Genomic DNA, 54,558 nt, shown 5'->3' on the forward strand with positions numbered 1-54,558 from the left:
CACGCGATCGGCCTGCCCTTCAGACGCCCTTCAGATGCGAACTCTCCGGACACGAGCAATTCGGTGCCGACCGCATAGGTGGCACCGTTTTCATTTGTCCCGTCATGATGAAAACCTCCTTGCGGTGCAGGCATACCAACATCGACACCATGATCGCCACCTCCTCGAAACCATTCGACATCATGAAAGGTTACAAGAAAGGGCTCACCATCCACCGCCGGCGGCGTGATCGCAGCCACCGTGCCAGCGAATGCAAAGGCTCGGTGCCGCAGCGTTTCGAGGCCGAAGCCTTCGACGCAACTCGCTGCAGAACCGTTTGGCAACGCCGCCCCAGGACTCGCCGCGACAAGCCCTGGACCTTGCCGATGTTCGTTGCCGACGACGACCAGAATTCCGATTCCGATTGTGGCGCTGACAATCCCTACCACCCCGGCGGCAAAACGCAGCTGTAGGCGGGAATAGCGTGACCGGGCAACCGGTGCCGACGCGTCCGCCGGGACTGCGGCGGCTTTGACCGACACGACAATCCGACCGAGCACCGCAGGGTCGACTGGGTCGACCTTCCCCGCGGCCAGCAACGCCCTCCAAGCGGGCATCGCCTCTAGAGGATCTGCACGCTCAATGGTCATCGATTCCTCCTCGTGCTGGATGCCTCACCATCGTGGACACCTGTTACTGGTCCAAGGCCAACGAGCCGTTCACGCAATCTGTGCCTGGCTCGATACAGCCGAGTACGCACCGTCGCGGCGGGAATGGCGAGAGCCTGACTAATCTCCTCTGGGGTGAGTTGCTCCCACGCCACCAACAGGATGGCTTCCCGCTCAACAGGCGGGAGACCGAACAGCGCGGCACGCAACTGTGGCCCGTAGGCAAGTGCGTCGAGCCGGGCGTCAACAGCTGCCCACTCGTCGATGGCAGAGGGCTGCTTCGCCATCCTCAGGCTTAGGCCGCGCGCTCTGCGAGCAGATTGCCGGTAATGCCCAACAAGCACATGACGCGCAACACCGAACAGCCATCCCCGGACGGTTCCCTGCGCCGGGTCGAAGCTACTCCGACTGCCATAGGCTGCTAGCCAGGTCTCCGCCAGCAGATCGTCGGCGTCGACCACCAGACCCACACGTCGAACCAGGTAGGCGTGGACAGCAGGACCATGAAGCCTGATCAACGACTCGAACGACGCGGGATGCAGCAGATCATCACTCTCACTCACCCGTTCGGCCTCCCCCCGATATCCCTCATCCCTCTCACCGATCCCGCCACCCCTACTTGCACAACGGCACCGTTTGCGTTCTCAGAGGATGGTTGGCCCCATTCGAGCTCCCGGCGCCGTCAGGGCTTGATCTTTTCGGCGACGTCTGTGGCGATGGCCACCACCTGGTCCACGCTCAGCGGCGAGTCCTGTTGGTGCGGCCGGCCGCCAGACTCGGCGCCGTCCACCTCGTTGGAAACGCTGATGTCCAGCACCCGCCCGTCGGACAGCTCGACCTGCACGTCGTGGGCGACGAACGCCCAAGGGCCGTTTAGCTTTGATGGCTTGGCTGACGAGGTTCGCACTGCGACCCGCTCGCCGTGCGGGCCGGCGCGCCGGACGCAGCCGGGCTCCGGGCCGTTTCGTGTCTGGCAGGTGAGCCCGTTCTCCTGGGCTTGTCTGGCCCGCTGGAGGGCGTCGGACCCGCACTTCGGGTTGGCTGAGGCCGCCGCACCGGAGCAGAACAGGCGGTAGTCGGTGATCTGGAGTTGGAGGCTGCCCTCAAGCGAGCCGATCTGGAGGTTGCTGCCGCCGTAGAACATTTGGCCGCTGGCCTGTGTGCCGCCGACGCTGATCATGGCGGGCGGCTGCCCGTCGGTGGTCGGCGTTCCGTACGGGTTCCCGCCCAGCCAGCGGGCGCCCGGGGCCTCCCGCTTGACCGCGTCGTCCAGCGCTTCGCTCAGGCGCCGCCCGGTCGTCTGGGCCGACTCCTGGTCGTCAGCGACGAGCCGGAAGGTCGGGGCATCGCTCGGGGCAGGGGACCCCGTTCGGCTTGGGGAGGATGCGGCCGACAGCAGTGATCCCGCCTGCGGCGAAGCCTCACCGGCCCGGTGCGAAAGGGTCGCACCGGCGGTGGTCGCCACCGCCACCACCACAACCGCTGCGGCCAGGCCGATCCGCCGGCGCGTGTGGCGGCGCTGCTCCCTGGCCATGATGCCGGGAACGTCGACCGTGGACGGTGGCGGCGCTAGCTCGACGTGGCCCGGCCCATCTCTACGACGTCGACCGACACCACTGGCTGCTGGTGAAGCCCCGCTACCATGACGTGCGAAGATCGTCTAGCCGGGGGCTGCGGTGTCACGGGCTCAGAAAGCTTCGCTGCCCAGTCGCGCAATCCTTGGACAGCTGCTTGTCGTAGGTCGTCGTCTACGGTCTGCTCCGCGAGGAAGCGCTGCTCTAGTCAGTGCAGGCCCGGCCTCGCACGCCACCCGGAGATGCGCAGGGGAGCTGAGCGAAGGCTCCCCGGTGGCGGTGCTCGACCGGCTACTGCCCAAGCCGGAATGATCCGGTCACCGGGGCTCGACCAAGATCATCTCCCCAATTTCTCCCAGGGGGACGATCTGGGCAACAGAAAGGGCCGATCCCTGCGTGGGAATCGGCCTTGACCTGCTGGTTTGTTGGTGGAGTTGAGGGGACTCGAACCCCTGACCCCCTCGATGCGAACGAGGTGCGCTACCAGACTGCGCCACAACCCCAACCGGTCTGCCGAAGCGGACCGGCGCTAAGAGTAACAGGTCGCCTGTCGGGTGCGCGAATCAGATCACTGACCCGACGCTCGCGTGTCGTACGGGCGTCCACGCAGGGCCGAAAGCCGGGCCGCCTCGCGGCGGGCTCGGTCGCGTTCGGCCAGCTGGCGGGACAGAGCCTCGCGGCGGGCGGCGGCGCGGCGGAGCTGCTCCCGGCGGACCTGGGCCTGGCGGCGGGCGATCCATGCCGCGTACCGCGCCTCGTCGCGGCGGCGCCGGCGGTCGGCCAGGGCGCGGTTGCGCAGGTGGGCGAGGTAGGCGACGAGGAGCAGGCCGGTGACGGCGAAGCCCACCCAGAAGCCGGGGCTGACGAGCGCGATGCCGCACACCTCGACCGTGTTGAGCAGGACCAGCGCGAGCAGCACCCGGCGGCGCCGGTACATCGCGCGCGGGGCGCGGTGGACCCGGCGGCGGGCCGACGGCGGCACGGGAGCCAGGGAGCGGCGCGGCGGCGGCAGCGGGCCGGAGGCGGAGGACACCCGCGGCACCAGCAGGCGGGGCGGGTTGACCGGACGGCGGCCGGGCACGGTGCGGCGGCGCCGGTCCGCGCGGGACAGCACCCGCGCGGTCGACAACGCCCGCTCCGCCACCAGCCGCTCTGTAGCGTCGTATCGGCGCACCAGTGCGGGCGCCAGGGCGAGGAGCCCAGCAGCGGCGAGGACGGCGAGGAGCACCGAGGTCGGCACCCTCACCCCTCCTAATCCAGCCTCTCGCGCCGGTCCGCCGGGCGCGCAAGTCATTCAAAGTTGTCGAAGTTACAACGAGGTAACTCCGACTCATGACCATACGTCGCGTGGCGCGTTTTACCACGTCAACACGCAGGACGAAACGCCCGTTCGCGCGAGCTCGGGCAGAACCGAAATGCCGGAGAGATCGACAGATGGGCGAACGCGGCCGGGTCAGGCGTTGGCTGAGGACTTGTGCCAGCGTTCCAGAAGGCCGCGCTCGTTCGCCAGGTCCTCGGTGGTCATGGCGTAGCCGAGGTGGTCGCGCCAGTCGCCGTCGATGTGGAGATACCGGTGATGGTAGGCCTCCTGGCGGAACCCCAGCTTCTCGACGACCCGGCGGCTCGCCAGGTTGTCGGGGCGGATGTTCACCTCGATCCGGTGCAGCCCGCCGACGCTGAACGCGTGGTCGACCACCAGCGCGAGGGCCGTGGGAATGATGCCCTTGCCGGCGAAGCGGGAGTCGACCCAATATCCGGCGTACCCGGAGCAGAACGCCCGCCGCACGATATTGCCCAGCGTGAGCTGCCCGACGAGCTGGTCGGCGTAACAGACCGCGAAAGGCATCGCGGTTCCGTGCCGGGCGGCGCGGCGCAGGTCGGCGTGCACGGCGCGGAAGGCGGCCACGGAGTTGAGCTCATACCAGGTGCCGTAGGGGGTCGGCTCCCACTTGCCGAGCCACTGCTCGTTGGCCCGGCGCACCTCGGACCAGGCGCGCGCGTCTGAGCGACGATACGGCCGCAACATGACCGGACCGTCGGAGAGGACTGCGGGCCACCCCGGCTGACTCATCGCCGCCTATCCAAGAGTATGACGTCCACGGTGGAGCCTGCGGCCGCGCTGATGACCTTCTCGCCCAGCACCATCAGGCCGTTGGCGTCGGCAAGACCGGAGAGGGTGTACGGACCACCGGCCAGCGGAGCGACAGTGTACCCGCCACCGCGGCGCTCCGTGATGTACGCGGGCCGGAACTCGCGCATCCCGGACGGCGAGCTGACGGTTTCCAGCAGGTGGGCGCGCACGCTCGGGCGGAAGACCGGGTCGGCGCCGGCGAGCAGCTGGATGACCGGGCGGGCGAGGACCTCGAAGCCGATGAGCGCGGCGCCGGGGTCCCCGGGCAGGCAGACGATCGGCACGCCGTTGGGGCCGCCGTAGTTGCCGTAGCCGAGGGACGAGCACGGATACACCGAAAGATCGGAGAACACGACCGTGCGCGAGAGGATGCGGCGGACCATGTCGCCGGGGCCGGTGCCGGTCCCTCCGGTGGTGATGATCAGGTCGGCGCGCAGCATCTGGTCGTCGAGCAGGCCGCGCAGGCCCTCGGGGTCGTCGTCGCAGATGCCGACGCGATACGCGTGGGCGCCCGCCTCGGCCGCCGCGGCGGTGAGGGCGTGGGAGTTGGCGTCGACGACCTGGCCCGGCTGGCTGGCCCGGCCGACGTCGACGAGCTCGTCCCCGGTGGCGATGACCACGACGCGCGGACTGGGGCGGACCACGACGTGGCCGATGCCGCTGGCGGCGAGCACCGAGACCAGCGGCGGGGTGACGTAGGCCCCGGCCCGGGCCAGGACGGCACCCGCGGGCAGCTCGTCGCCGGCGCGGCGCACGCCGTGGCCGCGCTTGGCCGGGTGGTACACCTCGACCGCGGCCATCCCCTGGTCGGTCATGCCGGACGGCACGACGACGTCGGCGGAGACCGGCATGAGCGCCCCGGCGGCGACCGAGAAGCAGGTGCCGGGAGTGAGGCGAACCGGGCGCCAGCTCGAGGCCACCAGGTCGCCGACGACGCTCAGCCGGACCGGGCGGCCCGGCTGAGCGTCGCTGATGTCGTCGAAGCGCGCGGCGTACCCGTCGATCGAGGCGTGGTCGAACGCGGGCACGGGGCCCGGCCCGACCACGTCCTCGGCGAGCACGTTGCCGTGCGCGGCGGTGATCTCCAGGTCCAGCGGGGGCAACGGGCGCAGCCCACGGAGCACGCCGGCGAGGTAGTCGGCGAGGGGGACGCGCGCGGTCGACCCGACGCCGGCGTCGCGCGCCGCGTCGGGGAGGGAGCCCTTCGCTGGAACCGCTGTCACCCGAGCAATTCCTTCTCCACGAACTGGGTCAGCCACTGGCTGAATGCCTCGCCGAGGTCGTCGCGCTTCACCGCGAGCTGGACGACCGTCTGCAGATACCCCAGCGGCATGCCGGTGTCGTATCGGGTGCCCCGGTAGACGATGCCGTGCACGGGAGTCCCCTCCGCGAGCAGCAGCGCCATCGCGTCGGTGAGCTGGATCTCCCCGCCGGCGCCGGGGCCGATGCGGCGGATCGCGTCGAAGATCTCGGGGGGCAGCACATACCGCCCGACGATGGCGAGGTTGCTCGGCGCCTCGTCGGGCTTGGGCTTCTCGACCAGCGCGGTGACCTTCACCGTCTCGCCGGCATCGACGATGTGATCGGAGGGTTCGACGGCGGCGATGCCGTAACGGTTGGTCTCCTCGGGGTCGACCTCGATGAATGCCAGGACGATGCCGCCCGTCTGCGCCTGCAGGTCGAGCATCGCCGGGAGCAGCGGCTCACCCTCGTCGACGAACTCGTCGCCGAGCAGCACCGCGAAGGCCTCGTTGCCGACGTGCGACTCGCCGTACGAAACGGCATGCCCCAGCCCGAGCGGCTCACCCTGCCGGCAGGTGTAGATCTCGGCCAGCTCGGACGGGCGCTTGATCGCCTCAAGGCGCTTGGTGTCGCCCTTCTCGGCGAGCCGGGCCTCCAGGTCGGGGCGGCGGTCGAAGTGATCGACCATGGAGGTCTTGCCGCGGCCGGTCACCAGGAGGATGTCCCGGATGCCGGAGGCGGCAGCCTCCTCGACGATGTATTGCAGCACCGGCCGGTCGACCACCGGGAGCAGCTCCTTGGGTACGGCCTTCGTCGCCGGGAGGAAGCGGGTGGCAAGTCCCGCCGCCGGGATCACGGCTTTGACAGCCCGCTGACGCGTCGCGGACTGGTGAGGAGTCGTGTCAGGCATGTAGAAAGGCTAGCCGCCGCGGCTCTGTCGCGGTGGTTGTGCCGCCTTGGGCGCGCCGGGCGTCACCTCGACGCTCGCCTTCCCGCTGCTCACGGCGGCCGCCAGCCGATATGTGTCCCGACCTCCCGCCTTGGCCGCGTACAGGGCGTCGTCCGCCGCCTCGAGCACCGCCTGGCCGGTAGTTCCGTGATGCGGAAATACCGCGATACCGATCGATACCGTAATCGGGATCCGGCGCGGCGGCTGGCCGGCGCTCGACGACACCGCGAGGACCGAGGCGCGCCGCACGGCCGTGCCCAGCCGCTCGGCGAGCACCGCGGCGCCGCTCGCGTCGGTCTCGGGCAGCAGCACCACGAACTCCTCCCCGCCCTGCCGGAACGCGAAGTCGACCTCGCGGATCTCCGCGCGCAGCCGGCGGGCGACCTCGGCCAGCACCGCGTCGCCGGCCGGGTGCCCATGGGTGTCGTTGACCTCCTTGAAGTGGTCGAGGTCGAGCACGAGCACGGCCAGTGCGCGGCCGAACCGGCTGGCCCGCTCGATCTCCCGGCGCAGCGACTCGCGCAGGTAGCGGTAGTTGGACAGGCCGGTCAGCGGGTCGGTGAGCGACAGCCGCTGCGCCTCCTCGTGCACCCGGACGTTGTCGACGGCGACGGCGGCCTGCCCGGCGAAGGTGCGCAGGGTGATCAGGTCGGCGTCGTCGAACTCGTCGAAGCCGTGCCGGTCGTAGAGGGCGAGCACGCCGCGGGCGGCCGGCGGACGCTCCGGCTGCGCCTCCAGCCCGGTGGTCGGCCCGGCGGCGGGGGCGGCGATCGGCACCGCTACGTAGGTCACGCAGCGCGGCTCGGCCGCCGCGAGGAGCGGCCCGTCGCGCTCGACCCGCCCGCGCATCGGCTCGCCGGAGGCGGCGACCGTGCCGAGCAGCCCCTCCCCCGGCTGGAGCCGCAGCTCGGTCACGTCCGTCCCGGCGAGCCCCTCGCTGACCTGGCCGCGCAGCTCGGTGCCGGCCGGGTCCGCCATGAGCACCACGCCGGCCCGCGCCCCGGTCGCGGCGGTGGCGGTCTGCAGGATCACCTGCAGGATGCGGTCGAGGTCGTGGGTGCCCGCCAGGGTGTCACCCAGCACGCCGAGCTGGCGGCGCAGCTGGTCACGGCTGGTCGTGAGCGCCTGGACGTACCTCTGCGTCTCCCGCGTCATGCGGTTGAACGTCTGCCCGAGCCGGCCGACCTCGTCCCGGCCGCGCACCGGCGCCCGGGCGCCGAGATCCCCGTCGGCGACCCGCTCAACGGCCTGCGCGAGCTCGGTGAGCGGCTGCGTCGTCGACCGGGCCAGCCACCAGGCGACGCTGACCGCGACCAGGCCCGCACAGACGACGACCGCCACGAGCACCGCGTAGAGCCCCTGCGTGTCGGGCGCGGGCACGCTGATCGCCAGGGTGAGCGGCTGGCCCGGCTGCGGGTCGAGGCGGCGCACCAGCCGGCCGCCGTCCGTCACGCCGGTCGCACCGGGCACGAGCCCCCGTGCGGCCTGGACGATGCCGGAGTCCTCAGCCGTGGGCTGCGCGCCGGCGTCGAGGGAGTTGATCCGCACCCCACTGGCCGAGGCGAGCCAGCCGAGCAGGCTGGAGTCGACGGGCTCGACCGCGTACGCCCGGCCGATGCGCTGCCCCCGCGCGTCGAGCACGTCGACGGAGGACGAGACCGCCGCGAACGCCGAGGACGCCGGGTACGTCGAGGCGGCGCAGTCGACCCACGGACGGGCCGGCAGTTCGCCCGCCGAGGTGAGCACGCCGCCGCCGGCCCGGGTTACCTCGACCGCGCGGGCCAGGCCCCGGCTGATGGCGGTCTGCGCCGCGTCGGGCCGGTCGCCGAGCAGCGCGACGGTCTCGGCGGCGAGGCGTAGCCGCTGGCAAGTGACAGAGAGGGCGGCGCGCAGGTTGTCGGCGCCGGCGTCGAGCCGCTCGGTGGCGCGCTGGTCACTCACGGCGGCGACGGCGATCCCGACGAAGACCGCGCCGAGCAGCACCGGCCCCAGCACGACGGCGAGGAAGGCCGCGGCGAGCCGCGCGCGCAGCGTCACGTCCGTCCTTTCTTGCCTCGCACCGTACCTGGCGGGTTTGGATGCGATGCTGTCACAGTCGAGGAGGAATCGAGTGGCGCTGTCAGGGGTGTCCCCAAAATCCGAGCTCAGGGCGCACATCAGGTCCGCGCGCCGGGCCATGCCGGGCCCCGTCCGGGCGACCGCGGACCGTTGCCTGGCCCTCGCAGCCGTCGATCTGGCACGGCGGGCGGCGGCCCGCACGGTCGCCGCCTACGTCCCGCTGGAGTTCGAGCCCGGCGGCGCGGAGCTGATCCCCGCCTTGGCCACGGCGGCCGATCGCCTGCTGCTGCCGGTCCTGCTCGACGACAACGACCTGGACTGGGCCGAGCATCCCGCCCACGGTCCCTTCGCCCCCGGCCGCTTCGGCCTGCTGGAGCCGACCGGCCCCCGGCTGGGCCGTGAGGCGGTCGGCGAGGCGGACCTCATCCTGCTGCCCGGGCTCGCTGTCTCGGATGATGGGACGCGGCTGGGCCAAGGCGGCGGCTCCTACGACCGGGTCCTGCGACGGGTGCGGGCCCCCACGGTCGTGCTGCTCTACCCGGGTGAATTTCGTGCCGATGTTCCAGCCGAAGCGCACGACCAGCGCGTCTGCGGGGCGCTGGAGGCTTATGACACCGCGCACGTCCACTGGACGAAGGGGTGCCCGATGCCGCAACATTGGCACTCGAAGTATCGGAGTGCCAATGATGGAGGCTGAGCGGTGCCGACCTACCAGTACGCCTGCACGGAGTGCGGACACCAGCTGGAAGCTGTGCAGTCGTTCACCGACGATCCGCTGACCGTGTGCCCGCAGTGCCAGGGCCGGCTGCGCAAGCAGTTCTCGGCGGTGGGTGTCGTGTTCAAGGGCTCCGGGTTCTACCGCAACGACTCGCGCTCCCCGACCAAGTCGGGCTCCTCGACCAAGACGGAGAGCAAGACCGAGACCAAGTCCGAGTCGAAGAGCGAGACCAAGACGGAGTCGAAGCCGGCGACGAGCACCTCCCCGTCCGGCTCGTCCTCCTCGGGCTCATCCTCCTCGTCGAGCTCGAGCTCGTCCTCTTCCTCGTCGTCCTCCGCGGCCTGAGTCGCAGACGCAGAGCGCCCGGTCCCCCGCGGGGGCCGGGCGCTTCGTGCTTGCTGGTGTGATGTCAGTCCCAGTGGGGCGGCCGGTCGGCGAGCAGGCGGTCGTCGTTGGTCGACGCGCGCTCACCCCAGCCCGAGTCCGTGTCGTCGGTCGTGTGGTCCGGGAGCACGACCAACTCGTCGGCGAAGTCCTCGAAACTCACTTCACGCTGATCATCGGTGGGAGCCCACCCGTTCGTACCTGCCACGGCAGCGAGCCTACCCGCAGCAGTTTGCGGGAAAGTGGCCGAATGGCGACAGTCGCCTTCCCGGTATACCCGTCACACTCGGCGGCATGACAGAATCCACCCCCGAACCGGCGTACGACGCTCCTCTTGGCGAGGCTCCCGCAGACGATCAGGAGACCCAGCGCCTGGACGATCTGGACCTCGACGCCACCCGCCCCATGTCGCTCGCCGAGCTACGCGAGCTGATGATGGGCTAACCCGGACTGACACCGACCGGCGGTCCGGGCGGGTCTCCGCCCGCCTGGACCGCGGCCGCGCGTGAGATGGGTAATGTCGTCGGCGTGAGCGACGACGCGTACTGGCGACGCCCGGCCGAGGGTGCCGAGGCGCCCCCTCCCGCGCCCGCCGCCCCGCCGAGCGTCCCCTACGCCGGCGCTCCGCGCAGCACTCCGCCCCCGCGCGGCTGGCGCCCGCCCGTCGTGGAGAGCCCGGCCCCGCCGCGCAAGCTGCCGGCCCAGGACGTCGAGCGCGTCGAGCGCGAGGAGCAGGCCGCCACGATCCTGACGAAGGGCATGGGTCTCGTCGCCGGCGCGATCCTGGTCGTCGTGCTCCTCATCCTCTGCGGCCGGGTCCTCTTCTGAGTGCCGATCCGCGTGCCGGCTCAGAAGCCCGACCAGACCATGTGCGCGCCGCTGTCGCCGGTGCGGTAGCAGTAGTACATCGAGACCCCGGACAGCACGACCGCGAGCCCGGCGACCGCCCAGTAGGCCGCGGACCGGGCCTTGATCCGAACCCGGCCACCGGCGGCCGGCGGGATCATGAACACCATCACCAGCGCGACCACGGCCAGCAGGAACACGAACCGGAACAGCATGTCGGCGTAGTCCTCGTGCTCGGCGACCAGGGCCTTCATCTGCGGCGCCTGGAAGGCCCGGTGGGCGCTGAACGCTTCGCCGGACTCCTTCGCGAAGAAGGTCGCGCCCGGTGCGGCCAGCGCGAACACGACCAGCGACCACCGGATGTGCCGGCGGCTCGCGGGCCAGACCGCGTACAGCACCGCGGCCAGCACCAGGAGCGGCACCAGGACCACGGCCGCATGGATATACAGCGGATGCGCCGGAATGCCAAGGACACGGTCGAACACGGGGCCTCCTCGTCCAGTTGCGATCCTCCCCCGCGGGTGATTACCCGTGCGGAGGATCCCAGGTTCAGAGCCTGGAAACATTTGAACGGTTCCAGGCTGCGTGGTCTGATTGATGCTGTGTCGGGTGAAGATCTGCTGCGCGCCCGGGGTCTGCGTGTGACGCGACCCCGGCTGGCCGTGCTGGAGATCCTCGAGACTTCCCACGGCCATCTCGACGTCGAGCAGATCGTGGCCCGGGTGCGCCGGCGCTTGGACACGGTCTCGACCCAGGCGGTGTATGACGTGCTCAGTGCCCTGTCCCGGGCCGGCCTGGCCAGGCGGATCGAGCCAGCCGGCAGCCCGGCGCGATACGAGTCGCGGGTCGGCGACAACCACCACCACGTCGTCTGCCGGGGCTGCGGCGAGATCGCCGACGTCGACTGCGCGGTCGGCGACGCGCCCTGCCTGACCCCGTCGCAGGCGCACGGCTTCGTCCTGGATGAGGCGGAGGTCACATTCTGGGGCCTGTGCCCCGCCTGCCAACTCAAACGGGACGAAGAAACGCAGTGACGGACGCCGGCCTGTTCGGTCCGGACTCGATCACCTGGCGTGTGCACCGCGAGCCGATCGTCTCCGTCGGCGGCCTGCGCAGCCTGTACTTGCAGGCGCTGCATCCGCGGGCGGTCGCCGGCGTGGAGCAGAACAGCCGATACCGCCAGGATCCCTGGGGCCGCCTGGCGCGGACCTCGACATACGTGACCACTGTGATCTACGGCACGACCGAGGAGGCGCAGCGGGCCGGCGCCCAGGTCCGCCGGATACACGCCCGGATGACCGCCGTGGACCGGCGCACCGGCGAGCGGTTCCGGATCGACGATCCCGAGCTGCTGCGCTGGGTGCACGTCACCGAAGTGGAGTCGTTCCTGACCGCCGCGCGGCGTGGCGGGCTGCGGCTCACCCCGGCGGAGGCCGACGAGTATTACGGCGAGCAGACCCGCACCGCCGCCCTCGTCGGGCTGGACCCCGCCACGGTGCCCGACTCGGTGGCGGCCGTCGAGAAGTACTACGCGCAGATGCGCCCGTCGCTCGAGCTCACCGTCGACTCAGCGGCCACCGGGCTGTTCCTGACCATGCCGCCGCTGCCATACGGCCTGGGCCTCACCCCGGTGCGCGGCGCCGTGTTCGCCGTGTCGGCGCTCGCGATCGGGCTGCTGCCGGCGTGGGCGCGCAAGCTGTACGGGCTGCCCGCCCTGCCCGCCGCCGACCGCATCGCATCGGTGAACACCCTGGTCCTGGGCCGGTTGTTGCGATCGGTGCCGATCGAGTGGATCGAGTCCCCGGCCCGCAAGCGGGCGATGGAGCGGCTGGGCCTGCGCTGATCCCACCCGGCGCGTTCATCCCGGCGCGACCCGGTGGCCGCCAGCGCTCGCGGTCACGTTCACCCGGCGCGCGCCGGGTGGCCGGGCGGAAGGGCGCACGCGGCCGTGCCGCCAGGCATCCGGTGGCGATTGCGGGCGACCCAGCGGTACACCGGCCAGGCGAGCGCGGTGATCGGGCGCAGGCCCAGGACGGCACCGGCGGCGCGCCATATCAGGCCGGCGCGGCGCAGCAGGTCGGCGATCGCGGCGGGACCGGCGGTGGCGCGGCCCGGCGCCACGTAGCAGACCGCGGAGCTCACCTGCTCCTCGGTCAGGCCCAGCGCCTCGAGGTCGGCGAACTGCCAGGCCCCGACATCCGCGTCCGGCCTGATGCGATGCTCTATGAACCGGGCGCATGATGAACAGAAGGCACAGTCACCGTCGAACACGAAGGTCGGGCGTCGCACCCATCCATCATCGCGCAGCCGGGGTGAGCCCGCGAGGGTGAGCCCTGGCACCGGCTGGGAATGCTGGTAAGGGGTTTGTGGTTATGGCAGTGCGTACCCGATGCGACGCCATGAAGGATCGGAGCTAAAGCATGGCAACCGTAGAGCTGACCGCGGAGAACTTCGCCGAGAAGATCGGCGGCGAGGGCATCGCCCTGGTGGACTTCTGGGCCTCCTGGTGCGCGCCGTGCCGGAATTTCGCGCCGGTCTACGAGCGGGTGTCGGAGCTCAACCCTGACATCACGTTCGGCAAGGTCGACACCGAGGCAGAGCAGCTGCTCGCGGCCGAGTTCAACATCCGGTCGATCCCGACACTGATGATCGTCCGCGACGGCGTGGCGCTGTACTCCGAGCCCGGCGCGCTGCCGCAGCAGGCCCTCGAGTCGCTGATCCAGCAGGCGCGGGACCTCGACATGGACGAGGTGCGCGCCAAGGTCGCCGAGACGCAGACGACCGAGACGGGCCAGGCCACCAAGGACGACTCGGACGACAGCGTAGTCAAGGCATAACGCCTGGTAGTACACCATCGGCATTCCTTGAATTCCGTTCGTACGCGTGTTCGAATGAGCTCGTGCGATGGGACAACCTCAAGGCGACTGGCGGTGCTGCCACCGGTGATCCCGGGCAGCCGCGAGTGCTACCGCTCGCGCTGCCCGGGGCCGTGGCCCGGACTTTCGACACGCCCGAGTTCCGCGGCGTCACCTTCTACGAGGTTCAGGCCAAGTCCCTGATCAACCGGGTGCCCGGCGCGTCCCGTGTGCCGTTCGAGTGGACGCTCAATCCCTATCGCGGCTGTTCGCACGCCTGCGTGTATTGCCTGACCGGCGACACCGAGATCCTGATGGCCGACGGCAGCACCAGGCCGCTGGCGGATCTGCGGGTCGGCGACGAGATCGTCGGCACTGTGCGGGACGGACGGCTGCGGCGATACACGACGACCCGGGTCCTCGCGCACTGGGCGACCGTCAAGCCAGCCCATCGGGTGACGCTCGCCGACGGCACGACGCTGGTGGCCTCGGGCGAGCACCGGTTCCTCACCGACCGCGGCTGGAAGCACATCACCGGCACCCGGCACGGCCGCAGCCGCCGGCCCCATCTGACCACCGCCAACCGCCTCGCCGGCTTCGGTGCGCTGCCGAACGCGGCACCGACGCGGTCGCCGGCGTATCGGCGCGGATACCTGTGCGGCTTCGTCAACGGCGACGGACACGTCGCGCCGGTGCCGGCGGCGGCGCTGGAGCGCGCCCACGAATACGCGGCGGCGTGCGGAGGGCTGCACGCGTTGGCCGGCGAGGGGGAGGCCGAGCGCGAGTTCGCCGGCGCCAGCGTCCGCGCCGCGAGCGCGGTGCTCGACTGGCCGCAGACGCCGGAGCGGGACTGGCGGCTGGGGTTCGTCGCCGGCTTGTATGACGCGGACGGCGGGCTGGCGGGCGGCCTTCCCCGCTTCAACGCGGTCGACAAGGTGGTCGTCGACTGGCTCGTGGAGTGCCTGACGGCGCTCGGCTTCGCCGCCGTCGTCGTCGAGCCGTGCGCCGGGCCGGGCGGGGTCCGGGTGCTGGGCGGGACTCGGGAGCGGGTGCGGTTCGGGCTGATGTTCGGGCCGGCAACCGGGACGGACACGGTGGCCGGCGAACTGGTGCGCGGCGACGACGCGCTGCGGGTCGTCGGCGTGGAGCCGCTCCGGGTCGAGGTGCCGATGTATGACATCACGACCGGCACCGGCGACTTCATCGCCAACGGCGTGGTCAGCCACAACTGCTTCGCCCGGCGCACCCACACCTACCTGGACCTCGACGCCGGCCACGACTTCGACACCCAGATCGTGGTCAAGGTCAACGCTGGCGAGGTGCTGCGCCGGGAGCTGTCGGCCCGCGGCTGGACGGGTGCGCACCTCGCGATGGGCACCAACGTCGACTGCTACCAGCGGGCCGAGGGTCGGTATGGCCTGATGCGCGAGATCCTCGCCGCGCTGCGCGACCACGCCAACCCGTTCTCGATCCTGACCAAGGGCACGCTCATCACCCGCGACCTCGACCTGCTGCGCCAGGCCGCCGAGGTCACGTCGGTGAGCCTGTCGATGTCGGTCGGGTTTGTCGACGAGGGCCTCTGGCGCTCGGTCGAGCCCGGCACCCCGAGCCCGCTGCGCCGCATCGACGCGATCCGCCGGCTGAGCGACGCCGGCTTCCCGGTCGGCGTGCTGATGGCCCCGATCCTGCCCGGCCTGACCGACACGCCGGAGTCCATCGACGCCACGGTCGGCGCCCTGGCCGCAGCGGGCGCGGCGAGCGTGATGCCGCTCGTGCTGCACCTGCGACCGGGGGCACGGGAGTGGTATCGCACCTGGCTGCTGCGGGAGCATCCGCAACTGGGGCCGCGGTACCGGGAGCTGTATGGGGACGGCTCGTATGCGCCACAGCCCTACCAGCGCGAAGTCGCCGCGCGGGTCCGGCTGGCGGCGCGCCGGCACGGGCTGCGCACGGGCGGCACGGGCACGGCGCGGGGCGTGGACGCACCGAAGCGGACTCCGGCGGCGGGCGAGCAGTTGACGCTGCTCTGAGCGGGCGGCCCGGGTCAGGCATCTACCGATGCCGCCGGGTTCGCCGTCGCCAACTCCGGCGGTGCCGTCCGGCCGTTCCGACCGGCGCGCCAGTGGCATAGCCAGGGTTATCGAGGCCCGTCTTCTCCAACGGGGAGGAAGCCGGCCATGACTGCCTAACGGAATCACTCTCAGTAGTGAGAATTCCGTCACAGTGTGTAGTCATCATGCTCAATGCGTGCAAGATGTGACGCGCATCTCTATACGCAGCGTTGCGAGGGGGTGGGCGGCGGTACCAAGATACTCACCACAAGAGCGTGGGCGGCGGGCGCCAGGCAGAGCCCCGCCGCTCACTGCGTTTTCCTCACACTTGACCGCTTCCTCTATCGGCGGCCCGGCCTAGACCTGCATGCTGCGCAAACACATGACAGAGCTGTCAGAGCTGTTCCAGAGGAGTGCGAGATGCAGTTCGGCCGATACTTCGAGGAGTTCGAAATCGGTGCCGTCTATCGGCACTGGCCGGGCAAGACGGTCACCGAGTCCGACGACCATCTGTTCTGCCTGCTGACCATGAACCACCACCCACTGCACCTCGACGCGCATTACGCCGAGACGTCGACGCATTTCAAGCGCAACGTGGTGGTCGGCAACTACATCTACTCGATCCTGCTGGGCATGTCGGTGCCCGACGTGTCCGGCAAGGCCATCGCCAACCTCGAGGTCGAATCGCTGCGGCACACCGCGCCGACCTTCCACGGCGACACCATTTACGGCGAGACGGTCGTGCTGGACAAGCGCGAGTCGGAGTCGAAGGAAGACCGCGGCGTGGTGACCGTGGAGACCAAGGGATACAAGCAGGACGGCACCCTCGTCTGTGTCTTCAAGCGGCGGGTGATGGTGCCCAAGAGGTCGCACGCGGGCCCGGAGGCGCCCAGCTTCCCGGAGCCCAAGTCGTAGGAGCGTCAAGGAGGACGGGCGTGGGTTTGCTCCGCAGGCTGCTGGGGCGGGAACAGGCGTGGGTCGAGCGCTGGGCGGTCTACCCAGGCGAGGTCGGCGGCCGGCTCGCGATGTACAACATCGATCTCGGTGCGGTCGAGGCCGCCCCGGTCGCCCGGTTCCCGCTGCGGTACGACGTCGAGTTCGCCTACACCGGCGACGGCGCGAGCGGCATGCCCGCGGCCGCGGAGCTGGCCTCCATCCACACCCTGGACGCGGCGGTACGCCAGGTGCTGCGCTCCGCCGGCGGTGCCCTCGTCGGCCGGGTGCTCTCCGACAACGCCGGGCGGGTCACCGGGTATCTGCCCACGAACACCAACCCGCCGCCGCTGCCCCCGATCGACGGCCTCGCCCCGACCGCGGAGGTGTCCAGCGACCCGGGCTGGACCCGGGTCCGCGAGGAGCTCACGCCCAACGCCTGGCAGCGCAACGTCCTGGACGACAACCAGGTGCTCCAGGAGCTCGAGGGGCACGGCGACCGGCGCGGCCTGCCGCGGGCGGTGGAATTCCTGGCCTACTTCCCCGACCCCGAGCGCGCCGAGGCCTCGGCGCAGGAGCTGCGCGAGGACGGGTTCGCGGTGACCGTCGAGCGCGGCGACGAGGGCGACTACGTGCTGCAGGCCATCCGCCGCGACACCGTCGAGCCGCCCACGCTGCACGAGGTCACCTGGAAGGTGCGCGGCATCGTCGAGGGCCACGACGGCATCTACGACGGCTGGGGCTGCATGGTCCAGACCGGCAGCTAGTGCCGTGACCACGACCGTTGACCGGGCTGGGTCGGGGCTTGCGATTCCTCGCCGCCGCAGGGTGCGGCCGAGCTCCCACCGGCGTTGGTGATCGGGCGGGCCGCGGCCAGCCCCGCTCGTCGACGAGGTGGACGGTGATGCCGCCCGTTCGACCTTGTCCCGCAACACCGCGATGGCCCGGCCGATCCGCCACTGGTGGTCTGGGTCAGTGCGGAAAGAGCCGTTATCGCCGGATTTTTCGGCATACGCTCGGTTATGGGAGGTTGTCATGTCGAGCCAGCCCGCATCCGGCCCGTCCGGCCGCCCGGCCATTCGGGTCGACCTGCCGCTGCGGCGGCAGGAGTGGGATCTGCTCGTCCGGCTGCCCCGTACCGTGCTCGTCGCGGCCTGCGCCGGCGACAAGCACGTGGACGCCGTTGCCGGGGTCGAGGCCATCGCCGCCGGTCAGCGGTCCCGTGCGCTGCTGGTGCGCGGGGTGGTCGCGGCCATCTTCGCCGAGCAGCTGACCGACAACGACATCGACGCCACGGCCGCCGAGCCGACCACGGTGCTCGTCGACTGCGGGCACGCCGTGCGGCTGCTGGCCGAGCGGCTCGGCCCGGACGTCGCGCTCGCCTACGGCGAGTGGCTGATGGACATCGCGGCGAGCGTCGGGCGGGCCGCCTGGGCGCCCGGGCGGATCCGGCTCGGCGGGGTGGAGATCCAGCTGGCGGAGCGGCGCTTCGTCAACGGGATCGCCCTGGAGCTGGCGCGCGCCCTGTACCGCTGAGCGGGGCCGGCGCGCCGACGAGCGCCGGCCGGGTGGGCTGGACGACCTTCTCACTCGGCCGGCCTCCAAGGCCGGAGCCTGGCTGGTCCGAGCCCGAGCTCCGCAGCTCCAGCCGGCATCCGCGACGGCGGAAGCGTCGTACCAGGAACGCTGTGCCGAGCGAACGGGCACATGCGGTACCGTCGCCGGAAATGGAACCCGAGACGGAGCTTGCGGTAGGGGTCGGGCCCTGGGAAGGTCCATGGCCCGCCGCGCCACACTACGACCCGGCGCTGCTCGCGGACGGCGACCGCCGCAATGTGGTGGACCAGTATCGCTACTGGCGCCTCGATGCGATCGTGGCCGACCTCGACACCCGCCGGCACCCCTTCCACGTCGCCGTCGAGAACTGGCAGCACGACCTGAACATCGGCACCGTGGTGCGCAACGCCAACGCGTTCTTGGCCGCCGAGGTGCACATTGTCGGGCGGCGACGGTGGAACCGGCGCGGAGCCATGGTTACCGACCGCTACCAACACGTGCGCCATCATCCCGACGTGACCGAGTTTCTGGAGTGGACCCGGCGGCACGACCTGCCGCTGATCGGCATCGACAACCTGCCCGGCGCGCGGCCGCTGGAGAGTGCCATGCTGCCGCGGCGGTGCGTGCTGCTCTTCGGCCAAGAGGGGCCTGGCCTCTCGGAACCCGCCCGTCTGGCGTGTGGCGCGGTGTACTCGATCGCGCAGTACGGCTCGACCCGGTCGATCAACGCCGGAGTGGCCAGCGGCATCGCCATGCATGCTTGGATCCGGCAGTACGGGGCCGTAAACCCCTGACCGGCCTTACCGTGGGTATATGGGCGTCGCAGTCAGCTGTCCCCGCTGTGGTGGTCCGGTGCGACCGCCGGACCTCATGCACTCCGATTGGCGATGCGATGTCGATGGGGCGGTACTGCCCCTGCACGTCGCGCAGCACATCGGGCCCGAGATCGTCGACGCGGTCCGGGCGAAACTGCTCGCCGCGGCGCAGCGGGCCGGGGACAGACGCCCGACCCCGCTGTGGAGCCCATGGCCGCTGCCGAGCGGCTGGATGGTGACCGGGGTGGGCTGGGTCGGCGACGAGCGCTCCGGGGTGCATGCCACCGCGCTGGCCTGCAGCGGGCCGGGGCCGGTCGAGCACGGGCCGGCCGACTGCCTGATCATCGCCGAGGAGCCCGGCGTCGGGCTCGGCAACCGCTTCGCCGGCCTTCCGGGCACCGACCCTGGGCCCTTCTTCGACGGCGACCTCGCCACCACCACCGCGCACGCGAAGGTCCGGGCCGCCGGCTGGCCCACCCCGCTGTGGATGGCGAAGTCCCCGGAGGATCGGTGCGCGTACATCGGCGAGGCCGCCGGCATGTGGATCTACATCGTCACGTGGCCCGCCGCGGCCGGGTATCTCCTGGAGGAGGAGCTCGAGCTGCACGATCTGTCCGATGACGTGCCAACCCACCTCGTCTACGGCGCGCCGTCGCCCTATCTTCACGGCAAAGCGTAGACAGCCGCGACTAGGATCGAGCTCCGAGTCGATGCTCGGCGCGCGGCGAATCTGCACCCTGAGCCGCGCAGCTGATACGCTGAGTTCGCCGGGGCGTTGGTGCGCAACGCCGCGGGGAGGGGATTGACGGCTATGGTCAAGAAGGTCCTCACCTGGGGAAGCATTGCCTTCCTCATCTTCTTCGTGGCGTATCGGCCACAGTCGGCTGCCGGGGTGTTCAAGTCCATCGGCGGGGGCATCATGGACATCGCCACCGGATTCGGCGACTTCTTCTCTAGCCTGGTTGCCTGACGTCGATGTCTGCCGGCGCCGAGCCTCCTGAGGACGACCCGAACGCCCGCCGCAACCAGGACCGGGACACGGAGCCGATTCCCCGTGCCCGCCCGGAGTCCCTCTCCGGCCAGCCGTTCACCGCGACCGGCGAGCCGGTCGGCTACTCCGCGCATGCCGACTACACCGCCGACGGCGACGACTTCGTCTCCGACTCCTATGCCGACCCGTTCACCGACGGCGCCAACTCGGGCGGCGGGGGCGGCCGGCAGTATTCCGGCGCACCACCCACGTTCTCACAGGACGAGTTCGCCGGGCTCCAGGGCGGCGGCGAAGCCCGCCCGCCGGCGCCGCCCGGCAGCCGCGTGGCGCCGCTGGAGGACGAGGCGAGCCAGCACGCGGCCCGCTATCTCTTCCCCACCGAGAAGTTTCGCGGCGAGTGGAAGCGGCACTGGATCCAGCTGGCCAAAGAGGGCATGATCGCGACCTTCGCGACGATCGCGATGGGCTACATCGCAGGCTGGCTGACCAAGCACAACCAGAGCCAGTTGCGCACCGTGGTGCTGGCCATCTGGGCGATCGTGGTCCTCTGGTGCGCGTGGCGCGTCGCCGACTGGTGGTATGACCGCTTCATCCTCACCAACAAACGGGTCATGGTCGTCTCGGGCATCTTCAGCCGCAAAGTCGCCATGATGCCCCTGCAACGCGTCACCGACATGAAATACGTGCAGTCATTGACTGGCCGCACGCTCGGATACGGTCATTTCGAGCTGGAGTCCGCAGGCCAGGATCAGGCATTGCGTAATATCCGCAACCTGCCCAACCCGAATGAGTTGTATCTGCGGATCGTCGAGGAGATGTACGAGCCGGAGGCCGTCGAGGCGCGCATCGGCCGGGCGGCCGAAGACGACGGAACCTGAGAGTTCGCTGAAAATGCGCTCCGGGTGGCAACCCGGGCACCCCCTTGTTGCGTCTTCGTACGTGGGCGAAGGGGGAAGGGGCGGCCGGTGCCGGATGACGCAGGGTTCCGCGAAGAAGATTTTCGTGAGTTCGTCGCGCTTCGCTCCAAGGCGCTGCTGCGCACCGCCTACCTGCTGGCCGGTGACTGGGCGACCGCCGAAGACCTGCTGCAGATCGCGCTGACCAAGACCTTCCTGGCGTGGAAGCGGCTCGGGCACATCGAGGCCGTCGAGCCGTACGCCCGCCGCGTGCTCGTCAACACCTCGACCAGTTGGTGGCGGCGCCGCTGGCACGGCGAGCGCCCCACCGAGGTGCTCCCCGAGGGCGCTGCCGCCGACCAGATCGAGGAGAGCCTCGAGCGCGACGCCATGTGGCGGCACGTGCGCGCCCTGCCGAACCGGCAGCGAGCCGTGCTCGTGCTGCGGTACTACGAGGACCAGTCCGAGGCCGACACCGCGCGTCTGCTCGGCGTGTCGGTCGGCACCGTGAAGAGCCAGACCTCCCGCGCCCTCGCCACGCTGCGCGAGCGGCTCAGCGCCGAGGGCGTCCGTCCCGTCACCCGATCCCAGCCCGCCCAATCGCCGACCGTCCCCGAACCGGCCAAGGTTCCGGCGAGCGTTCCGGCAACTATTGCGGCTCTCGAAGAGCCGGAACAACCTTTCGTCGAGGCTGAGACGCTTCTAGCTGCGGAGACCGTGGTGCTGCCCACGGAGACCGCCGTCGAAGAGCCGGTGGAAGTCTGACTGGGGACGTGACGATCATGCTGGAACACGAACTCCGCGAGACGCTCGCGGCCAAGGCGGGCAGTCTCCCGCCCGGGTCGCTCGCGTCGCTGACCGGGGCCGCCGACGCCGCCATCAGTGGCGCCGCGCGGGTCCGCCGGCGGCGGCGCGCCGTGGTGAGCGGCTTGTCCGGTTTCGTCGCCGTCGCGGTGGTCTCGGTCGCCGTCGCGCAGACGCTGACGGCGGGCACCCCGGGCGACCTCCCACAGGCGCAGGGGCCCGCCAGCCAGCCCCAAACCGAGCAGCACCCGTCGGTTGGGGCGTCCTGGAGCCTGCCGGCGCCGCCGTCCGGGATGCGCGAGGTGGAGGCGGTCAAGCCGAGCGCGCAGGCGGCCACCCGGGTGCGGCTGCAGCTGCCGGCCAGGAGCACGGTCACCGCGGCCTACCAGGCCAAGGACGGCTACCTGGTGGTCAACACCCAGCCCGACGGCGATAAGCAACTCGTCCTACAGGACAACAAGGACCAGCAGAAGGTCCTGGTCGAAGACGCGAGCAACATCACCGTGGCCAAGGACGGCAAGACGGTGGCGTGGGCGTCACAGGGTCTGATGAACGTCGGCTCCCGCAGCGGCGAGGACGGCAACAAGATGACCGCCAAGTACTCGGTCGACGTCCCGCCGGACACCGAGCCGGTCACGTTCGTCGGCACCAACCTGGTGATCAGCAACAACGACAAGGGCTTCGGCGTCTTGCGCACCGAGCGCGGGTACAACCAGACGTGGGACACCACCGTGGTCCGCGTGTTCGGCGGCACCACGGACAACAAGGGCGTCTACGCGGAGCTCCTCGCCAAGACCTCGGACACGCCGATGTGCCTGGCGCTGCTGGAGTTCGACCAGCCCTTCAAGACCAAGAACACGAGGTGCGGGCTGCCGATGGCGGCCAAGGAGGGTGGCGCGCGGATCTCCCCCGACGGGCGCTGGCTCGCCTACCCCGTCAAGGGCCTCAAGCAGGTGGCGATCCTCGACCTGACCACGGTCTTCCCGGACGGCAAGCCGAAGGTGTGGGACCTCTCGGTCACCTCGAATACCGTCTGGCTCAACGCGACGACGTTCGTGGTCGACAACGGCAAGAAGTTCCTCAAGCTCAACCCGGGCGCCAAGACGAGCGAGTACGACTCGCTGGACCAGGAGAGCGACGGGGCCGTGCTCATCGAGCCCCTTGCCGACCAGTAGCACCTCTATAGGCTGGGAGCGTGCGGATCGATCTTCACGCCCACTCCACCGCGAGCGACGGCACCTCGACGCCGGCGGAACTGATCGCCGAGGCGGCCGCGGCCGGGCTCGACGTCGTAGCGCTGACCGACCACGACACCACGGCGGGCTGGCCGGCCGCGATCGCCGCCCGCCCGCCCGGCCTGGCGCTCGTGCCGGGGGCGGAGCTGTCGTGCCGGTGGCACGGGGGCGCCTGGCCGATCTCGCTGCACCTGCTGGCGTACCTGTTCGATCCGAGCGATGCGGCGCTGGCCACGGAGCTGGCGCGGGTCCGCCTGTCGCGGGAGACCCGGGCTGAGCGCATGGTCGAGCTGATGTACGCCGACGGCATCGACGTCACCTGGGAAGAGGTGTTGCAGGACGCGGCCGGCGGCACCGTCGGCCGCCCGCATCTCGCCCAGGCGCTCATCCGGCGGGGCCTGGTCGGCACGGTCTCCGAGGCGTTCGAGCCGCAATGGCTGGGGCGCCGATACCGGGTGCCGAAGGACGACCTCGACGTCTTTCTCGCGCTACGCCTGGTCCTGGACGCCGGCGGGGTGCCGGTCTTCGCCCACCCGCGGGCCAGCGTCCGCGGCCCGATCGTCCCGGACGAGCTCATCGTCGAGATGGCCGGCGCCGGGCTGTTCGGGCTGGAGGCCGACCACACCGACCACAGCCCGGCGGAACGCGAGCACGTGCGGGCGCTGGCCGGCAGGCTCGGCCTGGTGACCACGGGCAGCAGCGACTACCACGGCACCAACAAGACGGTCCGGCTCGGCGCGCGGACCACGGCCCCGGAGGTGCTCGAACGCATCGCCGCGGCCGGCCGGGGAAGCCACGTGGTGGGGTGAGCGCCGAGGACGGCGCCGCCGGCGATCCGCGCCGCGGCATCGACCTGCTGGCGCGTCTTTGACGGGATCGTGCTCGTGGGCCGCCCCGGACAGTCGCCGGGGCGGCCCACACATCGTTAGCGCAGGGTCGTGTAGATCGTCTTGGTGAGCGTGCCGTTGGCGTCGTCCATGTCGAGCGACCAGACCATCGCGCCGCCGTAGCCGGACAGGCGGACGAACAGGCCCTTCTGGGCCACGACGACCGGGTCGTCGAAGGTCCAGAACGTGCTGCCATTGAACAGCCACGCGTGGCCCGTCAGCACGTCGCGATACACCTTGTAGCCCTGCTGCGGCAGCGCCGCGAGGATCTTGTAGTCCTCGGTGCCGGCCGCCCACGTGGCCGGCGCCGGGCCGGTCGCCGACTGGAACAGGCCGTGGTTGGCGTTGGTCACGCCGGTCCAGCCCTGTCCGTAGTACGGCACGCCCAGCACGAGCTGCTTCTTCGGCGCGCCACGGTCGGTCCACGCCTTGAGCGAGGTGGCCCCGCTGAAGTCCGGCGTGGTCGGGGCGCCCCGCGGCACGAACAGCGCGGACTGCTGGTTGGTCTTGGGCTCCCAGGTGCCGTGGAAGTCGTAGCCCTGGACGTTGCCGAAGTCGAGGTACTTGAAGATCTTGTTCGCCTCGAAGCCGGCATCGATCTTGGCGGGCGCGGCCGGCAGGAACGCCGTCAGCGTCGCGTTCTTGCCCAGCTGCTTGCGGAACTCGGCGACGAGCAGCGTGAAGTTCTGCTTGTCCTCGGGGCGGATCACGTTGCCCGGGTTGGCCTCCGAGCCCGGCCACTCCCAGTCGAAGTCGTAGCCGTCGAAGACGCCGGTCGACCCGAACGTGTCGATGCAGGACTTGACCAGCGCCTTGCGCGACGCGTCGGTCAGCGCGGCGTTGGAGAAGTTCGCCGACAGGGTCCAGCCGCCGAGCGACAGCAGGACCTTGAGGCCGGGGTGCTTCAGCTTGAGCTTGCGGAACTGGTTGAAGTTGCCGCTGAGGGCCTGACCCGGCTCGTCGGCGACGCCGTCGACACTCTCCTCCGCGGAGACCGGGCGCTGGTAGTCCGCCCAGGGGTCGGAGGAGACGCACTTGCCGGAGGCGTCGACGTCAGCGAAGGCGTAGTTGATGTGGGTCAGCCGAGCGGCCTGCCCGCTCGTCTCGAGGTTCTTGACGTAGTACTGCCGGCCGTAGATGCCCCACTGAAGGAAATACCCGACGCGCTTGAATTGGTCCTGGTGCGCGGCGCCGTGGGCGCCCGCCGCCGTCCCGGGCACAAGGGCCAGCGACGTCGCCGCCAGCGTGGCCACGAGCCCCGCGGACAGGCTCTTCAAGACTCTGCGTTTGCCCATAAACCCTCCATCTGTAAGGAAAGTTTGCTGTTATTGAGGCAAAGTAGGTGCGCCGCTCGATGGCGTCAAGACCCTGGTTTCCGCTCGATACGGGGCGGCCACGACAATCCGGTCGTGAATTTGAAGCTGCTCGGGGAAGTCTTCGTGACGCTCCTGGTCATTTTGGACCCGCCCGGGGCGGTGCCGATCTTCCTGGCGCTCACCGGCCAGATGGAGCGCCGCGACCGCCACCGGGCGGCACTGCAGGCGGTTGCGCTGGCGTTCGGCGTGATCGTGGTGTTTGCGGTGCTGGGCCGGCAGATCCTGGGCTATCTGCACATCGAACTGCCGGCGCTGCAGGGTGCGGGCGGCCTGCTGCTGCTGTTGGTCGCCCTCGAACTGCTGACTGGCAAGACCGACGATCCGCGCAACCAGGTGACCTCCAACGTCGCACTGGTGCCGCTCGGCACGCCTCTGCTGGCCGGGCCGGGCGCGATCGTGGCAACCATGCTGTTCGTGCGGCGCGCCGACGACTTCTCCGGATACCTGGCGATCGCGGTGGGCATCGTCGCCGTCATGATCATCGTGTACCTCGTGCTGCGCTTCTCCGGCCTGCTGGTGCGCATCCTGCGGCCGAGCGGCATCGAGGTGCTCACCCGGATCGCCGGCCTGCTGGTCGCGGCTATCGCGGTGCAGTTGCTCGCCGACGCGATCGGCGCCTTCGTGACGTCATACCTGCACTCGCCCCATTAGCATCGACGCTTTTCTTCCTGTCATACCTGGGTGGCAGGATGCTGGGCGTGGAGCAGTTGGGTCTATTCGCGGCGCCTCGAAGGCTGTTCACCTGCACGCCCAGCAAGCTCGGCAGCTACGAGGACTGTCCGCGCCGCTATCGGTATTCCTACGTCGACCGCCCGGCACCGCAGAAGGGCCCGCCCTGGGCGCACAACTCGCAGGGCGCGTCGGTGCACACGGCACTGAAGAACTGGTATGCCCTGCCCCCCGAGCGCCGCACCCGAGACGCGCTGCCCACCCTGCTCAAGGCGACCTGGGTCCGCGAGGGCTATCGCGACGACGCACAGGAGCGGGAGGTCTACCGGCGGGCCCTCGACTGGCTGGAGTCCTATGTGGAGGATCTCGACCCGGCCGACGAGCCGGTGGGCGTGGAGCGCACGGTGGCGGCCCGCACCGAGACGCTGGCGCTGTCGGGACGGGTGGACCGCATCGACCAGCGCGGCGACGAGCTGGTGATCGTGGACTACAAGACGGGGCGGAGCGCGGTGACGCCTGACGACGCCCGGGGGTCGCGGGCGCTGGCGCTCTATGCGATCGCCAGCGCGCGGGTGTTCCGGCGGGAGTGCCATCGGGTGGAGCTGCACCATCTGCCCAGCGGGACGGTGGCAGCGCACGAGCACACGGCCGAGTCGCTGGCGCGGCACCTGCGGCGGGCCGAGGAGACGGCGGCGGACATCCTGGCCGCGGAGTCCGCGGTGGCCTCCGGGGACGCGACTGCGGATGACGCGTTTCCGGCCCTTGCCGGGCCGCGCTGCTCGTGGTGTGACTATCGGAAGGTGTGCCCGGCCGGAGCCTCTGCGGTCACCAAGGAGCCCTGGGCGGCCGTCTGAGAAAACCGAGCGTTCGTCGATGGAGGTCCGCGTGCGTTATGGGATCGATGTCTGCACACTTGGGGAGTTCGCCGAGCCCGGGCGGGTTGTCGAGGTTGCGCGCGCGGCCGAGGCGGCTGGGTGGGAGGCGTTGTTCGTCTGGGACCATCTCGCGTTCGCCTGGGGTGTTCCCTCCGCCGATCCCTGGGTGGTGCTCGCGGCCGCCGCGCGGGACCTACGACGAACTCCTCGCGCGGGTCTCGGCCGGGCCGCCGCCCGTCAGAAGGCGGCCATGACGATCGGCACACCGCAGACGATCAGCAGCTCCGTGTAGCCGATGATCATCGCCGCCAGAGCCAGGCCGACACCCGGGCGGTGCTCTCGGCGGCACTGTGACCACGCGATGTGACCCATGAGGATGCCGAATGGGGGTAACAACACAGCGCAGGCCAACGCTGCCACCGACATGCCGTTCACGCGCACCTGAGAACCATTTCACAGGGTGATGTGGCCTGGTCACGTTGGCCTGAGGGCGGAAAACTCCGATACTTCGGGAATACCCGCCGGTAACCTGGCTGACCAACGGAGGTCTTCCCGACCATGGCTCGTCTCGCTCGGACACCCGGGCTTACCGATGTACAGCAGTCGATGCTCGAGACCGTCCGTGAGTTCGTCGACAAGGAGATCATTCCGCACGCACAGCGGCTCGAGCACGATGACGTCTACCCGGCCGACATCGTGGCGGGCATGCGGGAGATGGGGCTGTTCGGGCTCACGATCGCCGAGGAGTTCGGCGGGCTCGGCGAGTCCCTGCTGACCTACGCGCTGGTCGTCGAGGAGCTCTCGCGCGGCTGGATGTCCGTGTCCGGCATCGTCAACACGCACTTCATCGTGGCATACCTCGTCTCCCAGCACGGCTCGGAGGAGCAGAAGCGGCGGCTGCTGCCCCGGATGGCGACCGGCGAGGTGCGCGGCGCCTTCTCGATGTCCGAGCCCGGCACCGGCTCCGACGTCGCCGCGATCCGCACCAAGGCCGTCCCGGACGGCGACGACTGGGTGATCGACGGGCAGAAGATGTGGCTGACCAACGGCGCGTATTCCGCCGTGGTGGCCACCCTGGTCAAGACCGACCTCGGCGCCGAGTCGGTGTACGGCAACATGACGACGTTCCTGCTTGAGAAGGAGCCCGGGTTCGGGCTCAACGAGCAGCTCCCGGGGCTGAACATCCCCGGGAAGATCGAGAAGATGGGGTACAAGGGCGTCGAGACCACCGAGATGGTGCTCGACGGGGTTCGGGTGCCCGGCTCGGCCGTGCTGGGCGGTGCCGAGAACGTGGGGCGCGGCTTCTACCAGATGATGGACGGCATCGAGGTCGGGCGGGTCAACGTCGCCGCGCGGGCCTGCGGGATCTCGATCCGCGCGTTCGAGCTGGCCATCGCATACGCCCAGCAGCGCCAGACCTTCGGCGCGCCGCTGGTCAAGCACCAGGCGATCGCCTTCAAGCTGGCCGAGATGGCCACGAAGATCGAGGCGGCGCACGGGCTGATGGTCAGCGCCGCGCGGCTCAAGGACGCCGGGCAGCGCAACGACGTCGAGGCCGGCATGGCGAAGCTGCTGGCCAGTGAGTACTGCGCCGAGGTCGTCCAGGAGGCGTTCCGCATCCACGGCGGCTACGGCTACTCGAAGGAGTACGAGATCGAGCGGCTGATGCGCGAGGCGCCGTTCCTGCTGATCGGCGAGGGCACCTCGGAGATCCAGAAGACCATCATCAGCCGGGGTCTGCTGCGGGAATACGGGATCCGCTAGACCAGCGTGATCGCATGCACGGCACGGATGACCGCGATGCAGCTGTTCTCCACGTAGTCCACGCCCGCGGCCTCGGCCAGCACGCGTCCCTCCGGCGAGTGGACGCCCTCCTGCAGCCAGACCGCCGGCGCCCCGATGGCAAGCGCATCCTTGACCACCTGGGTGGCGTCCTCGGACGGGCGGAACACGTTGACCAGGTCGACCGCGAACGGAATGTCGGCGAGCGTCCGGTAGCAGCGCTCGTCGAAGATCTCGTCGGCGAACGGGTTCACGGGCACGATGCGCCATCCGTGCCGCCGCATCTGCCGCGGTACGCCATGTGCCACCTTCATGGGGTCCCGGGAGGCGCCCACGACGGCGATGGTCCGGGCCTCGCGCAGGATCTGTTCAGCGGTGCGCATGCGTCGACGTTAGCGCGCGGCGATGTCAGCCGTTCGCGACGCGCGACGCTCCCATGACGATGGGGCGCGGGCCACCGCGCAGGCCGGCCGCGAGACGGGCGCTCAGCAACAGCCCGTGCACGCGCCGGGCCTCCTCGGCCTGGCCGATCGCGGTGCGGTGCTCCGGGCACGACTGGTAGTACCCGATCAGATCCATGAGGAAGAGCAGGCTCGCGTCGACGTCGGCCGGGCGCAGCGTCACCGACCGGCGACGGCCCGCGACCAGCACGTCGAGCCGCGTGTTCTCCCGGTCGCCGTTGAGCTCCACGCCGCCGATCCGCTCCCAGGCGTACCGCGTGCCGCGCACCTCGATCCCGGTGGCGCTCAGCCGCAGCACGGGCGTGTGCCGGACCAGCCGCGTGACCAACCGCACGCCGATGCCGAGCGACATCGCCACGACGAACGCGAGGGCGCCCATCGCAACCCGGTTGGGTGCGGCGAACCGCATCATGAGTGCCAGCAGCGCCGCGGCGGCGAAGGCCTGCCCGGCGCGCGCGGAGGCGATCCGGGGCGACGGGTGGAACTCCCAGCCGGGCCGGGCCAGCTGCTCCTCGCGCCGGCGCGGCTCGATGAGCAGCAGGTTGACGGCGGAGCTGGCAAGCCCGGCGAGCACGACCAGGCCGATCAAGACGTCCTCACCGGGGTCGAGCGCCAGCACGAGCGCGCCGACGCCGAGGACGATCAGCGACGGTACGACGACCCAGGGCCAGCGCATGTGTCGATGCTACGCAGGACGCGCGACCCGTCGCGTCAGGCGATCAGCCGGACTGGCGGGCGAGGGCGCCGCGCAGCCGGTCGAGTTCCTCGATCGTGCCGATCGCGGGCCGGTGCTCCGGGTGGTCGAGGTACGAGTGGATCGAGCGGAACAGGAACCACAGCGACACGTCCAGCGCGACCACCTGGCCAGGCTGGAAACGCTTGATCGGCCGCCCGCGCACCAGCTCCGGATGGATGAGCGTCCACTGGGGACTCTCCGGCCCGGCCGTGAGCGCGGCCCACGGCACGAACGAGCGCCCGCCGTCGATCGCGATCCCGGCCGGGGTGATCACCAGCGGCCCGCTGCGGATCATGCGGAACAGCAGCAGGACCATGGCGGAGGCGTTGAGCACCAGGATCGCCCAGGCCAGCGTCGGCACGATCCGGCCCGGCACCCGCAGGCCGTTGAGCGCCATCAGCAGCAGCGCGGCGCTGAGCAGCCCGTTGAAGAGGCATTGCCGGCGAAACGCGGGCGGGATCGCGAAGGCCGCCTGCCCGTCGAAGACGACCAGCCGAAACGTCGAGGGCCCGCGCGTCGACCGGGTGAGCTGGACGAGGCCGACGACGATGCCCAGGGTGGTCAGCGGCTGCAGGACCAGCAGCAGCGGGAGGAACGCCTCGGGCTCGTCGACGAGCAGCACGGAGCCGACGGCCGACCCGACAACGACCGGCGGCCCGAGTAGCACCGCATAGTCACCGGTACGCGCCCCCATGCCGCCGAGCCTAGTCAGCCAACCTGATGATTGGCTGACTGTGCCGCCGCGGCCACTGTCGATTACCTCGGCGCTAACGGTACTGGGCCTCCCGAACGCTGTTGCCGCCGTCGACGACAAGCATCTGGCCGGTGATGTACGAGGCGCCGGGCGAGCACAGGAACGCGATGGTGGCGGCGACCTCCTCCGGCGTGCCGGGACGCCCCATCGGCGTGCCGAAGCCCTGCTTGAGTTCGACGAGCGTCGACGCGCCGGTGTGGATGATGCCGGGCGCGACCGCGTTGACCGTGATCCCGTCGGCGACAAGCTCCATCGCCAGCGCCCGGGTGAGCCCGACCACGCCGGCCTTCGCCGCCGCGTAGCCGGCCTCGGCGGGCAACGCGTTGACCGGGCCGGCGGTGGCGGCGAGGTTGACGATCCGGCCCCAGCCGTGCTCGGCCATGCCGCCCACGAAGGCCCGGCTGACCAGGAACGCCGTGGTGAGGTTGCGGTCGATCTCGCCGCGCCACTCGTCGTAGGTCAGCTGTGCCACCGGGCGCAGCACCTCGGGGCTCGCCTTGCTGGCCAGGCCGGCGTTGTTGACCAGGATGTCCACCGTGCCGAGCTGGTCGTTGATCGCGTCGGCCAGGGCGCCGACCTCGGCCTCGACGGTGAGGTCGGCGACGAACCCGATGACGCCGAGCTCGCTGGCCCGGTCGTGGATGCGCCGGGTGGTCGAGACGATCGCGACCGCGGCACCCATCTGCTTGAGCCGGCGGGCGGTCGCGTAGCCGATGCCGTCGGGGCTGCCCGCGCCGGTGACCAGGGCGAGCCGCCCGTCGAGCCGGTCGACGGCGGTCGGGGCCTCCTCGCCGGCGGGGTCGCCGGCGAGTTCGGGACCACTGGACGGTACGGCCCGTAGGGTGCGCCGCGCGGAGGACGGCCGGCTCGCATCGCGCCGGCCGCTCTTGCCCGCGGGGCCGCTGGAACGTAGGTCGGGTGCCATAGGGCAAATCCTGCCTTCCGGATCCACCGGCGGGCAACGCGACGCGCTTTTTCTCAGTTCGGCGGGGTGAACGCGGTGGTGCGTTTCATCCCTGCGGCCCGGCCCTTCGCCGAGATGACCAGCGCCATCTTGCGGGACGCCTCGTCGATCATCTCATCGCCCAGCATGACCGCGCCGAGCTTGCCGCCCGCCTCGGAGGTGTAGTAGTCGTACGCGTCGAGGATGAGCTCGGCGTGGTCGTAGTCCTCCTGCGCGGGCGAGTACACCTCGTTGGCCGCGTCGATCTGGCCCGGGTGCAGCACCCACTTGCCGTCGAAGCCGAGCGCGGCGCTGCGCCCGGCGACCTCGCGGAACGCGTCGACGTCGCGGATCTGCAGAAACGGTCCGTCGATCGCCTGCAGGTCGTGCATGCGGGCGGCCATGAGGATGCGCATGAGGATGTAGTGGTAAGGGTCGCCCGGGTAGTTGGGGATCAGCGCGCCGACGACCAGCGACTTCATGTTGATGGAGGCCATGAAGTCGGCCGGGCCGAAGATGATCGTCTCGATCCGCTTGCTCGCGGCGGCGATCGCGTCGACGTTGACGAGGCCGGCCGCGTTCTCGATCTGCGCCTCGATGCCGATCTTCCCGACCGGCAGGCCGATCGTCTTCTCGATCTGGGTCAGCGTCAGGTCGAGCCACTCGACCTGACCGGCGCTCTGCACCTTGGGCAGCATGATGCAGTCGAGGTTGTCACCGGCACCCTCGACGACCTCGATGACGTCGCGGTATGTCCACGGCGTGGTCAGGTCGTTGACCCGCACGACGCGGGTCTTGCCGGCCCAGTCGCCGTCGTTGAGCGCGGCCACGATGTTCTTGCGGGCCTCGGGCTTGGCCAGCGGCGCGACGGCGTCCTCCAGGTCGAGAAAGACCTGGTCGGTAGGCAGGCCCTGGGCCTTGCCGAGCATCTTCACGCTCGACCCGGGAACGGCGAGGCACGAGCGGCGCGGTCGTCCGAGGGCGGCCATGGCGGGGCTCCTTAGCGAAGGTTCAGGTCGGCTACCTCACGGTAACCTCGTTGCGTGAGTACGCAGAATGCCCCTGTGGGAGATCTCACCGGCCGCACGGTGGTGATCACCGGGGCGAGTTCCGGCATCGGCCTCGCCGCCGCCATCGACATGACCCGCCGCGGTGCCAACACGGTCCTCGTGGGCCGCAACCCGGCCCGGCTGGAGGCCGCCGCGGCGGCCGTGCGCGAGGCGGCGGGCGGGCGCACCATCCCGGCGCACCGCAGCGACTTCGCGAAGCTCGACGACGTGCACGTGCTGGCCGATCAGCTGCGCCAGCGGTACGAGCGCATCGACGTGCTGGCCAACAACGCCGGCGGGTTGGTGCGTGGCCACGCCGTGACGACCGACGGGTTCGAGGCGACCCTGCAGACCAACCACCTGGCCGCGTTCCTGCTCAGCAACCTCCTGCGCGAGCAGCTGCGGGGCGGCCGCGTCATCAACACCGCCTCCGGCGCGCACGCGATTGGCGCGCTCGACCCCGGCGACCTGCGCGGCGCCCGCCGGCGCGGGATTTGGCGGCAATACGGCTCGGCCAAGCAGGCCAACATCATGTTCGCGGCGGAGGCGGCGCGCCGCTGGCCGGACATCATGTCGGCGTCGTACCATCCGGGGTTCGTCCGCAGCCGCTTCGGCTCGACGATCGGCATCAATCTGATGACCCGGATCGCGCCGTTCGCGCGCACCCCGGAGCGCGGCGCCGACACGCTGGTCTGGCTGGCGGCGACGCCAGCGGTGCAGCTCACCTCGGGCGGGTACTACATCGACCGCAAGCTCGCGCGGCCCACGAAGGAGACCGCGGATCCAGGCCGGGCCGCCCGGCTGTGGGACGAGAGCCTCAGCGCCGTGGGTCTCGCGTAGCGCCACGGACCTTGTGCAGCCGGAACGGGCGGCGCGGGATGCGCGTCGCCCGGGTCGGCCGGGGCGGCGCGGCCTGGGCGTCGTCGGGCAGTTCTGCGCCGCCGCCGGCCGGGGTCAGCCGGCTCACCACGCACCGCTCGGCCCACGCCCGGGCCAGGTCCTCGGCCCCGCCGACGCCGTTGAGCCGCTTGCCGGCCAGCTGCGGCACGAGTTCGGCCCACGCCTCGTCCACCGGGGCGATCCGGCTCACGTCAACAGGGAAGGTGACGATCCGCCCGCCGTGGTCGCCGCGCAGGCTCACCTCGGCGGCGGCCGCCTCGGCCAGCCCGGGGACGGCCTGCTCGCCCTCGCCGCTGACGACCAGCAGTGCGCCGCCGAGCCACGCGCACCACACCAGAGTCGCCGGGCGTCCGCCGACGGCGACCCAGGCGACGGCGGCCTTCTTCGCCGCCTCCTCGACCAGCGCGTCCATACCACCATCCAATCACGGCGGCAGGACCGCGCGGGGCGCGTGGTCGTGAACTCGGTCGAGCCGTACCTGAGCCCGAACCGGGCGGCGCCGGCGTAGCAGCAGCGACGGGGATCGATCACCGTTCGGACCTCCATATCCCCCGAACGATCCACCTGGCAGCGAAAAGGCTCCGTGTCGGATCAACGACAATTCCCACCATGCGTAAGGTCGGGCTCTCCACCATCGCCGCGCTGTCGATCGCGATCGTCGCGGTCTCCGCTTCAGCGCCGCTCATCGCGTTCGCCGCCGCGCCGGCCCTCGCGATCGCCTTCTGGCGCAACGCGATCGGGGCCGCCGTGCTGGCCCCGGCCGCGCTCACGCGGCGCCGCGTGCAGCTGCGCGACCTGCTGCGGCCCGGCGCCGGGCGGCGGACGCTGACGGTCACGGTGCTGTCCGGGGTGTGCCTGGCGGTGCACTTCGGCACCTGGGTGCCCAGCGCGAAGCTGACCAGCGTGGCGATGTCGGTGGCGCTGGTCAGCACCGCGCCGGTCTGGACCGCGCTGGTCGCGGCGGCCCGCGGGATCCGGGTCCCGGCCGGCGCCTGGACCGGGATCGGGATCGCGGTCGCCGGCGTGGCGCTGGCCACCGGCGCCGACCCGGACCTGTCCAGCCGCGCGCTGCTCGGCGACGCGCTGGCGCTGACCGGCGGGATCGCCTCGGCCGCATACACGCTGCTCGGCGAGCGCGCCCGGGCCAGCCTCGCGACGACCGTGTACGCCTCGCTCTGTTACTCGGTCTGCGCGGCCCTGCTGCTGGCCGCGTGCCTCGTGGCGGGCGCGGAGCTGTGGGGATACGACGGCCGGACCGTCCTGGCGATCGCGGCCATGACGCTCGGGCCCCAGTTGCTCGGCCACACGCTGATCAACTACGCGCTGCACCGGGTCAGCGCCACGACGATCGCCGTGCTCCTCCTGCTGGAGGTGCCGGTCGCGCTCGTCATCGCCTGGCTGCTGCTGGGGCAGCTGCCGGCGGCGCGCACGCTGCCCGGCATCGCCGTGCTGCTCGCCGGCGTGGCGGTGGTCATGCTCGCCGGACGGCGGCGTCAGCCCACGAACGGCGGCACGATCATCTCGCCGGAGGCGATCGGCACGACGTGACCGCCCACGGACGCGGAGACGGCCTTCCCGCCACTCGCGGTCACCGTGCAGTGCAGGGCCGAGGGGCGGTGCATCTCCAGACCCTGAGCGATGTCGTACCGCGAGAGGCCGTCACCCGGCAGCAGAGCGCTGGTCACCAGCCAGACGCCGAGCCCCATCGCCGCCGATCCCGTCGCCGGGTCCTCGGCCACGCCCACCTCGGGCACGAGCACGCGCACGTGCGCGCGGTTCTGCCCGGCATCCCAGTGAAAGACGCTGAGGTTGTCGACGAGCCGCTGCGGGCGCACCCGCCCGACCGCCTCGTCCGTCACCGAAAGGAACGCGAACTCCAGCCCGCAGCCGGCGAGCCGCGGCGCCGGACCCACGAAGTCCGCCTCGGTCAGCCCGATCGACTCCAGCAGCGGCAGCGGGTCGAGCGCCGGGCCGACGGTCGGCACGCCCCCGGTCACCGTCGCCGTGCCGTGCACCTCGTCGATGTGGATCGGCAGCAGCCCCGCCCCGCACTCCTGCACAACGTCGGGGCCCTTGATCGCCCCGTTGCGCAGCAGCGTCACCGCGCAGCCGACGCTCGGGTGCCCGGCGAAGGGCAGTTCGGCGCCCGGGGTGAAGATCCGCACACGGTACGTCGCCTCCGCGCTCGTCGGCGGCAGCACGAAGATCGTCTCGCTGAGGTTGAACTCGCGCGCGATCGCCTGCATCTGCTCCGCGGCTAGGGTCTCGGCGTCGTAGACGATCGCCAGGGGGTTGCCGGTGAAGGGCCGGTCGGTGAAGACGTCAACGACGGAGTACCGCACCATGCTCATATCGGCAGCCTAGGTGCCGACGGCCCGGCGCGATCGGTCCAACGGCAACGCGGTGGATTCCTTAAGTAGGCTTGAGCCTCGTGAGCATTGCGCCGCGCGTCTACATCGCGCGCCTCGCGGGCCTGAGCGTGTTCGATCCGAACGGTGACCTGGTCGGGCGGGTGCGTGACGCTGTCGCGCGGGCTCGCACGGGTAACCAGCCGCCCCGCGTGGTCGGGCTGGTCGCCGAGATGCCGATGCGACGGCGCATCTTCCTGCCGATCGGCCGGATCACCGCCCTCGAGCCCGACGCCGTGGTGCTCAACACCGGCACGCTCAACCTGCGCCGCTTCGAGAAGCGCCCGGGCGAGTTGCTGGTGCTGGAGGACTTCATGGACCGGCACGTCACCGTGGCGGCGACCGGCCGCGCCGGCGCCGTCGTCGACGTGGCCATGGATTCCGATCGCACCGGCGAGTGGTCGCTGTCGAGGGTCGCCGTGCGCGAATTCACCGGCCGGCTCACCCGCCGGGGCCACCTCAACCAGCTCGCGTGGAGCGAGGTCGCCGGGCTGGCCGGCGAGCCGCAGACGCAGGGCACCGCCGGACTGCTCGCCGTGCTGGACAACATGCGCCCCGCCGACCTCGCCAACGTGCTGCAGGACCTCTCCGAGTCCCGCCGCGTCGAGGTCGCCGCCGCCCTCGACGACGAGCGCCTCGCCGACGTGCTCGAGGAACTGCCCGAGCACGACCAGTTGGAGATCATCACGGCCCTGGAGCCGCAGCGCGCCGCCGACATCCTCGAGGAGATGGACCCCGACGACGCGGCCGACCTGCTCGCCGAGATGCCCAAGCCGGAGCAGGAGGTGCTGCTCGACCTGATGGAGCCCGACGAGGCCTCCCCGGTGCGGGCCCTGCTGGAATACGCACCCGGCACCGCCGGCGCCGTCATGACCTCCGAGCCGATCGTCATGGCCCCCGACGCCACCGTCGCCGAGGCCCTCGCGCGCATCCGCGAGCCGAAGCGGTCCCCGGCCGTCGCCGCCGGGGTCTTCGTCACGCGCCCGCCGATGGCCACGCCCACCGGCCGGTACCTCGGCGTCGTGCACTTCCAGCGGCTGCTGCGCGAGGCCCCGTCGGCGCTGCTTGGCGGGGTGGTCGACAATGGCATCGACCCGCTCGCCCCGGACACCACGCTGGCCGAGATCACTCGCCGGATGGCGACCTACAACCTGGTGGTGATGCCCGTGGTCGACGACAACGACAAGCTGGTCGGCGCCGTCACCGTCGACGACGTGCTCGACCACCTGCTGCCCGAGGACTGGCGCGACCGCGACCATGCCGAGCCGTTGAGCATCGCCGTCCCGGGAAGCTCGTCCGGCACCGCCGCCGGCGGTGGCCGTGGCTGAGCGCCGGCGGCTCGACCAGCCGCGGGAGTCCCGGATCACGCTGCCGCGGTTCGATCCGGAGGCCTTCGGCCAATGGTCCGAAGGCATCGCCCGCTTCATGGGGACGGCGAAGTTCCTCGTCTACATGACGGTCGTGATCCTGGCGTGGATCGCGTGGAACACGCTCACCCCCAGAAGCTGGCAGTTCGACCCGTACACGTTCACCTTCCTCACGCTGATCCTGTCGCTGCAGGCCTCCTACGCGGCGCCGCTCATCCTGCTCGCTCAGAACCGCCAGACGGACCGCGACCGCCTGGCCGCCGACGAGGATCGCCGCCGGGCCGCGGCGCAGAAGGCCGACACGGAGTACCTGGCGCGCGAGATCGCCGCCCTGCGCATCGCACTGGGCGAGGTGGCGACGCGCGACTTCCTGCGCTCTGAGCTGGCCCGGGTCGCGGAGGAACTCGACGAGGCCGCCGACCGCCGGGCCAAGGCGGAGCGCAAGAAGGTCCGCAAGGCCCTCGGCTCCCTGGCCGACCCCCTGAACCCGATGGACGAACCGGACGATTCGATCGACTCGGACGACCCTCCGCGCCGCCGCCGCTAGCTCGCTCGCGGCTCAGGGGGCTGGGCGCGCGGCGGGTTCGGCACGCGGACAAGTCCCTCAGGGCGACATAATTCGTCAATCGGGCGTGTGACGCGTTCCTCCCCGGTCCTTACCCGGCGAGATCAAGGCGCCGTCCGACGTAACATGGCACCCATGTCAGCCCCGGCCACCACCGTTGAGGACGCGATCACCGCTGCGCTCGCGACCGTCGACGACCCTGAGATCCGCCGGCCCATCACCGAACTGGGCATGGTCCGCGACGTCACTTTCCGCCCCGACGGGGTCGCCGCGATCGGCATCCTGCTCACGGTGGCCGGCTGCCCCCTGAAAGACAAGCTCCGCACGGACATCACCCGCGCGGTCGGCGCCGTCCAGGGCGTCACCGGCGTCGAGATCGACTTCGGCGTGATGACGCCCGAGCAGCGCAAGAACCTGCAGACCAGCCTGCGCGGCGACGTGCAGGAGCCGGTCATCCCGTTCTCGCAGCCCGGCTCGCGCACCCGCGTCTACGCGGTCGCCAGCGGCAAGGGCGGCGTCGGCAAGTCCAGCGTCACGGTCAACCTCGCCGCCGCCCTCGCCGCACGCGGCCTCTCCGTGGGCGTGGTCGACGCCGACATCTACGGCCACTCGGTCCCCCGCATGCTGGGCGCCGACGGCCGCCCCACCCAGGTCGAGTCCATGATCATGCCGCCCTCCGCGCACGGCGTGAAGGTCATCTCGATCGGCATGTTCACCCCCGGTAACACCGCGGTCGTCTGGCGCGGCCCGATGCTGCACCGCGCCCTGCAGCAGTTCCTCGCCGACGTGTACTGGGGCGACCTCGACGTGCTCCTCCTCGACCTCCCCCCCGGCACCGGCGACGTGGCCATCTCGCTGGCCCAGCTCCTGCCCTCGGCCGAGATCCTGGTCGTGACCACCCCGCAGGCCGCCGCGGCCGAGGTGGCTGAGCGCGCGGGCTCCATCGCCCTGCAGACCCACCAGCGCATCGTCGGCGTGGTCGAGAACATGTCGTGGCTCGAGATGCCCGACGGCCAGCGCATGGAGGTCTTCGGCGCCGGCGGCGGCCAGACCGTGGCGGACTCGCTGACCCGCATGGTCGGCGCGAAGGTACCGCTCCTCGGCCAGATCCCGCTCGACACCCGCCTCCGCGAGGCCGGCGACGTCGGCCTGCCACTGGTCCTGGCCACCCCGGACGCCCCGGCCGCCGCGGCCCTGTCGTCGGTGGCCGACAAGCTGGCCCAGCGCCGCGAGAGCCTGGTCGGCAAGCCGCTGGGCCTGAAGCCTGCGGGCCGCTGATCCGCTAACACCCGGCCCCAGGACGCAGCCTGGGGCCGCAGCCGCCTCGCGCCGCAGTCGGGCCGTGCAGGGGCCGCCTCACGCCACGAGCGGCGCCGGCGGGCGCTCCGGCCCCGCCTCAGGCCGCAGTCGGGCCGTGCAGGGGCCGCCTCACGCCACGAGCGGCGCCGGCGGGCGCTCCGGCCCCGCCTCAGGCCGCAGTCGGGCCATGCAGGGGACTTGTCTCATGCCACGAGCCACTGGGCGCTCACGCCACGGGCCGCCTCGGACCACGGCCGCCACGGCCCCGCCGTGCGAGGCATGGAAGCGCCGGCGGTGTCATCGGGTGGACGGGCGTGCACGGGCCCTGCGGGTTCGACGGTGGAGCGAGCGATGACCGGTGGCCGCTCGTCCGCGTGCCGCCGGCCCTTGCAAGTGCCGCGAGGGCCGGACCGCAGCACCCGTGGCATCCGCAAGGCCAGGCTCGCTGCCGCGATCCTGGCGCCCCGCAGCCGAAAGATCCCGCCGGGCGAATCGGCCCGCTCATGCAAAGGCCGCAAGGGGAAGCACGGCCGGGTGGCTCAGGTGATGTCGTCCAAGGACGCGCTGATGGCGGGCTGCTTGGCCGCCGCGGGCGCCGGGGTCGCCGCCGATGTCGTGGCCGGGTTCACGGCCGATTTCGCGGCCGAGGCGGCCGACTCGGCGTCCCGCTTGACCTGATCGGCCACGCCCCGCACGTCGTCGTAGATGCCCTGCAGCGGCTTGCGCAGCGCGGCCTCGTCCTCCTCGCTCAGCAGGTGCTTGCGCAGGAAGGTCTTCGGGTGCAGGTCCTCGAGCTGGATGTCGGTGCCCAGTTCCTTGCTCAGGTCGCCCGTCGCGTTGCGGGCCATCTGACGGACCTGGCGCAGCATCTTCATGCCATCATTGATCGCCTTCGGCAGGCGGTCGGGACCGAAGATGAACAGCCCGACCAGGATGATCACGATGATCTCCCAGCCGTTGATGTTCTCCAAGCCCATGTGCTGGCCCTCCCCTGCTCTCACGCGCAAGACTACGCACTGCCGGACCGGTTCCGCGAGAGCCGTCAGGTCACTTCGCGTCGGCGACGAGCGTCACGGAGGCCTTGGCTCTCGACGTACCGCGGAGATATTGAACCTCCACTGTGTCTCCCGGCGCGTATTTGCGCACGAGCGCCGTGAGGTCCCACGACTCCTCGATCGGCTTGCCGTTCACGGCCATAACCACGTCGCCGGCCTTCAGGCCGGCGGCCTCGGCCGGGCCGCCGGCCTGGACCGTGGACAGCCGGGCGCCGCCGAGCGGGTTCTGGTATGCGGTGTCGACCTGCACGCCCATGACCGTGCGGCGGGCCTTGCCGGTGTTGATGATGTCGGCCGCGATGCGCCGGGCGTGGTTGATCGGGATGGCGAAGGCGAGGCCCACGTTGCCCGCGCTGGCCTGGTCCTCGGAGAGGGTCCCGATCACGGAGTTGATCCCGATCACGCGGCCGCTGGCGTCGAAGAGCGGGCCGCCCGAGTTGCCCTGGTTGACGGCGGCGTCGGTCTGAATGGCCGAGTAGTACCGGGCGGTGCCGCCCTCGCTCGTGCGGATGGGGCGGTCGAGGTAGCTGACCACGCCGTACGTCACCGTGCTGGTCAGCCCCAGCGGCGCGCCGACGGCGACGACCGGGTCGCCGACCTGCACCTGGTCGGAGTTACCGAACTCGGCCGGGACGAGCTTGCCGTCCGGCAGGCCGCTAGTGTCGATCTTGAGCACGGCGATGTCGGACTCCGGATCGCTGCCGACCACGCTCGCCGTGGCCACGGCCGCGTCGCTGAAGCGGATCGTCGCCGGACCACTGCCGCCCTCGACGACGTGGTTGTTCGTGATCACGTGACCGTCGGCGGACACGACGAACCCGGAGCCGAGTGACGTGCCGTTGCCGACCCGGATACTGATCGTGACGACGCTGGGGAGCACCTTCTTGACCAGCCCGGCGATCGACTCGGGGGCGCGGTTGTTCAGCGGCGCGTTGCCGATCTGGGCGCCGCCGAGCGTCGCACCGCCGCCGCCGACCGCGAAGACGTATCCGAGCGTGCCGCCGAGCGCACCGGCCAGCAGTGCCGTCACGATTGACACGAGGAGTACGAGACCGATGCCGATCCGAGGCCCGGGCGAGGGCGGCGGCGGCTTCTCGAGCTCGGGGACCTCCTCCGGCTGGGTCTTGACCACGACGACCGGCGCGTCGGGATCGCGCCACGGATCGGCCAACGCGTCGGACCACCAGCTGTTGGGCGCCGGCTGCGGCCCTGCCCCCTGAGGGGAGTTGGGTGCAGCCCAACCGGGGCGCGGTCCCCAGCCGCTACCGCCGGCCGGCGCGCCCGGGCCCGGCTGACGCCAGGCCGAACCGTCTGTCACGATCGGCTCCTCCGTCCGTTTCGCATCCAGCATTACACGCCCCGGCATCACGCATGCGGGGGCGAGGTCTCCTAGGCTTGCGGCCAATCGACTCACTCTGAGGGGTGTCCCATTACCGCTTCCGCCCGGACCGCTGATTTCATCGACGGGTACGTGTCCGAGGACCCGGTGCTCACGGCCGCTCGCGAGCAGGCGTTCGAGCTGGGCATCAACGCGGTGAGCCGGGGCTGCGGGGCGGCGCTGCGGGTGATCGCCGCGGTGAGCAACGCCAAGGCGGTGGTCGAGGTCGGCACCGGCACCGGGGTGAGCGGCGGGTGGCTGCTGCGCGGGATGCGCCGCGACGGGGTACTCACCACGATCGACTTCGAGGCGGAGCACCAGCGCATCGCGCGCCGCGTGTTCTCGGCGGCCGGCAACCCGCCCTCACGCACCCGGATCATCACGGGGCGCGCGCTCGACGTGCTGCCGCGCCTGGCCGACCGGGCATACGACCTGGTCTTCGTCGACCACGACCCGAGCGAGTACGGGCTGGTGGTGGCGGCCGCGGAGCGACTCCTGCGGCCCGGCGGCACGCTGGCGCTGGCGGATGCCCTGGCCGGCGGACGGGTCAGCGATCCCACGATGAGGGACGCGGAAACGGTACTTCTTCGTGAGGCGGTCAAATCGATCCGCGACAGCGACGCCTGGATCCCGACTCTCCTCCCCCTCGACGACGGCCTGCTACTTGCCGCTCGCGCACAGTAGCAATCCGGCGGCTCCCGCCGAAAACTGTCGTACCCGCGTTCGAAGATTCCCCCATGACCGAACTCGGCATCATCACCAAGACCGTCCTGGCCGCCACGGCCCCCTTCGACCTCGAGTGCTCCCTGCGCGCGATCGCCGGCTTCCAGCCCTGCATCCGCGACGTCGGACTGGGCGAGGGCACCGTCAGCCGGGCGTTCACCCATCCGACCGACCCGTCGTCCGCGGTCGTGACCCAGATCACCGAGCGCGACGACGGCGAGCCGGGCGTCGCGCTCACCGTGTTCAGCGCGGCGCCGCTCACCGGGCCGGAGCTGGACGCCGTCGGCGCGCGGGTGACCGCCTGGCTCGGCCTCGACGACGACCGCGCGGGCTTTCTGCGCGTCGCCGAGAGCGACGAGCACGTCCGCCCGCTGCTCGCCGTCGCCGCTGGCCTGCATCAGGTGCGGTTCTCGAGCCTGGCCGAGGGCGTCGTGTATTTCACGCTGGTGCAGAACTCGGCGCAGTGGCATGCGTCCCTTCGCAAGCGCCGGCTGACCGTCCACCTGGGCACGACCGTCTCGGCCGCCGGCGCGGACTACACCGCCTTCCCCGACTTCTCGCTCCTGACCCGGCTGTCGCCTGCCCACCTGCTTCCTCACGTCGGCGCCGCGTTCAAGGCCGCGCGCCTGGCCGAGGTGATCGGCGGCGTGGCCGCGCTCGACGAGGAGTTGCTGCACACCGGGCCGTATGACGAGGCGAGGGCGGCGCTGCTGTCGGTGCGGGGCATCGGGTCCTACACGGCGCACGCTCTGCTCCTGCGGGTCCTCGGCCGGCCCGACGCGGTGCCGCTGGAGATGGAGCAGTTCGTCAACACCACCACCGCCGTATACGGTGACGCGCCCCCGTCCCCGGCCGAGCTGCGCGAGCGGTATGGCCCGTGGATCGGCTGGTGGGCATATACCTGCCGCACCGCGCTGACCTGGCTGGAGCAGGAGAAGAAGGCCCGGGAGAAGGCCGGCCGGTCGCGGGGGCCGGCGGCCCGCCGGCCGCGGACGCCGACGGGCGGCAACCGCCCGTGGGCCGCCGGGCGCGGCCGCCAACCGGCGCTGTGGAGCCCGTCCGATCCGGGTCGGGTGGCCGAAGGCGCGATCCTCGCCGCTGACGGCGCGGCCCCCGGTCCGGTTGGCGAGGGCTGACCGGCGGTCGGGGAGCACGGTCGCTCCCGGGCTACAGGATGCCTTCCAGTGGCGTCTTGTAGCCCGGGACCTGCTCGGGTCGGCGTCGCGGACGTCTCGCAGGGAGATGGCGTATCCGGACCGACGCCGGCGGCGATGGCCGCGCCACCGACCAGGCCGCCGACGATCAGGAACGTCCTGCGGGTGAAGGCGTGGCCCGGCGTGAGATGCGCGACCTTCGCACGATCGGCGATGCAGCTACGCCTATGCGCACAAGATTCGAGCCGCGCCGAGCGGACCTCAGGCTCCCTTGAAGACCGGCCGCTGCTTCTGCACGAACGCGGCGGTCGCGTTGTGGTGGTCGGCGGTGTGGCCGCAGGTCGTCTGGGCCTCGGCCTCGACGGCGAGGGCATCGGCGAGCGAGCCGGAGCCGCCGGCGGCCAGCTCGCGCTTGATCTGGCCGTAGGCGACCGTCGGGCCGGCGGCGAGGCGGTCGGCGAGCTCGAGTGAGGCCGGCAGCACGTCGTCGTCGGAGTCGGTGAGGCGGGTGAGCATGCCGAGGTCGAACGCGGCCTGCGCGGTCACGGGCTCGGCGAGCAGGAGCAACTCCACGGCCTTGGCGTGGCCGACGATGCGGGGCAGGGTCCAGGAGATGCCGGTGTCGCCGGCCAGGCCGACGTTCGCGAACGCCATGAGGAACGCGGTCTTCGGGCCGCCGACGCGGAAGTCTGCGAGCAGGGCGAGCGACGCGCCGGCGCCGGCCGCCATGCCACGCACGGCCGCCACGACCGGCTTCGGCATGCCGGCGAGCAGCGTGGCGATCGGGTTGTAGTGCTCGGTCACGGTCGACAGCGACGAACCGGTCCCGGCTTCGAGCGAGGCGACGTGCTCGCGCAGGTCCTGGCCGCCGCAGAAGGCGCGTCCCGCGCTGGCGAGCACCAGCGCGCGCACGGACTCATCGTCCCGGAGCTCCTCCAGCGTGTCCCGCAGGGCCACCTTCAGCGCCACGTCCAGCGAGTTGAGGGCGTCGGGCCGGTTGAGGGTGAGGATCGCGACGCCGGTATCGGTGCGTTCGACGAGTAGCTCCATCGGTACTCCTAATCATCAGAGGGTCAGGCACGCGTCCACGAAACGGTCCGCAGCGGGGCGGAGCCGGACGGCGTGATGGTCGAAGAACGCGGCGGCCGCGGTGCCGGCCCAGCGCTCGGGCAACAACTCGGGCGGCAGCTGCGGATCGCGGAACAGGAACGCGCGCCAGGCATGCACCAGCGTGAACCGCACCGCGTAAGCCTGCTCGTCGGGGGTGGCGGGGCCGACGCCGGCCACGAGCGGAGTGAGGCGCTCGACGAACTCGCCGTATGCCGTGGCGATCCCGTCGAGATCCCAGGCCCTCGCCACCATCGTGATCGCTCCTTCGGTGCCGCCGGCATGCTCCGCCGTGAATCGGTCATAGCGGACACCGGCCTCCGTCAGCAGGGTGTCGACGCCCTCCCCCGGCCGCGGGGCGACCCACGTCGAACTGTCGATCGACCCGTATCCGAGGAATCCGAGGTTTGCCACGAGTCTCGCCCGCGCGCCGCGGTGCGCGGGCGGTTCAAACGTGATGAGATCGAATCGGCCCGTCCAAGCGCTCGCGGGGCCGCCCGGGCGCTGCGTGCGGTAGATGCGGGCGCCGGCGGCGTCGAGGCGTCGTGCCGCCTTCGGGGTGATGCAGTAGCCCGGACCGGTCGGCAACCGTTGAGGATGGAGCCAACCCTGCCGGACCATCCGCGACACCGCGGTCCGCACGGCGGGGGCGGCGATACCGAGGGGAGCGAGCAGGCGCACGAGAGCCGCGACCGCGGCCCGCCCACCGCGCGGGCGAAGATGGTCGCCGTAGAGATCAAAGAGGGCGGACCGGGCCTGCATGGCCGCTTATTGTGACAGTTGACCGGCATTTTCCGCCACATATTGTCACAGGGTTTGCGTCCCAGTTTGGGTCTTGGGGCCATCATCAGGGAAAATCAACGTTTGGCGCGTACGTCACGGGAGTCGTCGGGTCCGGTCAGGCCCCGTGAGCAGGCGTGCCGGGCATGCGGGGACGGCTGTGCCACCTGATGTCTGGGACATCAGGAAGCGAAGGGAGACAACATGGCGGCCATGAAGCCGCGGACAGGCGACGGTCCGCTGGAGGTCACCAAGGAGGGCCGCGGCATCGTCATGCGCGTCCCGCTCGAGGGTGGTGGGCGGCTCGTCGTCGAAATGACCAAGGACGAGGCCAACGAGCTCAGTGAGGCGCTGAAGACCGCCACAGGCTGAGTCTTCCTGCATACGCTCTGCTTTCGGGTTTGACTGAGTGGCCCTGGTGGTCGCTCCCATCGGTGTGCGCGCAATCCCTGGGCGAATCGCCCGGGTGAATGGAGGGTCCCCAGTGCTGGACATCAGGTTCGCCACAGCTCGCAGCGCCTCCGGTGCGGTGGCTGTCGTCGTGCCGTCCGGCTCCCCCGACGCCGCACTCGACCTGCTCAAGCTCGGTCCGGCCGACCTGGCGGAGTGTGCGGCGTTCCTGAAGGACGTCGAGCACTCGGGGTCGGCCGGCACCGTGCACACCTTGCCCAGGCCGGGGCGCAAGCCGTCGCGGCTGCTGTTCGTGGGCATCGGCGACGGGAATGAGGCCGGCTGGCGGTCCGCGGGCGCGGCCCTGGCCCGCAAGGCGCGCACCGAGACGTCGCTGCGCGTCCTGGTGCCGCACGACACGGCCCCCGAGGCCGTCCGCGGCCTGGCCGAGGGCCTATGGCTGGCGTCGTACCGGTTCAGCCTCGCCGACACCGAGCCCGACCCGCTGCGGCGCGTGACGGTGGCGCTGCCCGCCACCGGCGCGGCGATCGGCGCGCTGGAGCAGGCTCTCGAACAGGCGAAGGCGGTCGTCACCGCCACGGTGCTGGCCCGCGACCTGACCAACATGCCCAGCGACCGCAAGACCCCGGCCTGGTTCGCCCAGCAGGTGGTCAAGGCGGCCGCCGGGATCCCCGGCCTGACGGTCGAGGTGCGGGAGCCCTCGCACCTGGCGGCACAGGGCTTCAACGCGATCCTGGCCGTCGGGCGGGGCGCGGCCAGCGAGCGCGGCCCGCGCCTCGTCGAGCTGTCCTGGCGCCCGCGCGGCGCGAAGCGGCACGTGGTCCTGGTCGGCAAGGGCATCACGTTCGACACCGGCGGGATCTGCATCAAGCCGACGAGCAACATGAAGCTGATGCGCAAGGACATGGGCGGCGCGGCCGCGGTGATCGGCGCGACGCTGGCCGCCGCCGCGATGCGCCTGCCGGTGCGGGTGACCGCGCTGGCCCCGCTGGCCGAGAACGCGCTCGGCGCCGACGCGATGCGCCCCGGCGACGTCGTCACCCACTACGGCGGGCTCACCTCGGAGATCCTCAACACGGACGCCGAGGGCCGGCTGGTGCTCGGCGACGCGATGGCGTACGCGGTGCGCCGCCTGCGCCCCGACGTCATGATCGACCTCGCCACGCTCACCGGCGCGCAGGGCGTCGCCCTGGGCAAGCGCACGGCCGCGATGTACTGCCACAGCGACACCCTGGCGGGCACCCTCGCCACGGCGGCGGCCGCGGCGGGCGAGTCGGTGTGGCGCATGCCGCTGAGCGACGACTACGTCGATGAGCTCGACGGCGACATCGCCGACCTGGTCAACTCGACGGACATCGGCGCGGGGTCGCTGCTCGCGGCGCTCTACCTGCGCGAGTTCACCGGCCCGCTGCGGGATCGGTGGGCCCACTTCGACATGTCCTCGCCCGCCTGGTCGGACTCCAACGACGGCGAGCTCGCGAAGGGCGCCACCGGCTGGGGCGTGCGCACCCTGACCCGCTGGCTGGAAACGGCCTGCTGAGACGCGAATGCGGTGACGGCCCGCCGGGGCCGCCACCGCACATGCGCGCGAGGTGCTAGAGGATCGTCCAGGTGTCGCCGCTGTTGAGCAGGGCGGCGAGCTCCTCCTCGGGAGTGCCCTTCGCCTTGGCCTTCGCGGTGGCGAGCTGGTCGCGGACGATGTCGTCGTAGGCCGCCCGGTCGACCGAGCGGAACACGCCGATCGGGGTGTTGCGAAGGTCGAGGCCCGGCAGCCGGGACAGGGCGAACGCGTACGCCGGCTCGGCGACCGTCTGGTCGTGCACGACGATCTCGTCGGCGCCCACCGACGCGGTCGGCACGACGGACAGACCGAAGCCGCCCGGCGGGTGGGTGACCGCCCACTCGCCGTCCTTGCCGAACGTGATCGGCCGCCCGTGCTCCAGCCGGATCAGGAAGTCGTCGCGGGTGGCGGGCTCCTTGAGGGCGTCGAACGCGCCGTCGTTGAAGATGTTGCAGTTCTGGTAGATCTCGACGAACGCGGAGCCGCGGTGCTCGGCGGCGGCGCGCAGGACCGACTGCAGGTGCTTGCGGTCGGAGTCGATGGTGCGGGCGACGAAGCTCGCCTCCGCGCCCAGCGCCAGCGAGATCGGGTTGAACGGCGAGTCGGCGGACCCGGCTGGCGTCGACTTCGTGATCTTGCCGATCTCCGACGTCGGCGAGTACTGCCCCTTGGTCAGACCGTAGATCTTGTTGTTGAACAGCAGGATCTTGAGGTTGACGTTACGGCGCAGCGCGTGGATCAGGTGGTTGCCGCCGATGGACAGCGCGTCACCGTCGCCCGTGACGACCCAGACCGACAGGTCGGGACGAGACACCGAAAGGCCCGACGCGATCGCCGGCGCGCGGCCGTGGATCGAGTGCATGCCGTAGGTGTTCATGTAGTACGGGAACCGCGAGGAGCAGCCGATGCCGGAGACGAAGACGATCCGCTCGCGCGGGATGTTGAGCTCGGGCATGAACGACTGGACCGCGGCCAGGATCGCGTAGTCCCCGCAGCCGGGGCACCAGCGCACCTCCTGGTCGGACTTGAAGTCCTTGGCCGTCAGCTTCAACTGCTCAGGCATTCTTGACCACTTCCTCGAGCACGCCCTCCAGCTCGGCCGCGGTGAACGGCAGACCACGGACCTGGTTGTAGGCGATGGCGTCGACCAGGTAGCGCGACCGGATGACCCCGGCGAGCTGGCCGAGGTTCATCTCCGGAATGACGACCTTGTCGTAGTTCTTGAGCACGTCGCCCAGGTTCTTCGGCATGGGCGAGAGGTGGCGCAGGTGCGCCTGAGCGATCGACAGGCCGCGCTGGCGCAGAGCGCGGGCGGCGGCGCCGATCGGGCCGTAGGTCGAGCCCCAGCCGAGCACCAGCACCCGCGCGGCGCCGTCCGGGTCCTCGATCTCCACGTCGGGCACGTCGATGCCCTCGATACGCGCGGCCCGGGTCCGCACCATGAAGTCGTGGTTGGCCGGGTCATAGGAGATGTCGCCCGTGCGGTCGGCCTTCTCCAGGCCGCCGATGCGGTGCTCCAGGCCGGGGGTGCCCGGGACGGCCCAGGGCCGAGCCAGGGTCTGCGGGTCGCGCAGATACGGCAGGAAGGTCTTGCCGTCCTCGCCGTTGGGCTCGGTGGCGAACTGCACTCGCAGGTCGGGCAGATCGGCGATCTCCGGTAGCCGCCAGGGCTCGGAGCCGTTGGCGACGTATCCGTCCGAGAGCAGGATCACCGGCGTGCGGTAGGTCAGCGCGATGCGCGCCGCCTCCAGGGCGGTGGTGAAGCAGTCCGCGGGCGAGCGGGGCGCGAGCACCGCGACCGGGGCCTCGCCGTGCCGGCCGAACAGCGCCATGTTGAGGTCGGCCTGCTCGGTCTTGGTCGGCAGGCCGGTGGACGGGCCGGCCCGCTGCACATCGATGATCAGCAGCGGCAGCTCCAGGGCGACCGCCAGCGAGATCGTCTCGCCCTTGAGCGCGACGCCGGGGCCGGACGTGGTGGTCACGCCGAGCGCACCGCCGTAGGAGGCGCCCAGGGCCACGCCGATCGCGGCGATCTCGTCCTCGGCCTGCACCGTCGTCACGCCGAACTTCTTGTGCTTGCTCAGCTCGTGCAGGATGTCGGAGGCCGGGGTGATCGGATAAGCGCCGAGGAAGACGGGCAGCTCGGAGCGCACGCCGGCGGCGACGATGCCCAGCGCGAGCGCCGCGTTTCCGGTGATGTTGCGGTAGTTGCCGGCGACCATGCGGGCGGGCTTGACCTCGTAACGCACGGCGAAGTTCTCGGTCGTCTCGCCGAAGTTCCAGCCGGCCTTGAACGCGGCGATGTTCGCGGCGACGAGCTCCGGGCGGGAGGCGAACTTGCGCTCAAGGAAGGAGAGCGTGGACTCGTACGGGCGGGAGTACATCCACGACAGCAGGCCGAGCGCGAACATGTTCTTGGCGCGCTCGGCGTCCTTCTTGGAGATCTCGAACGAGTCGAGCGCCTTGACCGTCATCGAGGTCAGGCCGACCGGCGCGACGCTCCAGCCATCCAGCGAGCCGTCGTCGAGGGGGTTGGACGAGTAACCCACCTTGGCCAGGTTGCGGCTCGTGAACTCGTCGGTGTTGACGATGATCGAGGCACCCTTGGGCAGGTCGGCGAGGTTGGCCTTCAGCGCGGCGGGGTTCATGGCGACGAGCACGTTGGGGGCGTCACCGGGCGTGAGGATGTCGAAGTCGGCGAAGTGCACCTGGAAGCTCGACACACCCGGGAGCGTGCCGGCGGGAGCGCGGATCTCGGCGGGGAAGTTCGGCAGCGTGGATATGTCGTTCCCGAGCTGAGCGGTCTCGGAAGTGAAGCGGTCACCGGTGAGCTGCATACCGTCGCCGGAATCGCCAGCGAACCTGATGACCACTCGATCCAGCTGGCGGACCTGCTTGGTCACGTGAGCTGACCTCCTATAGCGGCGATCTGTTGTCCTACACCCTGAGGGTACGTCGGCATGAACGGTGTGCCTGCGGCGCATATCCCTTCGGCGGCACCGAAGCTGCGACTTTCGTCATTGCGCCGCGCGCGCCGTTGTGCGCGAGTCGCAAATCCGACAAATTCCGCCAGCACCCATCACTGAGCACCACCGACCCTCGTCGCCCACCGACGGTTTCGACCCCGCAACCCCGATCAGGCGGTGGGTGTTTTCATAAGGGGGTAACCGGACGGACTCGCGTTTTCGGCATGTCGGAGATCGTGATGATGCGTGTACGGTGCGTACGATGAGCGGATACCTGGGTGGATATGCGACCCTCGGGCTCCTCCTCCTGGCCGGAGCCGTGGTCTTCGTCGCCGCGTTCACGGCCAACCGGCTGCTCGGACCGAGCCGTTCGGCCGGCCGGACGGCCGACGACTCGAAGTACGACACGTACGAATGCGGACTGGACCCGGTCGGTGGCGACTGGGCACAGGCACAGATCCGCTACTACGTGTACGCCTACCTGTACACACTGTTCGCCGTCGAGAGCGTGTTCCTGTTCCCCTGGGCGGTCGTGTACCGCGCGCCGGGCTACGGCGGGGCGGTGATCGTCGAGATGGCGATCTTCGTGGCCGTGCTGTTCCTCGGCATCCTCTACGCGTGGCGGAAGAACATTCTGCGCTGGACCTGAGACCTTCCAAATGTGCTGGGCGGGTAAATCCAGCCACCCTCGTGGCCGGATTTACCCGACATTCCACGTACGTATGACTCAAAGACCTTTCGGTCTATGTCCGAAAACCGCTGACTAGGCGAGGCCGCGGCGGGACACGGCCGGCTGCCGCTCGCCCCGGATCGCAGCGACGGTGTCGAGAACGCGGCGGGTGGCGCGCACCTGGTGGGCGCGGAACACCCGGGCCCCCAGCCACGCCGAGACCGCCGTCGCCGCCAGCGTGCCCTCCAGCCGCTCCCCCACCGGCAGGTCGAGCGTCTCGCCGATGAAGTCCTTGTTCGACAGCGCGACCAGCACCGGCCAGCCCGTCTCGACCATCTCGTCGAGGCGGTTGGTGATGGCGAGGGAGTGACGGGTGTTCTTGCCGAAGTCGTGGGCCGGGTCGATGAGGATGCCGTCGCGGCGCACGCCGAGCGCAACGGCGCGCTCAGCCAGAGCGGTGACGGTGCGTACGACATCGGTCACCGGATCCTGGAACGCCACCCGGTGCGGCCGGGTGCGGGGCGTGAGGCCCCCGGCATGCGAGCAGACCAGGCCGGCCCCGGTCTCGGCGGCGACCTCGGCCAGGCCGGGATCGGCGCCCGCCCACGTGTCGTTGATGAGATCGGCACCGGCCGCGACGACCTCCCGGGCCACCTCGGCCCGCCAGGTGTCGATCGAGATCACGATCTCGGGGAACATCGTCCGGATCTTCTGGATCGTGGGCAGCGTGCGGCGCAGCTCCTCGGCCGCGTCGACCGTCTCGCCCGGACCGGCCTTGACGCCACCGATGTCGATGATGTCGGCGCCCTCCGCCACCGCGCCCTCGACGGCCCGAAGTGCGGCATCCTCGGCGAAAGTCGCACCACGGTCGAAGAAGGAATCCGGCGTCCGGTTGATGATCGCCATCACCGCGAACTCGCCGTCGGCGAAGTGCCGGGCACCCAGACGGAACATTGCATGACCTCCGCGTTTCATTCAGAAGGGTGTGCCGGGCTCGCCCAGGCGTACTCAGCGTGCCACGATTCCCCCTATGGCTGAGTTCCTCCTGGTGTTGATCGCCGCTGTGGTCGTCGGGGCCATCGGGTTCGGCGTGTCGCTGTTGATCACCGGTGACGACCCGGGGATCGAAGGGCATGAGCCCGACGGACGCTCCGTACCACTGCCGTCGTCGCGGCCCCTGGTCGAGGGCGACGTGAACCAGTTGCGGTTCGACACGGTCGTCCGGGGCTACCGAATGAACCAGGTCGACGCCGCGCTGCGGCGCGCCGGCTACGACATCGGCTACAAGGAGGAGCTGATCCAGGTCCTCGAGGCCGAGATCAAGGCCCTCCGCGAGGGGCGGCAGGAGGACGCGGACGCGCTGCGCGACGCGCGGCAGGCCTCCGCGACCGGGGCGTCGACGACCACCGCCGCCGACACGACACCGAGCACGCCGGCCGAGTCCGCCGCGGAGACCTCTGACGACGCCGCGAAACCGGACGTCGATGTGGACGAGAAGCCGTCCTCGGACGACAACTGGAGCGCCTCCGCCGACGACTCATGGGGCCGCCCGTCTCCGGTGGTGAAGTGACCTCCGCCGATTTCACCGAGGCGGCACGGCCAGGCCCTGGCGAGGTCACGGCAACGATGATCGTGGCCGCACCAGCCGCACGGGTGTTCGCGGCGCTCACCGCCTGGGAGCGGCAGGGCGAGTGGATCCCGTTCACGAAGGTCCGGGTGCTCGAGGGCGACGGCGGCGAGGGCAGCCGGATCGAGGCGGTGACCCAGGTGGGCCCGGCGATCCTGCGCGACCTCATGCGGGTGGTGAAGGTCGACCCACCCTTCGAGGTGCGGGTCGTGCACTACGGCAAGGTCCTGCGGGGCCCGGGTGTGATGCGCTGCACCCAGTTGGGCGCCGACCGCACCCAGGTCGTGTGGCACGAGTGGTTCCACCTGCCGGCCGGCCCCGCAGGTCGGGTCGCGTGGCCGCTGCTCTGGCCGGGCTCGAAGGCCGGCCTGACCGGGGCGCTGCGGCGGTTCGCCCGGATGGTCGAGTCGGGGCGGCTGGCGTAGCGATTTTTGTCGTACCCCCGGAGTAGGTTCCGAGGCATGGTCGACGTGGTGGTGGGAGAAGACGGGCTGGCCCGGTGCGGATGGGCCGCGTCGACACCCGATTACTTGGATTATCACGACAACGAGTGGGGCCGGCCGGTCCGCGACGACGACGGACTGTATGAGCGCATGACACTGGAGGCGTTTCAGTCCGGGCTGTCGTGGATCACAATTCTGCGCAAGCGTCCGTCCTTCCGCGCCGCGTTCGCCGGGTTCGAGATCGAGAAGGTGGCGACGTTCGGGGAGGCCGACGTCGAGCGGTTGCTCGGGGATGCCGGGATTGTCCGCAATCGGGCGAAGATCGAGGCGGCGATCGCGAATGCCCGGGCGGCGGCGGAGTTATCCGGCGGGATCGCGGCGCTGCTGTGGTCGTTCGCACCGCAGGACCGGCCCCGGCCGGCGGACTCCTCGGCGGTGCCGGCCGTGACGGCGGAGTCGAAGGCGATGGCGAAGGACCTGAAGCGGCGCGGGTTCCGGTTCGTGGGGCCGACCACGGCTTATGCGTTGATGCAGGCGACCGGGATGGTCAATGACCATGTCGTGGAGTGCTTCGTGGACCTCTGAGGGGCAGGAGCGGACGGGCGGGCGCCGCTGTGGTCCGTCGACAACCCTGTGTCTGGCTGCGTGATCCAATGAGGGCATGGCCAAGTGGGTGGTGGTTGTCTCCGAGAAGCAGTACGAGGCTGAGCGGCTGTACGGGGCCGGGGGGATTTCGGTTCCGGAGGGTGAGCTCGCCGTCGGGGATGAAGCGCTGCTCGTCGCCACTGGCGAGGCGCCCGTCGTCTTCGGGCTGGGCCGGGTCGATGCCGAGGGGCGGCTTCAGTACACCGTGAACCTGCTCGACCGGCCGCTGCCCGCGGGTGGTCTTTCGGGTGAAGTCGGGGCTCGGCGGCTCGCTGATGACGCCTTCCTCGACGTCGTGCGGAAGGCCTCCGCCGACTCGCCACGGGGCGGCGCGAAGCGGACCTGGCTGGTCAGTGTCGACATGCCCATCGAGGCCGCCTCGCCCGGGGAGGCCGTCCGGGCGTTCTGGAGCTACGTGCGGGAACTCGGGCCGGCCGAGCTGCCGGCGTTCGTGTGGCCGGCGGGTGATGAGCTGGCCATGCAGGCGTACGTGCTGGGGGCCGAGGCCAATCAGGACCCCGAGGAGGACTGACCGGGGCCATGGGCGCTCAGGACTGCTACTCGACCGTTGAGAAGCGGATCGAGCCGGCCATGAGGTCTGGGTGCTCGATCGTCAGGGCCAGGGCCACCGACTCCTCCAGGCTCAGGGTGCCGCCCGCAGCGTAGGCGGTGTCGAAGGCGGCGTCGCCCATCGCGGCGCGCAAGGTTGCCTGTTGCTCCGTCCAGTAGGCGCCGAAGGCGCCCGTCGAGCAGCGCAGGCGGATCCTCGTTGCCTGGGCGGCGCCGAACAGGCGGGCGCCCGTCTCCGCGTCCTCGGCCAGCGCGCAGCGCACGGCCACGGCGTTGAGGGACTCGCACACCCGCAGGTGGAAGCCGTGAGTCATGCGGGAGCGCAGGGCCACGATGAGGTGATCGTGCGCGGCCACTAGGTCGCCCCTCGACAGTGCGACCATGCCCAGCAACATGTCCACGGTGCGCTGGCCGCGATCCATCGGGCGGCTGTTCTCCAGCGGGCGGGCACCGGCCAGCAGGCCGGCGGCCTCGTCCAGGGCGCCGCGGCGCCAGAGGAGCTGAGCCAGCGCGTAGACGGCGAAGAAGGCCTCGCCGGCGACGCCCTGGTCCTCGGACCAGGTGATGACGTCGCGGCAGAGGCGTTCGGCCTCGTCGGTGCGGCCCATCTCAAGGAGGGGGGCGGCGCGGGCGGAAAGGATGCGCGCGATAAGGCCCGGATCGCCGGCGCGGCGGGCGGCGGACTCGGCGCGCTGGGAGAAACGGAGCTCC

Annotated in this window: 64 protein-coding genes and 1 tRNA gene (2 of these 65 running past the window's edge); 36 read left to right on the forward strand and 29 right to left on the reverse strand. The window is 70.9% G+C overall.

What is annotated here, in order from left to right:
- The 9 genes from AB0367_RS13095 to AB0367_RS13135 form a co-directional block, all read right to left on the reverse strand.
- On the reverse strand, positions 1–629 hold the 5' portion of the coding sequence (locus tag AB0367_RS13095) for a hypothetical protein (RefSeq protein WP_366226487.1). 76 nt of this gene lie to the left of the window's left edge; 629 of the gene's 705 nt are visible here — the first part of the coding sequence; it begins with the start codon at positions 627–629; its stop codon lies off the left edge, out of view.
- Positions 626–1,210, reverse strand: coding sequence for an RNA polymerase sigma factor (locus AB0367_RS13100; protein WP_366226488.1), 585 nt, complete (start codon positions 1,208–1,210; stop codon positions 626–628). The genes AB0367_RS13095 and AB0367_RS13100 overlap by 4 nt, the downstream gene beginning before the upstream one ends.
- Before the next feature lie 119 nt (positions 1,211–1,329).
- A complete protein-coding gene (locus AB0367_RS13105) occupies positions 1,330–2,181 on the reverse strand; it encodes a hypothetical protein (RefSeq protein ID WP_366226489.1) in 852 nt (283 codons plus the stop codon).
- 466 nt (positions 2,182–2,647) lie between these two features.
- Positions 2,648–2,724, reverse strand: a tRNA-Ala gene (locus AB0367_RS13110).
- A 65-nt stretch (positions 2,725–2,789) separates the two neighbouring features.
- Positions 2,790–3,467: a hypothetical protein gene (locus AB0367_RS13115; protein ID WP_366226490.1), complete on the reverse strand. Its 678-nt coding sequence runs from the start codon at positions 3,465–3,467 to the stop codon at positions 2,790–2,792.
- A gap of 207 nt (positions 3,468–3,674) precedes the next feature.
- The gene (locus AB0367_RS13120; protein WP_366226491.1) at positions 3,675–4,292 is read right to left on the reverse strand and encodes a GNAT family protein; all 618 of its coding nucleotides are present in this window, start codon (positions 4,290–4,292) and stop codon (positions 3,675–3,677) included.
- Positions 4,289–5,575 (reverse strand): gephyrin-like molybdotransferase Glp, encoded by a 1,287-nt coding sequence (gene glp / locus AB0367_RS13125; protein ID WP_366226492.1) that lies wholly within the window; start codon positions 5,573–5,575, stop codon positions 4,289–4,291. Before glp ends, AB0367_RS13120 begins: the two co-directional genes overlap by 4 nt.
- Complete coding sequence (locus AB0367_RS13130) at positions 5,572–6,504, reverse strand: UTP--glucose-1-phosphate uridylyltransferase (RefSeq protein ID WP_366226493.1); 933 nt, start codon at positions 6,502–6,504, stop codon at positions 5,572–5,574. Before AB0367_RS13130 ends, glp begins: the two co-directional genes overlap by 4 nt.
- Before the next feature lie 9 nt (positions 6,505–6,513).
- On the reverse strand, positions 6,514–8,580 hold the full coding sequence (locus AB0367_RS13135) for a diguanylate cyclase (protein WP_366226494.1): 2,067 nt from the start codon (positions 8,578–8,580) through the stop codon (positions 6,514–6,516).
- A gap of 73 nt (positions 8,581–8,653) precedes the next feature.
- Here AB0367_RS13135 and AB0367_RS13140 point away from each other — a divergent pair, with 73 nt between their 5' ends.
- Positions 8,654–9,298: a 5-formyltetrahydrofolate cyclo-ligase gene (locus AB0367_RS13140; RefSeq protein ID WP_366226495.1), complete on the forward strand. Its 645-nt coding sequence runs from the start codon at positions 8,654–8,656 to the stop codon at positions 9,296–9,298.
- A 3-nt stretch (positions 9,299–9,301) separates the two neighbouring features.
- A complete protein-coding gene (locus AB0367_RS13145; protein ID WP_366226496.1) occupies positions 9,302–9,664 on the forward strand; it encodes an FmdB family zinc ribbon protein in 363 nt (120 codons plus the stop codon).
- A gap of 64 nt (positions 9,665–9,728) precedes the next feature.
- Here the strand turns inward: AB0367_RS13145 and AB0367_RS13150 are convergent, their stop codons facing one another.
- Positions 9,729–9,866, reverse strand: a complete 138-nt coding sequence (locus AB0367_RS13150) for a hypothetical protein (RefSeq protein WP_366226497.1) — start codon at positions 9,864–9,866, stop codon at positions 9,729–9,731.
- 131 nt (positions 9,867–9,997) lie between these two features.
- Between AB0367_RS13150 and AB0367_RS13155 the strand changes: the two genes are divergently transcribed.
- Both AB0367_RS13155 and AB0367_RS13160 read left to right on the forward strand, forming a co-directional pair.
- Positions 9,998–10,147, forward strand: a complete 150-nt coding sequence (locus AB0367_RS13155) for a hypothetical protein (protein ID WP_366226498.1) — start codon at positions 9,998–10,000, stop codon at positions 10,145–10,147.
- 84 nt (positions 10,148–10,231) lie between these two features.
- Positions 10,232–10,531 carry a translation initiation factor 2 gene (locus AB0367_RS13160; protein WP_366226499.1) on the forward strand — a complete coding sequence of 100 codons (300 nt, stop codon included), beginning with the start codon at positions 10,232–10,234 and terminating at the stop codon, positions 10,529–10,531.
- Between the two features lie 20 nt (positions 10,532–10,551).
- On the opposite strand, the gene AB0367_RS13165 is transcribed toward AB0367_RS13160, so the two are convergent.
- On the reverse strand, positions 10,552–11,034 hold the full coding sequence (locus AB0367_RS13165) for a hypothetical protein (protein WP_366226500.1): 483 nt from the start codon (positions 11,032–11,034) through the stop codon (positions 10,552–10,554).
- A 117-nt stretch (positions 11,035–11,151) separates the two neighbouring features.
- On the opposite strand from AB0367_RS13165, the gene AB0367_RS13170 reads away from it, so the two are divergent.
- The gene (locus tag AB0367_RS13170; RefSeq protein WP_366226501.1) at positions 11,152–11,583 is read left to right on the forward strand and encodes a Fur family transcriptional regulator; all 432 of its coding nucleotides are present in this window, start codon (positions 11,152–11,154) and stop codon (positions 11,581–11,583) included.
- A complete protein-coding gene (locus AB0367_RS13175; RefSeq protein ID WP_366226502.1) occupies positions 11,580–12,392 on the forward strand; it encodes an oxygenase MpaB family protein in 813 nt (270 codons plus the stop codon). Before AB0367_RS13170 ends, AB0367_RS13175 begins: the two co-directional genes overlap by 4 nt.
- Positions 12,393–12,451: 59 nt before the next feature.
- On the opposite strand, the gene AB0367_RS13180 is transcribed toward AB0367_RS13175, so the two are convergent.
- Positions 12,452–12,838, reverse strand: coding sequence for a DCC1-like thiol-disulfide oxidoreductase family protein (locus AB0367_RS13180; protein WP_366226503.1), 387 nt, complete (start codon positions 12,836–12,838; stop codon positions 12,452–12,454).
- A 131-nt stretch (positions 12,839–12,969) separates the two neighbouring features.
- On the opposite strand from AB0367_RS13180, the gene AB0367_RS13185 reads away from it, so the two are divergent.
- The 12 genes from AB0367_RS13185 to AB0367_RS13240 all read left to right on the forward strand — a co-directional run bounded on the left by AB0367_RS13185 (position 12,970) and on the right by AB0367_RS13240 (position 23,495).
- On the forward strand, positions 12,970–13,386 hold the full coding sequence (locus tag AB0367_RS13185) for a thioredoxin domain-containing protein (protein ID WP_366226504.1): 417 nt from the start codon (positions 12,970–12,972) through the stop codon (positions 13,384–13,386).
- 62 nt (positions 13,387–13,448) lie between these two features.
- On the forward strand, positions 13,449–15,434 hold the full coding sequence (locus AB0367_RS13190) for an intein-containing Rv2578c family radical SAM protein (protein ID WP_366226505.1): 1,986 nt from the start codon (positions 13,449–13,451) through the stop codon (positions 15,432–15,434).
- Between the two features lie 441 nt (positions 15,435–15,875).
- Positions 15,876–16,370: a MaoC family dehydratase gene (locus tag AB0367_RS13195; RefSeq protein WP_366226506.1), complete on the forward strand. Its 495-nt coding sequence runs from the start codon at positions 15,876–15,878 to the stop codon at positions 16,368–16,370.
- Between the two features lie 20 nt (positions 16,371–16,390).
- Positions 16,391–17,155 carry a DUF695 domain-containing protein gene (locus AB0367_RS13200; RefSeq protein WP_366226507.1) on the forward strand — a complete coding sequence of 255 codons (765 nt, stop codon included), beginning with the start codon at positions 16,391–16,393 and terminating at the stop codon, positions 17,153–17,155.
- Between the two features lie 268 nt (positions 17,156–17,423).
- Positions 17,424–17,924 carry a hypothetical protein gene (locus tag AB0367_RS13205; RefSeq protein WP_366226508.1) on the forward strand — a complete coding sequence of 167 codons (501 nt, stop codon included), beginning with the start codon at positions 17,424–17,426 and terminating at the stop codon, positions 17,922–17,924.
- Between the two features lie 191 nt (positions 17,925–18,115).
- A complete protein-coding gene (locus AB0367_RS13210; protein WP_366226509.1) occupies positions 18,116–18,739 on the forward strand; it encodes an RNA methyltransferase in 624 nt (207 codons plus the stop codon).
- Between the two features lie 19 nt (positions 18,740–18,758).
- Positions 18,759–19,439: a DUF6758 family protein gene (locus tag AB0367_RS13215; RefSeq protein ID WP_366226510.1), complete on the forward strand. Its 681-nt coding sequence runs from the start codon at positions 18,759–18,761 to the stop codon at positions 19,437–19,439.
- A 132-nt stretch (positions 19,440–19,571) separates the two neighbouring features.
- The gene (locus AB0367_RS13220; protein WP_366226511.1) at positions 19,572–19,730 is read left to right on the forward strand and encodes a hypothetical protein; all 159 of its coding nucleotides are present in this window, start codon (positions 19,572–19,574) and stop codon (positions 19,728–19,730) included.
- A 5-nt stretch (positions 19,731–19,735) separates the two neighbouring features.
- Positions 19,736–20,629, forward strand: a complete 894-nt coding sequence (locus AB0367_RS13225; protein WP_366226512.1) for a PH domain-containing protein — start codon at positions 19,736–19,738, stop codon at positions 20,627–20,629.
- Positions 20,630–20,716: 87 nt separating this feature from the next.
- Positions 20,717–21,412 (forward strand): SigE family RNA polymerase sigma factor, encoded by a 696-nt coding sequence (locus AB0367_RS13230; RefSeq protein WP_366226513.1) that lies wholly within the window; start codon positions 20,717–20,719, stop codon positions 21,410–21,412.
- A gap of 17 nt (positions 21,413–21,429) precedes the next feature.
- Entirely contained in the window at positions 21,430–22,626 is a 1,197-nt protein-coding gene (locus AB0367_RS13235; protein ID WP_366226514.1) for a hypothetical protein, read from the forward strand.
- A gap of 20 nt (positions 22,627–22,646) precedes the next feature.
- Complete coding sequence (locus AB0367_RS13240) at positions 22,647–23,495, forward strand: PHP domain-containing protein (protein WP_366226515.1); 849 nt, start codon at positions 22,647–22,649, stop codon at positions 23,493–23,495.
- A 116-nt stretch (positions 23,496–23,611) separates the two neighbouring features.
- On the opposite strand, the gene AB0367_RS13245 is transcribed toward AB0367_RS13240, so the two are convergent.
- Complete coding sequence (locus AB0367_RS13245) at positions 23,612–24,868, reverse strand: glycoside hydrolase family 18 protein (protein ID WP_366226516.1); 1,257 nt, start codon at positions 24,866–24,868, stop codon at positions 23,612–23,614.
- A 114-nt stretch (positions 24,869–24,982) separates the two neighbouring features.
- Here AB0367_RS13245 and AB0367_RS13250 point away from each other — a divergent pair, with 114 nt between their 5' ends.
- The 3 genes from AB0367_RS13250 to AB0367_RS13260 are packed head-to-tail and all read left to right on the forward strand — an operon-like array spanning position 24,983 to position 26,785.
- A complete protein-coding gene (locus AB0367_RS13250) occupies positions 24,983–25,600 on the forward strand; it encodes a MarC family protein (RefSeq protein ID WP_366226517.1) in 618 nt (205 codons plus the stop codon).
- A gap of 47 nt (positions 25,601–25,647) precedes the next feature.
- Entirely contained in the window at positions 25,648–26,472 is an 825-nt protein-coding gene (locus AB0367_RS13255) for a PD-(D/E)XK nuclease family protein (protein ID WP_366226518.1), read from the forward strand.
- A gap of 31 nt (positions 26,473–26,503) precedes the next feature.
- The gene (locus AB0367_RS13260) at positions 26,504–26,785 is read left to right on the forward strand and encodes a hypothetical protein (protein WP_366226819.1); all 282 of its coding nucleotides are present in this window, start codon (positions 26,504–26,506) and stop codon (positions 26,783–26,785) included.
- Here the strand turns inward: AB0367_RS13260 and AB0367_RS13265 are convergent.
- On the reverse strand, positions 26,731–26,919 hold the full coding sequence (locus AB0367_RS13265) for a DUF4190 domain-containing protein (RefSeq protein ID WP_366226793.1): 189 nt from the start codon (positions 26,917–26,919) through the stop codon (positions 26,731–26,733). The genes AB0367_RS13260 and AB0367_RS13265 overlap by 55 nt on opposite strands.
- A 132-nt stretch (positions 26,920–27,051) precedes the next feature.
- On the opposite strand from AB0367_RS13265, the gene AB0367_RS13270 reads away from it, so the two are divergent.
- Positions 27,052–28,257, forward strand: a complete 1,206-nt coding sequence (locus tag AB0367_RS13270) for an acyl-CoA dehydrogenase family protein (protein ID WP_366226519.1) — start codon at positions 27,052–27,054, stop codon at positions 28,255–28,257.
- Here the strand turns inward: AB0367_RS13270 and AB0367_RS13275 are convergent.
- From AB0367_RS13275 to AB0367_RS13295, 5 genes are all read right to left on the reverse strand, one after another.
- Complete coding sequence (locus AB0367_RS13275; RefSeq protein ID WP_366226520.1) at positions 28,254–28,658, reverse strand: CoA-binding protein; 405 nt, start codon at positions 28,656–28,658, stop codon at positions 28,254–28,256. The two genes, AB0367_RS13270 and AB0367_RS13275, sit on opposite strands and share 4 nt — an antisense overlap.
- Positions 28,659–28,683: 25 nt before the next feature.
- Entirely contained in the window at positions 28,684–29,412 is a 729-nt protein-coding gene (locus AB0367_RS13280; protein WP_366226521.1) for a hypothetical protein, read from the reverse strand.
- A gap of 43 nt (positions 29,413–29,455) precedes the next feature.
- Complete coding sequence (locus AB0367_RS13285; RefSeq protein ID WP_366226522.1) at positions 29,456–30,166, reverse strand: hypothetical protein; 711 nt, start codon at positions 30,164–30,166, stop codon at positions 29,456–29,458.
- A 73-nt stretch (positions 30,167–30,239) separates the two neighbouring features.
- Positions 30,240–31,151, reverse strand: coding sequence for an SDR family NAD(P)-dependent oxidoreductase (locus tag AB0367_RS13290; protein ID WP_366226523.1), 912 nt, complete (start codon positions 31,149–31,151; stop codon positions 30,240–30,242).
- 53 nt (positions 31,152–31,204) lie between these two features.
- Positions 31,205–32,158, reverse strand: coding sequence for a CoA ester lyase (locus AB0367_RS13295; protein WP_366226524.1), 954 nt, complete (start codon positions 32,156–32,158; stop codon positions 31,205–31,207).
- A 54-nt stretch (positions 32,159–32,212) separates the two neighbouring features.
- Here AB0367_RS13295 and AB0367_RS13300 point away from each other — a divergent pair, with 54 nt between their 5' ends.
- Positions 32,213–33,058 (forward strand): SDR family NAD(P)-dependent oxidoreductase, encoded by an 846-nt coding sequence (locus tag AB0367_RS13300; protein ID WP_366226525.1) that lies wholly within the window; start codon positions 32,213–32,215, stop codon positions 33,056–33,058.
- Here AB0367_RS13300 and AB0367_RS13305 read toward each other — a convergent pair.
- Positions 33,036–33,530, reverse strand: coding sequence for a hypothetical protein (locus AB0367_RS13305; protein WP_366226526.1), 495 nt, complete (start codon positions 33,528–33,530; stop codon positions 33,036–33,038). The genes AB0367_RS13300 and AB0367_RS13305 overlap by 23 nt on opposite strands.
- 197 nt (positions 33,531–33,727) lie before the next feature.
- Between AB0367_RS13305 and AB0367_RS13310 the strand changes: the two genes are divergently transcribed.
- A complete protein-coding gene (locus AB0367_RS13310; protein ID WP_366226527.1) occupies positions 33,728–34,666 on the forward strand; it encodes a DMT family transporter in 939 nt (312 codons plus the stop codon).
- Here AB0367_RS13310 and AB0367_RS13315 read toward each other — a convergent pair.
- Positions 34,612–35,469 carry a PhzF family phenazine biosynthesis protein gene (locus AB0367_RS13315; RefSeq protein ID WP_366226528.1) on the reverse strand — a complete coding sequence of 286 codons (858 nt, stop codon included), beginning with the start codon at positions 35,467–35,469 and terminating at the stop codon, positions 34,612–34,614. The genes AB0367_RS13310 and AB0367_RS13315 overlap by 55 nt on opposite strands.
- An 80-nt stretch (positions 35,470–35,549) precedes the next feature.
- Here AB0367_RS13315 and AB0367_RS13320 point away from each other — a divergent pair, with 80 nt between their 5' ends.
- The 3 genes from AB0367_RS13320 (at position 35,550) to AB0367_RS13330 (ending at position 38,736) form a co-directional block, all read left to right on the forward strand.
- Positions 35,550–36,854 carry a CBS domain-containing protein gene (locus AB0367_RS13320; RefSeq protein ID WP_366226529.1) on the forward strand — a complete coding sequence of 435 codons (1,305 nt, stop codon included), beginning with the start codon at positions 35,550–35,552 and terminating at the stop codon, positions 36,852–36,854.
- A complete protein-coding gene (locus AB0367_RS13325; protein ID WP_366226530.1) occupies positions 36,847–37,440 on the forward strand; it encodes a DUF1003 domain-containing protein in 594 nt (197 codons plus the stop codon). Before AB0367_RS13320 ends, AB0367_RS13325 begins: the two co-directional genes overlap by 8 nt.
- A 153-nt stretch (positions 37,441–37,593) precedes the next feature.
- On the forward strand, positions 37,594–38,736 hold the full coding sequence (locus AB0367_RS13330; RefSeq protein ID WP_366226531.1) for a P-loop NTPase: 1,143 nt from the start codon (positions 37,594–37,596) through the stop codon (positions 38,734–38,736).
- 560 nt (positions 38,737–39,296) lie between these two features.
- Here AB0367_RS13330 and AB0367_RS13335 read toward each other — a convergent pair.
- Both AB0367_RS13335 and AB0367_RS13340 read right to left on the reverse strand, forming a co-directional pair.
- Positions 39,297–39,734 (reverse strand): Sec-independent protein translocase subunit TatB, encoded by a 438-nt coding sequence (locus AB0367_RS13335; RefSeq protein ID WP_366226794.1) that lies wholly within the window; start codon positions 39,732–39,734, stop codon positions 39,297–39,299.
- A 70-nt stretch (positions 39,735–39,804) separates the two neighbouring features.
- Positions 39,805–41,130, reverse strand: coding sequence for a trypsin-like peptidase domain-containing protein (locus tag AB0367_RS13340; RefSeq protein ID WP_366226532.1), 1,326 nt, complete (start codon positions 41,128–41,130; stop codon positions 39,805–39,807).
- Positions 41,131–41,283: 153 nt separating this feature from the next.
- Between AB0367_RS13340 and AB0367_RS13345 the strand changes: the two genes are divergently transcribed.
- Positions 41,284–41,874, forward strand: coding sequence for a class I SAM-dependent methyltransferase (locus AB0367_RS13345; protein ID WP_366226533.1), 591 nt, complete (start codon positions 41,284–41,286; stop codon positions 41,872–41,874).
- 53 nt (positions 41,875–41,927) lie between these two features.
- Positions 41,928–43,049, forward strand: coding sequence for a hypothetical protein (locus AB0367_RS13350; RefSeq protein WP_366226534.1), 1,122 nt, complete (start codon positions 41,928–41,930; stop codon positions 43,047–43,049).
- A 279-nt stretch (positions 43,050–43,328) separates the two neighbouring features.
- On the opposite strand, the gene AB0367_RS13355 is transcribed toward AB0367_RS13350, so the two are convergent.
- Positions 43,329–44,117, reverse strand: a complete 789-nt coding sequence (locus tag AB0367_RS13355; RefSeq protein WP_366226535.1) for an enoyl-CoA hydratase-related protein — start codon at positions 44,115–44,117, stop codon at positions 43,329–43,331.
- Positions 44,118–44,132: 15 nt separating this feature from the next.
- Positions 44,133–44,936: a PaaX family transcriptional regulator C-terminal domain-containing protein gene (locus AB0367_RS13360; protein WP_366226536.1), complete on the reverse strand. Its 804-nt coding sequence runs from the start codon at positions 44,934–44,936 to the stop codon at positions 44,133–44,135.
- A 222-nt stretch (positions 44,937–45,158) separates the two neighbouring features.
- On the opposite strand from AB0367_RS13360, the gene AB0367_RS13365 reads away from it, so the two are divergent.
- Both AB0367_RS13365 and AB0367_RS13370 read left to right on the forward strand, forming a co-directional pair.
- A complete protein-coding gene (locus tag AB0367_RS13365) occupies positions 45,159–45,326 on the forward strand; it encodes a DUF3117 domain-containing protein (protein ID WP_081971220.1) in 168 nt (55 codons plus the stop codon).
- A gap of 112 nt (positions 45,327–45,438) precedes the next feature.
- Entirely contained in the window at positions 45,439–46,905 is a 1,467-nt protein-coding gene (locus AB0367_RS13370; protein ID WP_366226537.1) for a leucyl aminopeptidase family protein, read from the forward strand.
- Positions 46,906–46,960: 55 nt separating this feature from the next.
- Here AB0367_RS13370 and AB0367_RS13375 read toward each other — a convergent pair whose 3' ends face one another.
- On the reverse strand, positions 46,961–47,989 hold the full coding sequence (locus AB0367_RS13375) for a 2-oxoacid:ferredoxin oxidoreductase subunit beta (protein WP_366226538.1): 1,029 nt from the start codon (positions 47,987–47,989) through the stop codon (positions 46,961–46,963).
- Positions 47,982–49,829 (reverse strand): 2-oxoacid:acceptor oxidoreductase subunit alpha, encoded by a 1,848-nt coding sequence (locus AB0367_RS13380; RefSeq protein ID WP_366226540.1) that lies wholly within the window; start codon positions 49,827–49,829, stop codon positions 47,982–47,984. The genes AB0367_RS13375 and AB0367_RS13380 overlap by 8 nt, the downstream gene beginning before the upstream one ends.
- Positions 49,830–50,154: 325 nt before the next feature.
- Here AB0367_RS13380 and AB0367_RS13385 point away from each other — a divergent pair, with 325 nt between their 5' ends.
- Positions 50,155–50,541, forward strand: coding sequence for an NADH-quinone oxidoreductase subunit A (locus AB0367_RS13385; protein WP_366226541.1), 387 nt, complete (start codon positions 50,155–50,157; stop codon positions 50,539–50,541).
- Positions 50,542–50,655: 114 nt separating this feature from the next.
- Here the strand turns inward: AB0367_RS13385 and folP are convergent, their stop codons facing one another.
- Positions 50,656–51,516, reverse strand: coding sequence for a dihydropteroate synthase (gene folP / locus AB0367_RS13390; RefSeq protein WP_366226542.1), 861 nt, complete (start codon positions 51,514–51,516; stop codon positions 50,656–50,658).
- A 76-nt stretch (positions 51,517–51,592) separates the two neighbouring features.
- Between folP and AB0367_RS13395 the strand changes: the two genes are divergently transcribed.
- The 4 genes from AB0367_RS13395 to AB0367_RS13410 all read left to right on the forward strand — a co-directional run bounded on the left by AB0367_RS13395 (position 51,593) and on the right by AB0367_RS13410 (position 53,809).
- Positions 51,593–52,132 carry a DivIVA domain-containing protein gene (locus AB0367_RS13395; protein WP_366226543.1) on the forward strand — a complete coding sequence of 180 codons (540 nt, stop codon included), beginning with the start codon at positions 51,593–51,595 and terminating at the stop codon, positions 52,130–52,132.
- Positions 52,129–52,614 carry an SRPBCC family protein gene (locus AB0367_RS13400; RefSeq protein ID WP_366226544.1) on the forward strand — a complete coding sequence of 162 codons (486 nt, stop codon included), beginning with the start codon at positions 52,129–52,131 and terminating at the stop codon, positions 52,612–52,614. The genes AB0367_RS13395 and AB0367_RS13400 overlap by 4 nt, the downstream gene beginning before the upstream one ends.
- Positions 52,615–52,650: 36 nt before the next feature.
- On the forward strand, positions 52,651–53,217 hold the full coding sequence (locus tag AB0367_RS13405; protein ID WP_366226545.1) for a DNA-3-methyladenine glycosylase I: 567 nt from the start codon (positions 52,651–52,653) through the stop codon (positions 53,215–53,217).
- Positions 53,218–53,293: 76 nt separating this feature from the next.
- Entirely contained in the window at positions 53,294–53,809 is a 516-nt protein-coding gene (locus AB0367_RS13410) for a hypothetical protein (RefSeq protein WP_366226546.1), read from the forward strand.
- A 25-nt stretch (positions 53,810–53,834) separates the two neighbouring features.
- On the opposite strand, the gene AB0367_RS13415 is transcribed toward AB0367_RS13410, so the two are convergent.
- Positions 53,835–54,558 carry the 3' end of an adenylate/guanylate cyclase domain-containing protein gene (locus tag AB0367_RS13415; RefSeq protein ID WP_366226547.1) on the reverse strand. The gene runs 1,973 nt beyond the window's last position, so 724 of the gene's 2,697 nt are visible here — the last part of the coding sequence; its start codon lies off the right edge, out of view; it ends in the stop codon at positions 53,835–53,837.

The organism is Dactylosporangium sp. NPDC051484, from assembly GCF_040689395.1.
Taxonomy (GTDB): domain Bacteria; phylum Actinomycetota; class Actinomycetes; order Mycobacteriales; family Micromonosporaceae; genus Dactylosporangium.

Excerpts from the sequence above, each read along its gene's own strand:
- AB0367_RS13210 (WP_366226509.1), top strand. The coding sequence starts at position 18,116 with ATGGAACCCGAGACGGAGCTTGCGGTAGGGGTCGGGCCCTGGGAAGGT.
- AB0367_RS13275 (WP_366226520.1), bottom strand. The coding sequence starts at position 28,658 with ATGCGCACCGCTGAACAGATCCTGCGCGAGGCCCGGACCATCGCCGTC.
- AB0367_RS13205 (WP_366226508.1), top strand. The coding sequence starts at position 17,424 with ATGTCGAGCCAGCCCGCATCCGGCCCGTCCGGCCGCCCGGCCATTCGG.
- AB0367_RS13285 (WP_366226522.1), bottom strand. The coding sequence starts at position 30,166 with ATGGGGGCGCGTACCGGTGACTATGCGGTGCTACTCGGGCCGCCGGTC.
- AB0367_RS13405 (WP_366226545.1), top strand. The coding sequence starts at position 52,651 with ATGGTCGACGTGGTGGTGGGAGAAGACGGGCTGGCCCGGTGCGGATGG.
- AB0367_RS13120 (WP_366226491.1), bottom strand. The coding sequence starts at position 4,292 with ATGAGTCAGCCGGGGTGGCCCGCAGTCCTCTCCGACGGTCCGGTCATG.
- AB0367_RS13130 (WP_366226493.1), bottom strand. The coding sequence starts at position 6,504 with ATGCCTGACACGACTCCTCACCAGTCCGCGACGCGTCAGCGGGCTGTC.
- AB0367_RS13360 (WP_366226536.1), bottom strand. The coding sequence starts at position 44,936 with ATGCAGGCCCGGTCCGCCCTCTTTGATCTCTACGGCGACCATCTTCGC.
- AB0367_RS13330 (WP_366226531.1), top strand. The coding sequence starts at position 37,594 with ATGTCAGCCCCGGCCACCACCGTTGAGGACGCGATCACCGCTGCGCTC.
- AB0367_RS13410 (WP_366226546.1), top strand. The coding sequence starts at position 53,294 with ATGGCCAAGTGGGTGGTGGTTGTCTCCGAGAAGCAGTACGAGGCTGAG.
- AB0367_RS13395 (WP_366226543.1), top strand. The coding sequence starts at position 51,593 with ATGGCTGAGTTCCTCCTGGTGTTGATCGCCGCTGTGGTCGTCGGGGCC.
- AB0367_RS13385 (WP_366226541.1), top strand. The coding sequence starts at position 50,155 with ATGAGCGGATACCTGGGTGGATATGCGACCCTCGGGCTCCTCCTCCTG.
- AB0367_RS13310 (WP_366226527.1), top strand. The coding sequence starts at position 33,728 with ATGCGTAAGGTCGGGCTCTCCACCATCGCCGCGCTGTCGATCGCGATC.
- AB0367_RS13355 (WP_366226535.1), bottom strand. The coding sequence starts at position 44,117 with ATGGAGCTACTCGTCGAACGCACCGATACCGGCGTCGCGATCCTCACC.
- AB0367_RS13105 (WP_366226489.1), bottom strand. The coding sequence starts at position 2,181 with ATGGCCAGGGAGCAGCGCCGCCACACGCGCCGGCGGATCGGCCTGGCC.
- AB0367_RS13335 (WP_366226794.1), bottom strand. The coding sequence starts at position 39,734 with ATGGGCTTGGAGAACATCAACGGCTGGGAGATCATCGTGATCATCCTG.
- AB0367_RS13265 (WP_366226793.1), bottom strand. The coding sequence starts at position 26,919 with ATGTCGGTGGCAGCGTTGGCCTGCGCTGTGTTGTTACCCCCATTCGGC.
- AB0367_RS13245 (WP_366226516.1), bottom strand. The coding sequence starts at position 24,868 with ATGGGCAAACGCAGAGTCTTGAAGAGCCTGTCCGCGGGGCTCGTGGCC.
- AB0367_RS13215 (WP_366226510.1), top strand. The coding sequence starts at position 18,759 with ATGGGCGTCGCAGTCAGCTGTCCCCGCTGTGGTGGTCCGGTGCGACCG.
- folP (WP_366226542.1), bottom strand. The coding sequence starts at position 51,516 with ATGTTCCGTCTGGGTGCCCGGCACTTCGCCGACGGCGAGTTCGCGGTG.
- AB0367_RS13185 (WP_366226504.1), top strand. The coding sequence starts at position 12,970 with ATGGCAACCGTAGAGCTGACCGCGGAGAACTTCGCCGAGAAGATCGGC.
- AB0367_RS13235 (WP_366226514.1), top strand. The coding sequence starts at position 21,430 with ATGCTGGAACACGAACTCCGCGAGACGCTCGCGGCCAAGGCGGGCAGT.
- AB0367_RS13375 (WP_366226538.1), bottom strand. The coding sequence starts at position 47,989 with ATGCCTGAGCAGTTGAAGCTGACGGCCAAGGACTTCAAGTCCGACCAG.
- AB0367_RS13290 (WP_366226523.1), bottom strand. The coding sequence starts at position 31,151 with ATGGCACCCGACCTACGTTCCAGCGGCCCCGCGGGCAAGAGCGGCCGG.
- AB0367_RS13295 (WP_366226524.1), bottom strand. The coding sequence starts at position 32,158 with ATGGCCGCCCTCGGACGACCGCGCCGCTCGTGCCTCGCCGTTCCCGGG.
- AB0367_RS13365 (WP_081971220.1), top strand. The coding sequence starts at position 45,159 with ATGGCGGCCATGAAGCCGCGGACAGGCGACGGTCCGCTGGAGGTCACC.
- AB0367_RS13350 (WP_366226534.1), top strand. The coding sequence starts at position 41,928 with ATGACCGAACTCGGCATCATCACCAAGACCGTCCTGGCCGCCACGGCC.
- AB0367_RS13305 (WP_366226526.1), bottom strand. The coding sequence starts at position 33,530 with ATGGACGCGCTGGTCGAGGAGGCGGCGAAGAAGGCCGCCGTCGCCTGG.
- AB0367_RS13225 (WP_366226512.1), top strand. The coding sequence starts at position 19,736 with ATGTCTGCCGGCGCCGAGCCTCCTGAGGACGACCCGAACGCCCGCCGC.
- AB0367_RS13155 (WP_366226498.1), top strand. The coding sequence starts at position 9,998 with ATGACAGAATCCACCCCCGAACCGGCGTACGACGCTCCTCTTGGCGAG.
- AB0367_RS13270 (WP_366226519.1), top strand. The coding sequence starts at position 27,052 with ATGGCTCGTCTCGCTCGGACACCCGGGCTTACCGATGTACAGCAGTCG.
- AB0367_RS13220 (WP_366226511.1), top strand. The coding sequence starts at position 19,572 with ATGGTCAAGAAGGTCCTCACCTGGGGAAGCATTGCCTTCCTCATCTTC.
- AB0367_RS13315 (WP_366226528.1), bottom strand. The coding sequence starts at position 35,469 with ATGAGCATGGTGCGGTACTCCGTCGTTGACGTCTTCACCGACCGGCCC.
- AB0367_RS13280 (WP_366226521.1), bottom strand. The coding sequence starts at position 29,412 with ATGCGCTGGCCCTGGGTCGTCGTACCGTCGCTGATCGTCCTCGGCGTC.
- AB0367_RS13195 (WP_366226506.1), top strand. The coding sequence starts at position 15,876 with ATGCAGTTCGGCCGATACTTCGAGGAGTTCGAAATCGGTGCCGTCTAT.